The sequence below is a fragment of the Phreatobacter aquiterrae genome, assembly GCF_053471285.1.
Genome location: NZ_JBJPHW010000013.1, coordinates 54,931 through 111,566, shown reverse-complemented (window position 1 = coordinate 111,566; position 56,636 = coordinate 54,931). Strand labels below are relative to the sequence as shown.

General features: G+C 67.3%; 51 protein-coding genes (2 of these 51 only partly in view). 17 read left to right on the top strand and 34 right to left on the bottom strand.

The genetic code is table 11. From position 1 onward, the window contains the following. The 6 genes in view from ACJ4V0_RS18385 to uraH are tightly spaced (at most 19 nt apart) and all read right to left on the bottom strand, a layout consistent with a single transcriptional unit that may run on beyond the window. Positions 1–940: the 5' portion of an allantoate amidohydrolase gene (locus ACJ4V0_RS18385; RefSeq protein ID WP_448301056.1), read on the bottom strand. The gene continues 332 nt to the left of window position 1, outside the view; the window shows 940 of its 1,272 coding nt (coding positions 1–940); the start codon lies at positions 938–940; its stop codon lies off the left edge, out of view. After that, positions 937–2,127 carry a urate hydroxylase PuuD gene (locus ACJ4V0_RS18380; protein ID WP_448301055.1) on the bottom strand — a complete coding sequence of 397 codons (1,191 nt, stop codon included), beginning with the start codon at positions 2,125–2,127 and terminating at the stop codon, positions 937–939. Before ACJ4V0_RS18380 ends, ACJ4V0_RS18385 begins: the two co-directional genes overlap by 4 nt. A gap of 19 nt (positions 2,128–2,146) precedes the next feature. Further along, the gene (gene xdhC / locus ACJ4V0_RS18375; protein ID WP_448301054.1) at positions 2,147–3,109 is read right to left on the bottom strand and encodes a xanthine dehydrogenase accessory protein XdhC; all 963 of its coding nucleotides are present in this window, start codon (positions 3,107–3,109) and stop codon (positions 2,147–2,149) included. Between the two features lie 4 nt (positions 3,110–3,113). Then, entirely contained in the window at positions 3,114–5,432 is a 2,319-nt protein-coding gene (xdhB, locus tag ACJ4V0_RS18370) for a xanthine dehydrogenase molybdopterin binding subunit (protein WP_448301053.1), read from the bottom strand. Beyond that, positions 5,422–6,906, bottom strand: a complete 1,485-nt coding sequence (xdhA, locus tag ACJ4V0_RS18365) for a xanthine dehydrogenase small subunit (RefSeq protein WP_448301052.1) — start codon at positions 6,904–6,906, stop codon at positions 5,422–5,424. Before xdhA ends, xdhB begins: the two co-directional genes overlap by 11 nt. Further along, positions 6,903–7,259, bottom strand: a complete 357-nt coding sequence (gene uraH / locus ACJ4V0_RS18360; protein ID WP_448301051.1) for a hydroxyisourate hydrolase — start codon at positions 7,257–7,259, stop codon at positions 6,903–6,905. Before uraH ends, xdhA begins: the two co-directional genes overlap by 4 nt. Before the next feature lie 153 nt (positions 7,260–7,412). On the opposite strand from uraH, the gene ACJ4V0_RS18355 reads away from it, so the two are divergent. Further along, positions 7,413–9,116: a SulP family inorganic anion transporter gene (locus ACJ4V0_RS18355; protein ID WP_448301050.1), complete on the top strand. Its 1,704-nt coding sequence runs from the start codon at positions 7,413–7,415 to the stop codon at positions 9,114–9,116. Here ACJ4V0_RS18355 and ACJ4V0_RS18350 read toward each other — a convergent pair. After that, positions 9,109–9,828 carry a CDP-alcohol phosphatidyltransferase family protein gene (locus ACJ4V0_RS18350; RefSeq protein WP_448301049.1) on the bottom strand — a complete coding sequence of 240 codons (720 nt, stop codon included), beginning with the start codon at positions 9,826–9,828 and terminating at the stop codon, positions 9,109–9,111. The genes ACJ4V0_RS18355 and ACJ4V0_RS18350 overlap by 8 nt on opposite strands. Positions 9,829–9,977: 149 nt before the next feature. Between ACJ4V0_RS18350 and ACJ4V0_RS18345 the strand changes: the two genes are divergently transcribed. After that, complete coding sequence (locus ACJ4V0_RS18345; protein WP_448301048.1) at positions 9,978–11,204, top strand: UbiH/UbiF family hydroxylase; 1,227 nt, start codon at positions 9,978–9,980, stop codon at positions 11,202–11,204. Positions 11,205–11,210: 6 nt separating this feature from the next. Here the strand turns inward: ACJ4V0_RS18345 and ACJ4V0_RS18340 are convergent, their stop codons facing one another. The 4 genes from ACJ4V0_RS18340 to ACJ4V0_RS18325 all read right to left on the bottom strand — a co-directional run bounded on the left by ACJ4V0_RS18340 (position 11,211) and on the right by ACJ4V0_RS18325 (position 14,701). Continuing rightward, a complete protein-coding gene (locus ACJ4V0_RS18340; protein ID WP_448301047.1) occupies positions 11,211–12,206 on the bottom strand; it encodes an AEC family transporter in 996 nt (331 codons plus the stop codon). An 80-nt stretch (positions 12,207–12,286) separates the two neighbouring features. Continuing rightward, positions 12,287–12,622: a heat shock protein HspQ gene (hspQ, locus tag ACJ4V0_RS18335; RefSeq protein WP_448301046.1), complete on the bottom strand. Its 336-nt coding sequence runs from the start codon at positions 12,620–12,622 to the stop codon at positions 12,287–12,289. Between the two features lie 109 nt (positions 12,623–12,731). Beyond that, positions 12,732–13,772 carry an HpcH/HpaI aldolase/citrate lyase family protein gene (locus ACJ4V0_RS18330; RefSeq protein ID WP_448301045.1) on the bottom strand — a complete coding sequence of 347 codons (1,041 nt, stop codon included), beginning with the start codon at positions 13,770–13,772 and terminating at the stop codon, positions 12,732–12,734. A gap of 131 nt (positions 13,773–13,903) precedes the next feature. Next, positions 13,904–14,701, bottom strand: coding sequence for an invasion associated locus B family protein (locus tag ACJ4V0_RS18325; protein WP_448301044.1), 798 nt, complete (start codon positions 14,699–14,701; stop codon positions 13,904–13,906). Between the two features lie 190 nt (positions 14,702–14,891). On the opposite strand from ACJ4V0_RS18325, the gene ACJ4V0_RS18320 reads away from it, so the two are divergent. The 6 genes from ACJ4V0_RS18320 (at position 14,892) to lexA (ending at position 21,640) form a co-directional block, all read left to right on the top strand. Further along, positions 14,892–16,751, top strand: coding sequence for an extracellular solute-binding protein (locus tag ACJ4V0_RS18320; RefSeq protein WP_448301043.1), 1,860 nt, complete (start codon positions 14,892–14,894; stop codon positions 16,749–16,751). After that, on the top strand, positions 16,738–18,393 hold the full coding sequence (locus ACJ4V0_RS18315; RefSeq protein WP_448301042.1) for an AMP-binding protein: 1,656 nt from the start codon (positions 16,738–16,740) through the stop codon (positions 18,391–18,393). The genes ACJ4V0_RS18320 and ACJ4V0_RS18315 overlap by 14 nt, the downstream gene beginning before the upstream one ends. A gap of 28 nt (positions 18,394–18,421) precedes the next feature. Then, on the top strand, positions 18,422–19,087 hold the full coding sequence (locus tag ACJ4V0_RS18310; protein WP_448301041.1) for a DsbA family oxidoreductase: 666 nt from the start codon (positions 18,422–18,424) through the stop codon (positions 19,085–19,087). Positions 19,088–19,146: 59 nt separating this feature from the next. Beyond that, on the top strand, positions 19,147–19,632 hold the full coding sequence (gene moaC, locus ACJ4V0_RS18305) for a cyclic pyranopterin monophosphate synthase MoaC (RefSeq protein ID WP_448301040.1): 486 nt from the start codon (positions 19,147–19,149) through the stop codon (positions 19,630–19,632). Positions 19,633–19,635: 3 nt separating this feature from the next. Next, complete coding sequence (locus ACJ4V0_RS18300) at positions 19,636–20,838, top strand: molybdopterin molybdotransferase MoeA (RefSeq protein ID WP_448301039.1); 1,203 nt, start codon at positions 19,636–19,638, stop codon at positions 20,836–20,838. A 109-nt stretch (positions 20,839–20,947) separates the two neighbouring features. After that, positions 20,948–21,640: a transcriptional repressor LexA gene (gene lexA, locus ACJ4V0_RS18295; RefSeq protein WP_448301038.1), complete on the top strand. Its 693-nt coding sequence runs from the start codon at positions 20,948–20,950 to the stop codon at positions 21,638–21,640. On the opposite strand, the gene ACJ4V0_RS18290 is transcribed toward lexA, so the two are convergent. Next, positions 21,634–23,919, bottom strand: coding sequence for a ComEC/Rec2 family competence protein (locus tag ACJ4V0_RS18290; RefSeq protein WP_448301037.1), 2,286 nt, complete (start codon positions 23,917–23,919; stop codon positions 21,634–21,636). The genes lexA and ACJ4V0_RS18290 overlap by 7 nt on opposite strands. Before the next feature lie 113 nt (positions 23,920–24,032). Between ACJ4V0_RS18290 and gltX the strand changes: the two genes are divergently transcribed. Continuing rightward, entirely contained in the window at positions 24,033–25,451 is a 1,419-nt protein-coding gene (gene gltX, locus ACJ4V0_RS18285) for a glutamate--tRNA ligase (RefSeq protein WP_448301036.1), read from the top strand. Between the two features lie 174 nt (positions 25,452–25,625). Next, a complete protein-coding gene (gene gltA / locus ACJ4V0_RS18280) occupies positions 25,626–26,924 on the top strand; it encodes a citrate synthase (RefSeq protein ID WP_448301035.1) in 1,299 nt (432 codons plus the stop codon). 73 nt (positions 26,925–26,997) lie between these two features. Here the strand turns inward: gltA and lpxB are convergent, their stop codons facing one another. From lpxB to pyrH, 12 genes are all read right to left on the bottom strand, one after another. Continuing rightward, positions 26,998–28,173 carry a lipid-A-disaccharide synthase gene (gene lpxB / locus ACJ4V0_RS18275; RefSeq protein ID WP_448301034.1) on the bottom strand — a complete coding sequence of 392 codons (1,176 nt, stop codon included), beginning with the start codon at positions 28,171–28,173 and terminating at the stop codon, positions 26,998–27,000. Beyond that, on the bottom strand, positions 28,170–29,021 hold the full coding sequence (gene lpxI / locus ACJ4V0_RS18270; protein WP_448301033.1) for an LpxI family protein: 852 nt from the start codon (positions 29,019–29,021) through the stop codon (positions 28,170–28,172). Before lpxI ends, lpxB begins: the two co-directional genes overlap by 4 nt. Further along, positions 29,014–29,865 carry an acyl-ACP--UDP-N-acetylglucosamine O-acyltransferase gene (gene lpxA, locus ACJ4V0_RS18265; protein WP_448301032.1) on the bottom strand — a complete coding sequence of 284 codons (852 nt, stop codon included), beginning with the start codon at positions 29,863–29,865 and terminating at the stop codon, positions 29,014–29,016. Before lpxA ends, lpxI begins: the two co-directional genes overlap by 8 nt. Before the next feature lies 1 nt (position 29,866). Then, a complete protein-coding gene (gene fabZ / locus ACJ4V0_RS18260; RefSeq protein WP_448301031.1) occupies positions 29,867–30,325 on the bottom strand; it encodes a 3-hydroxyacyl-ACP dehydratase FabZ in 459 nt (152 codons plus the stop codon). 2 nt (positions 30,326–30,327) lie between these two features. Further along, positions 30,328–31,389, bottom strand: coding sequence for a UDP-3-O-(3-hydroxymyristoyl)glucosamine N-acyltransferase (gene lpxD / locus ACJ4V0_RS18255; protein ID WP_448301030.1), 1,062 nt, complete (start codon positions 31,387–31,389; stop codon positions 30,328–30,330). A 52-nt stretch (positions 31,390–31,441) separates the two neighbouring features. Beyond that, positions 31,442–33,970, bottom strand: coding sequence for an outer membrane protein assembly factor BamA (bamA, locus tag ACJ4V0_RS18250; RefSeq protein WP_448301029.1), 2,529 nt, complete (start codon positions 33,968–33,970; stop codon positions 31,442–31,444). Positions 33,971–34,184: 214 nt separating this feature from the next. Next, positions 34,185–35,327 (bottom strand): RIP metalloprotease RseP, encoded by a 1,143-nt coding sequence (gene rseP / locus ACJ4V0_RS18245; RefSeq protein WP_448301028.1) that lies wholly within the window; start codon positions 35,325–35,327, stop codon positions 34,185–34,187. Between the two features lie 55 nt (positions 35,328–35,382). Then, positions 35,383–36,552 (bottom strand): 1-deoxy-D-xylulose-5-phosphate reductoisomerase, encoded by a 1,170-nt coding sequence (gene dxr, locus ACJ4V0_RS18240; protein WP_448301027.1) that lies wholly within the window; start codon positions 36,550–36,552, stop codon positions 35,383–35,385. Positions 36,553–36,556: 4 nt separating this feature from the next. Beyond that, entirely contained in the window at positions 36,557–37,405 is an 849-nt protein-coding gene (locus tag ACJ4V0_RS18235) for a phosphatidate cytidylyltransferase (RefSeq protein WP_448301026.1), read from the bottom strand. A gap of 2 nt (positions 37,406–37,407) precedes the next feature. Further along, complete coding sequence (locus ACJ4V0_RS18230) at positions 37,408–38,175, bottom strand: isoprenyl transferase (protein WP_448301025.1); 768 nt, start codon at positions 38,173–38,175, stop codon at positions 37,408–37,410. A 19-nt stretch (positions 38,176–38,194) separates the two neighbouring features. After that, a complete protein-coding gene (gene frr / locus ACJ4V0_RS18225) occupies positions 38,195–38,761 on the bottom strand; it encodes a ribosome recycling factor (protein WP_448301024.1) in 567 nt (188 codons plus the stop codon). Between the two features lie 55 nt (positions 38,762–38,816). After that, positions 38,817–39,533, bottom strand: coding sequence for a UMP kinase (pyrH, locus tag ACJ4V0_RS18220; protein ID WP_448301023.1), 717 nt, complete (start codon positions 39,531–39,533; stop codon positions 38,817–38,819). Positions 39,534–39,728: 195 nt separating this feature from the next. On the opposite strand from pyrH, the gene ACJ4V0_RS18215 reads away from it, so the two are divergent. Beyond that, entirely contained in the window at positions 39,729–40,463 is a 735-nt protein-coding gene (locus tag ACJ4V0_RS18215; protein ID WP_448301022.1) for an SDR family NAD(P)-dependent oxidoreductase, read from the top strand. Then, positions 40,463–41,110 carry a 2-hydroxychromene-2-carboxylate isomerase gene (locus tag ACJ4V0_RS18210; protein ID WP_448301021.1) on the top strand — a complete coding sequence of 216 codons (648 nt, stop codon included), beginning with the start codon at positions 40,463–40,465 and terminating at the stop codon, positions 41,108–41,110. Before ACJ4V0_RS18215 ends, ACJ4V0_RS18210 begins: the two co-directional genes overlap by 1 nt. Positions 41,111–41,164: 54 nt before the next feature. On the opposite strand, the gene tsf is transcribed toward ACJ4V0_RS18210, so the two are convergent. From tsf to ACJ4V0_RS18195, 3 genes are all read right to left on the bottom strand, one after another. Next, the gene (tsf, locus tag ACJ4V0_RS18205) at positions 41,165–42,088 is read right to left on the bottom strand and encodes a translation elongation factor Ts (protein ID WP_448301020.1); all 924 of its coding nucleotides are present in this window, start codon (positions 42,086–42,088) and stop codon (positions 41,165–41,167) included. A gap of 133 nt (positions 42,089–42,221) precedes the next feature. Beyond that, entirely contained in the window at positions 42,222–43,220 is a 999-nt protein-coding gene (locus tag ACJ4V0_RS18200; protein ID WP_448301019.1) for a 30S ribosomal protein S2, read from the bottom strand. A 157-nt stretch (positions 43,221–43,377) separates the two neighbouring features. After that, positions 43,378–44,028 (bottom strand): HAD hydrolase-like protein, encoded by a 651-nt coding sequence (locus ACJ4V0_RS18195; RefSeq protein ID WP_448301018.1) that lies wholly within the window; start codon positions 44,026–44,028, stop codon positions 43,378–43,380. A 129-nt stretch (positions 44,029–44,157) separates the two neighbouring features. Here ACJ4V0_RS18195 and ACJ4V0_RS18190 point away from each other — a divergent pair, with 129 nt between their 5' ends. Beyond that, positions 44,158–44,694 carry an MOSC domain-containing protein gene (locus tag ACJ4V0_RS18190; protein ID WP_448301017.1) on the top strand — a complete coding sequence of 179 codons (537 nt, stop codon included), beginning with the start codon at positions 44,158–44,160 and terminating at the stop codon, positions 44,692–44,694. 18 nt (positions 44,695–44,712) lie between these two features. Here the strand turns inward: ACJ4V0_RS18190 and gyrA are convergent, their stop codons facing one another. Beyond that, the gene (gene gyrA / locus ACJ4V0_RS18185; protein ID WP_448301077.1) at positions 44,713–47,388 is read right to left on the bottom strand and encodes a DNA gyrase subunit A; all 2,676 of its coding nucleotides are present in this window, start codon (positions 47,386–47,388) and stop codon (positions 44,713–44,715) included. Positions 47,389–47,684: 296 nt separating this feature from the next. Here gyrA and ACJ4V0_RS18180 point away from each other — a divergent pair, with 296 nt between their 5' ends. After that, on the top strand, positions 47,685–48,314 hold the full coding sequence (locus ACJ4V0_RS18180; protein ID WP_448301016.1) for a MarC family protein: 630 nt from the start codon (positions 47,685–47,687) through the stop codon (positions 48,312–48,314). 5 nt (positions 48,315–48,319) lie between these two features. Here the strand turns inward: ACJ4V0_RS18180 and ACJ4V0_RS18175 are convergent, their stop codons facing one another. The 3 genes from ACJ4V0_RS18175 to ssb form a co-directional block, all read right to left on the bottom strand. Beyond that, positions 48,320–48,715, bottom strand: a complete 396-nt coding sequence (locus ACJ4V0_RS18175; RefSeq protein ID WP_448301015.1) for a DUF2306 domain-containing protein — start codon at positions 48,713–48,715, stop codon at positions 48,320–48,322. A 131-nt stretch (positions 48,716–48,846) separates the two neighbouring features. Next, on the bottom strand, positions 48,847–49,383 hold the full coding sequence (locus ACJ4V0_RS18170) for a GNAT family N-acetyltransferase (protein WP_448301014.1): 537 nt from the start codon (positions 49,381–49,383) through the stop codon (positions 48,847–48,849). 12 nt (positions 49,384–49,395) lie between these two features. Then, positions 49,396–49,938 carry a single-stranded DNA-binding protein gene (ssb, locus tag ACJ4V0_RS18165; protein WP_448301013.1) on the bottom strand — a complete coding sequence of 181 codons (543 nt, stop codon included), beginning with the start codon at positions 49,936–49,938 and terminating at the stop codon, positions 49,396–49,398. A 413-nt stretch (positions 49,939–50,351) separates the two neighbouring features. Here ssb and uvrA point away from each other — a divergent pair, with 413 nt between their 5' ends. From uvrA to ACJ4V0_RS18150, 3 genes are all read left to right on the top strand, one after another. After that, positions 50,352–53,273: an excinuclease ABC subunit UvrA gene (uvrA, locus tag ACJ4V0_RS18160; protein WP_448301012.1), complete on the top strand. Its 2,922-nt coding sequence runs from the start codon at positions 50,352–50,354 to the stop codon at positions 53,271–53,273. 65 nt (positions 53,274–53,338) lie between these two features. Then, positions 53,339–54,619 (top strand): MgtC/SapB family protein, encoded by a 1,281-nt coding sequence (locus ACJ4V0_RS18155; RefSeq protein WP_448301011.1) that lies wholly within the window; start codon positions 53,339–53,341, stop codon positions 54,617–54,619. 140 nt (positions 54,620–54,759) lie between these two features. Next, entirely contained in the window at positions 54,760–54,924 is a 165-nt protein-coding gene (locus tag ACJ4V0_RS18150; protein ID WP_448301010.1) for a DUF1127 domain-containing protein, read from the top strand. A gap of 3 nt (positions 54,925–54,927) precedes the next feature. Here ACJ4V0_RS18150 and ACJ4V0_RS18145 read toward each other — a convergent pair whose 3' ends face one another. The 3 genes in view from ACJ4V0_RS18145 to secF are tightly spaced (at most 4 nt apart) and all read right to left on the bottom strand, a layout consistent with a single transcriptional unit that may run on beyond the window. Further along, positions 54,928–55,809 (bottom strand): phytoene/squalene synthase family protein, encoded by an 882-nt coding sequence (locus tag ACJ4V0_RS18145; protein WP_448301009.1) that lies wholly within the window; start codon positions 55,807–55,809, stop codon positions 54,928–54,930. Positions 55,810–55,813: 4 nt separating this feature from the next. Beyond that, on the bottom strand, positions 55,814–56,212 hold the full coding sequence (locus tag ACJ4V0_RS18140) for an Mth938-like domain-containing protein (protein ID WP_448301008.1): 399 nt from the start codon (positions 56,210–56,212) through the stop codon (positions 55,814–55,816). Position 56,213: 1 nt separating this feature from the next. Next, on the bottom strand, positions 56,214–56,636 hold the end of the coding sequence (gene secF / locus ACJ4V0_RS18135; RefSeq protein WP_448301007.1) for a protein translocase subunit SecF. 540 nt of this gene lie beyond the right edge of the window; 423 of the gene's 963 nt are visible here — the last part of the coding sequence; its start codon lies off the right edge, out of view — the gene reads right to left on this strand; its stop codon occupies positions 56,214–56,216.

The window sequence follows — 56,636 nt, the reverse complement described above, 5'->3', positions numbered from 1 at the left end:
CCGTGAAGGATTGCAGCGCCGAAGCCCTCGGCGCATCCGAGGACGCCCTGAGATCCAGCACGAACTCGACCCGGTCGGGAATGACGTTGATGGCCCCCGGCATCACCTTCATGTGGCCGACGGTCGCCACCATGGCAGCCTCGGGATGGGCCCTGGCGATCTGCTCGGCCATGAGCATCATCTCGGACGCGGCGAGAAGCGCGTCCTGCCGAAGCGGCATTGGAACCGTTCCGGCATGGCCCGCCATGCCGTGAACCGTGACGCGCGTCCGGTACTGACCGGCGATGGAGGTGACCACGCCGAGCGGCTGGTTGCCGTGCTCGAGAACCGGGCCCTGCTCGATATGGATCTCGACATAGGCCAGCGCCTCGTCCCGCGCCATCGCGGCTGTTCCGACGGCAGCCGGGTCGAGGCCGTAGTCCAGCATGGCCTGCCGCAGGCTGATACCGTCTCGGTCCGTCCCGTCCAGCCAGGCGGGGTCGAAGGCCCCCGCCAGCGCCGCGGAGGACGACAGGACGGTCGGGAAGCGGCTGCCCTCCTCGTCACCGAAGGCGAGAACATCGACGGCGAAGGGAAAGCGCCGGCCGAGGTCGCGAAAATGCTCGATGGCGAGAATGCCGGCCACCACGCCGAGCATGCCGTCATACTTGCCGGCATTGATGACCGTGTCGATATGTGAACCGACGAGGAGCCGCGGCACGGCATTGGCGCCCCCGGGCTCGCCCTCCATCGCGTAGTGACCGCGGACCGTGCCGAGCGCATCCTCGGACGGGGTCATGCCGGCCTCCGCCATCCACTGTCCGACGAGATGGGCGGCGCGCTTGTGCTCGGGCGTCAGGAAGCGCCGCGTCAGCCGGTCCTCGTCCTCCGAGATGGCGGCCAACTCGTCCAGCATGGCCTCGGCGCGGCGGCCGAGCCGTTCGATGTCGAGGGCGGTCATCGCAGGCCCGCGAGATAGGCGCCGAGTTCGGCGCGTTCGGGGTCGGTCATGTGCGTTGGGTTTCCGAGCGGCATGGCCTTGGAGTGGACGGTCTGCTGGGCGACCATGCCGGCAAAGCGGCGAAGGTCGGCAGCCGTTTCCAGAATGACGTTTTTCGGCGGCTCCGAAAAGCTCTCGTGGCGCGGCCGCCGCGCGTGACAGGCGACGCAATGCGTCGCGGTGATCTGCAGGGCGCGGACCTCGCTGACCTGTCCGGCTGCCGCGATGTCGAGGGTCGGACGCTGCGACGTGACGAAGATCGCAAGCAGAAGGGCGACAGCCGCCACCGGCACGGCCCAGCCGTAGCTTTTCCAGGGATCGTGCGCCTCGTGCCGGTTCAGCGTGTGCTGCACCAGCGCGCCGCAGACCAGGATGAAGGCGACCACCAACCATGAATGGGCGTGCGCGTAGAGCATCGGATAGTGGTTCGACACCATCATCAGCAGCACGGGCAGGGTCAGGTAGTTGTTGTGGGTCGAGCGCGTCTTGCCGATCTTGCCGTATTTCGGGTCCGGTTTGCGGCCGGCGATGAGGTCGGCGACCACGATCCGCTGGTTGGGGATGATCACCAGGAAGACGTTGGCCGCCATGATCGTGCCGACGAAGACGCCGACATGGATGAAGGCGCCGCGACCGGAAAAGACCTGGGAAAAGGCCCAGGCCGCGCCGACCACCATGAGGAAGACGACCATGGCGAGAACCGGCGGCCTCTCGGCCAGCGGCGATCTGCACAGCGCGTCATAGGCGAGCCATCCGATGACGATGGAGGCGAGCGACAGCCCGATCGCCTGCACCGGCGTGATGTCGGCCACGGCCAGATCGATCAGAAAACCGCGCGCATTCAGATAGTACTGCGCAACCAGCAGGATGAAGCCGGAGAGCCAGGTGAGATAGGCCGCCCATCGGTGCCACAGAAGCTCCGGGGGCAGATTGTCCGGGGCCACCAGGTATTTCTGCACGTGGTAGAAGCCGCCGCCGTGCACTTCCCAGGCGACGCCGTCGCCGCCGGCAGCGCCCGGCGCCTTGGCCTTCAGGCTGAAGTCCAGCGACATGAAGTAGAAGCTGGTGCCGATCCAGGTGATGCCGGCGGTGACGTGGAACCAGCGCGACAGGAGATTGAACCAGTCCGTGGCAAGCGCGATGTCCATGGGGCTCCGGCTGGATCGTTCAGGCGTTCTGCCGCCGCGCGGCGGTCCCGGCGTTGATGGAACGGCTCTCGCGCAAGATCAAGCATTCCGCCGCGACGGAGGCCGCGATCACCGCAGGTTCCTTGCCCGCAAGGCCGGGAATGCCGATCGGACAGCGCAGTCTCGCGGTCGCTTCTGCGAGGCCGAGCGCGGCAAGGCGCTTGACGAACCGCGCCCGTTTGCTCTGCGATCCGATGAGACCGACATGGGCGAAGCGGCCGGAGGCCAGGGCCGCCGCAACGATGGCGAGATCCTCGCCGTGGCTGTGGGTCATCACCAGAACCTGTGCGCCGTCGGGCAAGCGGGCGAGGGCATCGGCAGGATCGCCGCCGACCAGGGCGACATTCGCCGGCACGGCCGCGGGAAAGGCGCCGTCCCTCTGGTCGTGCCAGAGGATGCGGAACGGCAGAGGCGCCAGCGCCAGAACCAGCGCCCGCCCGACATGGCCGGCGCCGAACAGGCCGATGTAGGGCAAGGCCTCCCCGAACCGCTCGACATAGGTTCGCGGCGTCAGGCGTATCGATGGGGCACCCTCGGGAAGAAGGGTGCGGCGGAAACCGTCCGTCCCGACGGCCGTCAGGCAGCCGAAGGCCCCTGCCCGCTCGGCCGCAGCTAGAACGGCCACCTCGTTGATAGCGTGTCGGTCGAACAGTTCGAAGCCCAGCGTGACATGCCCTCCACAGCACTGGCCGAGATTGGGCCCGAGCGCCTGATCGGTCACGCGGCTGCGTGGCTGGCCGTGTTGCAGAAACTGTCGCGCCCGGGCAAGAGCCTGCCACTCGAGCGTGCCGCCACCGATGGTGCCGTGGAAACCGCCATCGGGCCTGACGATCATGCGGGCCCCGGCCTCGCGCGGCACCGATCCGCGCGCGGCGAGCACGCTGACGAGGACGCAGGCGCCCTCCGTCTCGATGATACCCAGGATGCGCGGCCAGACCTCCATGGCGTCACCCCGCCTCCGCGACCTGCGCCATGCAGGCGAAGAGGATGGCCTCGGGGGTCGCCGGCGCATCGAGTGCGACAACCCTCCCCGGCCACAGCGAATGCACCGCATCGGCAATCGCCGACAAGACGGAATTGGCGAGCATGAGCGGCGGCTCGCCGATGGCCTTGGAGCGGTAGATCGTGTCCTCGCGGTTGGGATTGTCGAAAAAGGCGACGCGGAAATCGGCCGGCACGTCCCGCGCGGTCGGGATCTTGTAGGTCGATGGCGCGTGCGTCCGCAGCCGCCCCTTCGCGTCGAAGACCAGTTCCTCCATCGTCAGCCAGCCCATGCCCTGGACGAAGCCGCCCTCGATCTGGCCGATGTCGATGGCCGGGTTCAGCGAGCGTCCGGCGTCGTGCAGGATGTCGACGCGATCGAGGGTGAACTCGCCGGTCATGGTGTCGATGGTAACCTCCGAGCAGGAGGCCCCGTAGGCGAAGTAGAAGAACGGGCGGCCGGTCCCCCTCGCCCGGTCCCAGGTGATCTTCGGGGTCGCGTAGAAGCCGGCCGCGGAGAGATGGGTTCGGGCGAGGTAGGCCTTCTTCACGACCTCGGCGAAGGGCGCACACCGATCCCCGGCCACCACGTGGTCGTCACGGAACGCGATGCTGCCTAGCGGCACCTGCCAGTCGCGGGCGACGAAATCCGCGAGCCGCGCTTTGATCTCGGAGGCCGCGACCTTCGCCGCCATGCCGTTCATGTCTGTGCCGGACGAGGCGGCCGTTGGCGAGGTGTTCGGCACCTTGCCCGTATGGGTGGCGGTAATGCGGACGCGGTCGAGCGCGACGCCGAACTCCTCAGCCACCACCTGCGCCACCTTGACGAAGAGCCCCTGCCCCATTTCCGTGCCGCCGTGGTTCAGGTGGATCGAGCCGTCCTGATAGACGTGCAGCAGCGCGCCGGCCTGGTTGAGGAAGGTCGTCGTGAAGGAGATGCCGAACTTCACGGGGGTCAGGGCGATTCCCTTCTTCAGCACCGGCGATCCCGCATTGAACGCGGTGATGGCGGCGCGCCGCGCGCGATAGTCGCTCGATGTCTCGAGCTGTCGCAGGATCTCGCCCGCGACATTGTCCTCGACCATCATGCCGTAGGGCGTGACGTTGCGATCCTCCGTTCCGTAGAGATTGGCGTAGCGCACATCGAGGGGATCGCGGCCGGTCGCCCAGGCGATATGGTCCATCAGGCGCTCGGCGAAGACCATGCCCTGCGGCCCGCCGAACCCGCGGAATGCCGTGTTGGACACGGTATGGGTCTTGAGCCGCCGCGAGCGGATATGCACGTGCGGAAAGAAATAGGCGTTGTCCGCATGGAACATCGTCCGGTCATTGATCGACGACGAAAGGTCGTGGCTGTAGCCGCAGCGCGAGGCGAAGCCGACATCGACCGCCTCGATCCGCCCGTCCGCATCGATGGCCGCGCGATAGTCGACATGGAAGTCGTGGCGCTTGCCGGTCATGGCGAAATCGTCGTCGCGGTCGAGCCGCACTTTGGCCGGCCGGCCGGTGACGCGCGCCGCGAGCGCCGCCATTGCGGCCCAGCCGCTCGCCTGGCTCTCCTTGCCGCCGAATCCTCCGCCCATGCGGCGGACGACCACCTCGACCCAGGCGTCGGGAATACCGAGAACGCGGGCGACGACGTGCTGTACCTCGCTCGGATGCTGCGTCGAGGAGTGGACGACGAAGCCGCCCTGCTCGTCGGGCACGGCAAGGGCCGCCTGCCCCTCGAGATAGAAATGCTCCTGCCCGCCGATCTCCAGCGTGCCGGACAGAACGTTGGCGCCGGTGCCAAGAACCTCCTCGGGGTCGCCGCGCCGGAAGGCATAGGCCGGCATGATGTCGGCATCGTCGGCGAGCGCATCGGCGATTGAGACCAGCGGCGCCTCCTCCGCGATGTCGATCACCGCCAGTCGCGCGGCGCGGCGTGCCGCATCGCGGGTTTCTGCCACAACGGCGAAGAGCGGTTGTCCATGGAAGGAGACCTCGTCCACCACGAAGAGCGGGTCGTCGCCGGCAACGGGGCTGACGTCGTTGGTCGCGGGAATGTCCGCGGCGGTGAGCACGGCGACCACGCCGGGAACTGTGCCAACGGCCCCGAGGTCAAGGCTGTTCAGCCTGCCCCGCGCTACAGGAGAGCCGCCCGGCACCACGTGCAGGGTTCCGTCAGGTTCACGAATGTCGTCGATATAGGGGGCGGCGCCCGTGACATGGCGATCGGCGGAATCGTGCCTCAAGGACTTCTGCACATGGCGCAGGGCCGGCGCGTCGGCGGGGTCATGCTGCATCGTCGGCCTCCCGCAGCGGCGCGATGCGCGTACGCGACCGGTCTCCCGCCGCGATCTCCATCAGCCCCTTGGTGATGAGATTGCCGGCCACCTGAAGGCGGTAGCGGGCAGAGGCGCGGTGGTCGTCCAGCGGCGAAAAATCCTCCCCCAGCCGTGCAATGGCCGTTCCGATGCCGCCGCGATCATCGTCGGCGAGGCCGGTGAGCGCCACCTCAACGGCCGAGGCCCGCTTCGGAACGCCGGCCAATCCGCCGAAGGCGATGCGCGCGGCCACGATCCGCCTGCCGTCGAGTGTCACCTTCATCGCCAGCATCACGGAGGAGATGTCCTGGTCGATGCGCTTGGCGACCTTGAACACCCGCAGATGCTCGCCTCGCCCGGGCTTCGGGACCGTCACATGAGTCAACACCTCGTCGCGGGCGCGGTCCTGCCGGCCATAGGCGAGGAAGAAGGTCTCCAGCGGCATGGTCCGTACGGCGTGGCCGCGCCGCAGTTCGATCTCTGCGCCGAGGGCGATCAGAAGCGGCGGCATGTCGCCGATGGGCGAGCCGTTGGCGATGTTGCCGCCGATCGTGCCAGCCGCCCGCACCTGCGCCGATCCCAGCCGCTCAAGCAGCAGCCCGACATCCGGGTCAAGGGCCGCGAGGCTGTCGCGGGCATCGGCGTAGGTCGCAGCGGCGCCGATCCTCAGTTGCGCGCCGTCGTCGGTGATGGTGCCGAGTTCCCGTACCCGGCCTGTATGGATGAGCTTCGGCAAGGTCCGCAGTTGCTTGGTGATCCACAGGCCGACATCGGTGGCGCCGCCGACCAGCACCGCATCCGGATGACGTTCCAGCAGCGTGCACAGGCTGTCGAGCGACGACGGAGCCGCGAAGAAGGCGGCGTGGTCGCCGACCAGAACGTCACGGTCGTCGGCCAGCGCGGCCAGCGAGCGGGCCGTCTCCTCCTGCCGCGCGGTGAAGGCATCATCAGGCGCTGAGGAACAGGCGGCGAGCGCGGCGTCGACGATGGGTCGGTAGCCGGTGCAGCGGCAGAGATTGCCGGCAAGCCGCGACAGCACGGCCTCGCGACCGCCGGATGTGGCGGAGCCATCGTGGTAGAGCGTGAAGAGGCTCATCACGAAGCCGGGCGTGCAGAAGCCGCATTGCGAGCCGTGATGGTCCAGCATCGCCTGCTGGACCGGATGCAGCCGGTCCCCCGATGCGAGGTCCTCCACGGTGACGAGTTCGGCCCCATCCAGTTGGCCAAGCAGCAGGATGCAGGCGTTGGCCGGCTGATAATGGACGGCCCCGCCCTGCAGGCGCCCCACCGCGACCGTGCAGGCCCCGCAATCGCCCTCGCCGCAGCCTTCCTTGGTGCCGGTTAGCCGCCGGTCGAGACGCAGCCAGTCGAGCACCGTCGTCATCGGCGCGACATCGGCGAGTTCCGCCGTGTGTCCCCGGTGGAGGAACCTCAAGGGGCGAGTGCTGGTCATGATCCCCGATAGGTCGTGTAGCCGAAAGGCGAGAGCAGTAGCGGCACGTGATAGTGCTGGTCCAGCGCACTGACACTGAAGCGCAGGGTGACGATGTCCAGGAACGGCGGGTCGGTCACCTCCGTTCCTGACCGGCGGTGATAGTCGGCCACGTCATATTCGAGGCTGTAAGGTCCCGGCCGGATGGTCGCCGGCGTCAGCAGCGGCGCGGGGGCCCGGCCGTCTGTATTGGTCTCTCCCTCCGCCACGAGCCGACGCTCGTCCCCCTCGATCGCGAAGAGCCGATAGCGAATGCCGGCAGCAGGGCGCCCTGCGGCCGTGTCGAGGACATGGGTGGAAAGGTGGCCGGGCATGGTGCGCGATCCTGTCTCGGGGCAATCTCACCATGAAGGCTGCCGGATTCCGCCGCGACAGAATAGCCGGTCTGCATACCGACCACGTATTTGTGCGGACGCGATGCCCAATGGCCGCAGCCTAACGTCCGAACCTCCGGACCGAATCGCATCATGAAGCCGATTGTGCAGCAGAAGGCGTCTTTCCGGGACCTGTTCACCCCCAAACTGGTGACGGTCCTGCGCGAAGGCTATGGCCTGAAGGACCTCCAGTCCGACGCCGTCGCCGGCCTGACGGTCGCCATCGTCGCCCTCCCCCTCTCCATGGCGATTGCCATCGCCTCCGGCGCGACGCCCGACAAGGGGCTCGTGACCGCCGTCATCGGCGGGTTCCTGATCTCGGCGCTCGGCGGCTCGCGCTTCCAGGTCGGCGGCCCGGCCGGGGCCTTCATCCCGCTCGTCGCCTCGACGATCGCCATCCACGGCTATGACGGTCTGGTCATCGCCACCTTCATGGCCGGCGTCATGCTGGTGGTGATCGGCTTCCTGCAGCTCGGGACCTATATCAAATACATCCCCTATCCCGTGACCGTCGGCTTCACCTCGGGGATCGCGGTCATCATCTTCGTCAGCCAGATCCGCGACCTGCTGGGACTGACGCTCGGCTCCGCCGAGCCTGCCGAAATGCTCCACAAACTCCCCGTGCTCTGGCATGCCCTGCCCACGGTCAACGCCATAGCCGTCGTCCTCTCGCTCGGCGCCATCGTCACCATCGTGGCGCTGAAGCGCTGGCGGCCGGCGATCCCCGGCATGCTGATCGTGGTGGCCGTGGGGGGGCTGGCAACGGCGCTGTTGCATCTGCCGGTCGAGACGATTGGCTCCCGCTTCGGCACGCTTCCGACAGGCATCACGTTCTACGGCCTGCCCAGCCTGTCGCTCACCCGCATCCGCGATCTGATGGTGCCAGCCATCGCCATCGCCATGCTCGGCGGCATCGAGTCGTTGCTCTCGGCGGTCGTGGCCGACGGCATGACGGGACGCCGCCATCGTTCCAACTGTGAATTGGTGGCTCAGGGCGTTGCCAACATGGCCTCGGCGCTGTTCGGCGGCATCCCCGTCACCGGCACCATTGCGCGAACCGCTACCAACGTGCGCGCCGGCGCCCGGGGCCCTGTCGCGGGCATGTTCCACGCCCTGTTCGTCCTGGTGTTCCTCGCGGTCGCCGGCGGCCTGATGAGCTATGTGCCGCTGGCCGTGCTCGCCGGTGTTCTCGCGGTCGTTGCCTGGAACATGGCGGAGAAGCGCGAGTTCGTGTCACTGCTGCGCGCCTCGCCCGGCGACGCCGTCGTGCTGCTCGCCGCTTTCCTGCTGACCGTCTTCGTCGACCTGACGGCGGGCATCGGCGTTGGCATCGTGCTCGGCTCGCTGCTCTTCATGCACCGCATGGCCGAGGCCATGGCGATCGAGGGCAAGGTCAGCCTGCTCGCTGCCGACGTGGCCGACGAGATCGGCGCGCGCGGGGCCTACGACCCGACCGAGGCGAAGGACCGGCGGATCGTCACCTATCGACTGAGCGGCGCCTTCTTCTTCGGTGCCGCGGCGACCGTCGTCTCCGTCTTCGACCGGATCGGCGATCCCCCCGCGATCTTCATTCTCGACATGTCGGAGGTGCCGTTCCTCGACACGACGGGGGCAAACACGCTGGAGGGCTTCGTGCACAAGCTCGAGCGCGCCGGAACCCATGTCATCATTGCCGCGCCGCGCGACAGCGTGATCGCCACGCTTGCCCATTTCGGCCTGCGGGAACCCCGGTTGACCATTGCCCGGTCGGCCGAAGCCGCGACCGCCGCCGCCGAGGCGCGTCTCGCCTTCAGTTGAGGACCCGCCGGCGCCCGGCCCAGCGGACGAAGATGCCGATGCCGGCGAGATAGAGGCTCGCGCCACCCAGAACCGCCGTCACCCACGGCTCCGGCCGCAGATCGGCTGCGATGGCGAGGATCGCGGCCATCGTCCAGACGCCGAGAACCACAAGCGTCAGCGGACGGAACCGGGTTACGCGGAACGGATGGACGAAGGCGAAAGGCGCGAAGGTTGCCGCCACCAGCGCCGAAATGGCCACGGCGTTGATCCAGCCCGGCAATCCGAACACCGCCACGAGGAAGATCACCACGTTCCAGATCGCCGGAAAGCCCCTGAAGCCTCCCTCCACCGTCTTCATCTCGGCATCGGCGAAGTAGAAGGCCGACGAGATCAGGACCGCGGCGGCGAGCGGCCAGGCCAGCGGCGCAGGAACGAGACCCGCATGGATCATGAGGTAGACCGGCACGACGACATAGGTGAGGTAGTCGACGACGAGATCGAGCACCTCGCCGGAATAGCGCGGCAGGAGCCCCGCGACGCCGACCCGCCGCGCGATCGTCCCGTCGATGCCGTCGACCACCAGGGCGAGGCCGAGCCAGACGAAGGTCGCCGCCCTCCGGCCCTCGCCGGCTGCCTGAAGCGCCAGCAGCCCGAGGACCGCGCCGCTCGCGGTGAAGGCATGGACCGCATAGGCCGGCAGCGGATATCGGGTCGGCGGGTCCGGCACCATGCGCCTGGTCTCCTGTGCGGCCTGCGCCATCCCTACCGCGAACACGAACCTGCGACCGGCAGAGCCAGGCAGGTCTGTCCCTCGTATCTTGGGCAGATCGCGCGGGAATGCTAGAGATTGCACGGTGATGGCTACGGACGGCAAGGCAGATGACCGGCACAGTTCGCAAGGCGGAATATGACGTGATCGTGGTGGGTGCGGGACCGGCGGGGCTTTTCGCCGCGCTGGCGCTGCACCATGCGGGCCTGCGTGCCGCGATCGTCGGCATTCCGCCCGGGGGGCGGAGCGATCATCGCACCTCCGCCCTGCTCGATGGTTCCGTTCAGGCGCTGCGTTGCCTCGGCCTGTGGGACGACGTCGCGCCGAAGGCCGCCCCCTTGCGCGTGATGCGCCTCGTCGATGCGACGGGCGGCCTCTTGCGTGCGCCGGTCTTCGAGGGCCGCGCCGCCGAAATCGGCCTCGACGCCTTCGGCTACAACATCGCCAATGACGACCTGAACGCCGCGCTGCTGGCGCGGGTGCGGCATCTCGGCATCCCGCTCATCGCAGAGACCGTGACAGCCGTTGAACTCGCCGACGGTTCCCCCGCGGTCGTCCTGCAGTCCGGTGACCGGATCACCACGGAGGTCGTGGCGGGCGCCGATGGCCGAAACTCGCTGGTGCGCACTGCCGCCGGCATCGACGTGGTGGCAACGCGCTATCCGCAGACCGCCGTCACCGTCTGCTTCCGCCATTCCCGTCCGCATCACGATATCTCGACGGAATTCCATACGCCGACGGGTCCGTTCACCCTGGTGCCGCTGCCAGGCGACCGGTCGAGCCTGGTCTGCGTCGTCAGACCCGGTGAGGCCGACCGGCTGCTGGCGCTGGACGACGCTGCGCTTGCGCGCGAGATCGAGAAGCGGTCGCAGGCCATCCTCGGCAAGGTAATGCTGGAGCCGGGCCGCGGCCGCTATGACCTTTCGGCGATCACGCCGCGGCAGTTCGCCGTGCCCGGCGCGGCCCTCATCGGCGAGGCGGCCCATGTCGTGCCGCCCATCGGCGCCCAGGGGCTCAACCTCGGCATGCGTGACGGCGCGGTGCTCGCCGACTGCCTGGCCGATGCCCGCCAACGCAGCGAACCGATCGGCGGGACGGCAGCCATGGCGACCTATGACCGGGCGCGCCGCGCCGACATCGTCAGCCGCACCTTCGCCATCGACGTGCTCAACCGGTCGCTGCTCTCGGCTTTCATGCCGGTCCATGTGCTGCGCGGCGCAGGCCTCTGGCTCCTCGACCAGATCGGGCCGCTGCGGCGCGCCTTCATGCGCGAGGGGCTGCAGCCGTCCCATGGCCAGCCGCGCCTGATGCGCGGCGAGGAGCGGCCAGCGGCCTGACGCCCGTCATGGCGAGAATATATTGATCGGCAGAAGCTCGTTCTTTACCAGATAGAGCACACTTGTCAGCGTACCGACCGAGACCAGCGTGCCCAGCAGCACGGCATTGGACGCCTCCTCCACCCAGGTGTCGTACTGGCGGGCGATGATGAAGACGTTGAGCGCCGGTGGCAGGCAGGCCATCAGCGCCGCCGCATAGACCCAGGCAGGCTCGAACGTCCCGAGAAACGACAGGATCAGCACCGCGAGCGCCGGGTGGACCAGGAGCTTCAGCGCGAGGATCGGCGAGATGCCGGCGGCGACCTTCGCCAGCGCGCGAAAACTCTCCATGCGCAGCGCCACCGTCACGCCCAGCGTGAACAAAGCGACCGGAGCCGCGGCGTTCTGCAGGAAGGCCAGCAGCCGATCGAGCATCTCCGGCGGCTGGAACTTCAGGAAGGCGGAGATCACACCCGCCACCGTCGCCAGGATGAAGGGGTGGGTGACGATCTTGAAGATGACCTCGCCGATGACGGAGAGGATGGATCGCCGGTCGGTCCCGTCCAACGCCATCAGCAGCGGCACAAGGGAAAACAGCAGGATATTGTCGAAACAGAAGATCAGCGCGACGGGGGCCGCGGCCTCCGCCCCGATCGTCGAAAAGGCGAGGCCCGGCCCCATGTAGCCGATATTGCCGTAGGCCGCGGAGACGCCGGCGACCGTCGCATGGCCGGTATGGCCGCCCGACCGCCATGCCACATAGGCGAAGCCGAGCACGAAGACGGCAAAGGTCGCAAACGTCGTGCCGACGACGAAGGGAACGTTGTTGAGCTTCTCCAGCGGCGTCTGCGCCAGGATCCGGTAGAACAGCGCCGGCAGGGCGATGTAGATGAGGAAGAAGTTCATCCAGCCGAGGCCGGCCTCGGGGATCGCCGTGCCCTTCCACGCCTTGTAGCGCGCGGCGAAGAAACCGAGCGCGATCAGGCCGAAGAACGGCATCGCAAGATTGAGAACCTGAATCATGGGGCCGATCGCTGCGCGGCGGGAGGTCAGCGACCGCTAATGACCGCGAGCGCCGCGGTCAACGGATCGAAGGGTTGATCTCAGTGCAGACCGGTGCGTTTCACCCGGTAGCCGCCGTCATCGTCCGGGTCGAAGACCTCGTCCACCTGCGGATGGCGGATCGGGTCGCCGCTGGTGTCCGGCAGAAGGTTCTGCTCCGAGACATAGGCGATGTACTCGGTCACCTCGTTCTCGGCGAACAGGTGGTAGAAGGGCTGGTCCTTCGACGGCCTGAGTTCGGCCGGGATCGCTTCGTACCACTCGTCCGTGTTGGCAAAGGTCGGGTCCACGTCGAAGACCACGCCCCGGAACGGATGGATCCGGTGCTTGACGATCTGTCCGATCTTGAACTTGGCTTGCCGTGGCTTGTCGATCACGCCGCTGATGGTCCGTGTGGAAATGGGGTCCCTCTCGGGCGCGCGACAAAAGCGGCAGGGAGCCGCCGTGTCAACGTTACATGGAATCAAATACGCCTGAAGAGCGCGATCAGATCGCGTAGCGCGCGGCGTAATCGGGGTCCTTGGCGGCGACGATCCGCGCCAGGTCGACCATGACCTTGGCCTGCTTCCAGGTGGCGTCGTCCTGCATCTTGCCGTCGATCATCACCGCGCCCGAGCCGTCCGGCATTGCCGCCAGGATGCGCGCGGCAAAGGCGACCTCGTCGGGATCGGGCGAGAAGACCCGCTTGGCGATGTCGATCTGCGAGGGATGCAGCGTCCAGGCGCCGGCGCAGCCCATGAGGAAGGCGTTGCGGAACTGCGTCTCGCAGGCCAGCACGTCGGAAAAGTCGCCGAACGGGCCGTAGAAGGCCTTGAGACCATTCGCGGCGCAGGCGTCGACCATCTTGGCCAGCGTGTAGTGCCAGAGATCCTGCTGATAGACGGCGCGCGGCCCCTCGCCCACCGCATCCGCCACCACCTTGTATTCGGGATGGCCGCCGCCGACCCGGGTGGTCTTCATCGCGCGCGAGGCGGCAAGATCCGCCGGTCCGAGGCTCATGCCGTGCATGCGCGGCGAGGCCGAAGCGATGTCCTCGACGTTCTTCACCCCCTCGGCGGTCTCCAGGATCGCGTGGATGAGGATGGGCCTCGCCACCTTGTGGCGCGCCTCCAGCTGGGCGAGCAACTGGTCGAGGTAGTGAATGTCCCAGGGACCCTCGACCTTCGGCAGCATCACAACGTCGAGCTTGTCGCCGACCGCCGCGACGATCTCGGTGAGGTCATCGAGAATCCAGGGCGAGTTCAGCGCGTTGACGCGGGTCCAGACGCCCGTGGTGCCGAAATCGGTTGCCCTGACCATCTCGATGAAACCGGCGCGCGCGGCCTCCTTGGCATCGAGCGGGATGGCGTCCTCGAGGTTGCCGAGAATCACATCGACGGACTTCGCCAGTTCCGGAACCTTGGCGCGCACCTTCTCCATGTGCGGCGGCACGAAATGGATCATGCGCTCCAGCCGCACCGGCAGCTCGCGATAGGGTTCCGGAGCGCCGATGGCGAGCGGCTTGTAGATGTTGCGCGGCAGCTTCATGGCCCCCTCCTGGTTCCGGCCAGCGCTACATCACCGCGCTGCAGCGCACAATTCCGTTGAAGGGCTGATGGCGCCAACGAAAAAGGCGCGGGACGAGCCCGCGCCTTCCGATGTTGGAGCCGTTTGTCCGATCAGCGCTGCGGCGGAGCCAGTGGCTGCATGCCGGCCGGCGCGCCCGGAACAACGGGCACACCGGGGGCGGCGGCGCCGCCCTGCTGCTGGCGCTGCTGCTCAACGAGGCGGCGCTGGGCCTCCTCCCCGCGACGCTGCAGTTCTTCCTGCAGGCGGCGCTGCTGCTCCTCATAGGCCTTCGGATCGACGGGAGCACCGTCATAGGAGGCCGCAAATCCCTGCAGCGACATGCCGAGCGAGATGGCGCGGTTGTTCATGTTGACGACCTGGATGTTCAGGTTGGTCGAACGCTTCATCCGGGTCAGGAAGTCCGGCTGGATCTCCATCTGCGCGAAACAGGCGTTCGGCAGGCAGACCTCGTAGCGCATGGCCTGCGGCTGGGGCTGGCCCTGCCCCTCGAGCACGACGCGGATCCCGGGCTGCAGCGACATGCCCACCGGCACGGCGATGATCAGGCGAGGCTTCTCGCCCTCCAGATCGCGGATCTGGACGGAGGCGAGCATCTGGCCGTTCTCGGCGCGTGTCTCCTGCACCACCATGCAGAGCTTCTTGGTGGTCGGGGGCGTGCGCTCATCGACGGGCACGTTGTCGCACAGCTTGACCCAGGGGGTCTGGATGGCGGCGAGGTTCTCCTGGGTAGCGGGAGCAGCCGGCTGGGCCGGAGTCGCCTGCTGCGCGGGAGCCGGCTGCGCCGGCCGCTGGGCCGGGCGCGGGGCCTGGGCAAGGGCCACCGCAGGCACCAGCATCAGGGCGAGGCCTGCACCCATCCGGGCCGCAGCTTTGGCGGAAAGCGACATGAAAGGTCCTTTCGGTCGTGTCCGTTACGCACGCTGTGGCCGCGGCGGGTCGGACCTTGATGAGTCGGATCGGTCGCGCTCTTTCGCCGTCGAACGTGGCGACATGGTGGCGTGATCCCCGGTCGCGGTTGATAGCGACTCGGCGATCCGTTGAAAAGCCGGAATCACCCGATTTCATGCTCGGTTATCATTGAAGGCCTATTCTGACGCCATGCTGCTCCGCTATGTCCTCGCCTGCCTCGCATCCCTCCTGTCCGTCGCCGCCACGGCGTCGGCGGCTGACTGGCCGCGGGGCCCACTCCTGACATCGATTGCCATGCACGGCGCACCGGCCAGCGCGCCCGACCTCGCCCACCGGCGTTATGTCAACCCGGACGCGCCGAAAGGCGGCCGCATCGTTCTGGGCGCGCAGGGGACCTTCGACACGCTGAACCCCTTCGTCGTCCGGGGCCTCGCCGTGCAGGGCGCCCGGCAGTACCTCTATGAAACCCTGCTCACCCGCTCCTACGACGAGCCTTTCACGCTCTATCCGCAGATCGCCCGCGCGCTGGAGGTGCCCGACGACCGCTCTTGGATCATTTTCCACATCGATCCCCGTGCGCGCTTCTCCGATGGGCGCCCCGTGACGGCCACCGACGTCCTGTTCTCCTGGGAACTTCTGAAGGAGCGCGGCCGGCCCAACCACCGGGCCTATTACCGCAAGGTCCAGCGGGTCGATCTCATCGACCCCCTGACCATCCGCTTCGACCTTGCCGGCGCCAATGACCGGGAACTGCCCCTGATCCTCGGGTTGATGCCGATCCTGCCGCGCCATGGCGTCGATCCCGAGACCTTCGAGGAAACCACCCTCGCTCCACCGGTGGGCTCCGGCCCCTATACGATCGCAGAGGTGAAGGCCGGAGAGAGCCTGACGCTGCGGCGTAATCCCGATTGGTGGGGCCACGCCCTGCCAATCAACCGCGGCCTGTTCAATTTCGACGAGATCCGCTTCGACTTCTATCGCGACGGCAACACGCTGTTCGAGGCCTTCAAGAAGGGCCTGGTCGACAGCCGGGTGGAAGCGGACGCCGGACGCTGGGCCTCGGGCTACGATTTTCCCGCCATTCGCGAGGGGCGCATCACCCGCGCCACCGTGCGCCCGGGCACGCCGATGGGCATCCGGGGGATGGCGATGAACACCCGTCGGCCGATCTTCCAGGATGCAAGGGTGCGCGAGGCGCTGGGGCTGCTGTTCGACTTCGAGTGGACCAACCGCACCCTCTATGCAGGCGGGTTCGAGCGGACGCAGTCGATATTCGAGGGCTCAGAGCTGTCCGCGCGCGGACGCGCCGCGGACGACCGCGAGCGGGCGCTGCTCGCCGAGGTGGGAGCCAAGGTCAGGGCTGACATCCTCGAGGGAACCTATCGTGTGCCAGTCTCCGACGGCACTAGCGGCGACAGGGTGCGGTTGCGGCAGGCGATCCGGCTCTTCGAAGAGGCCGGCTGGCGGCTCGACGCCGGTGTCATGCGCCATAGCGGCGGCGGGCAGCCCTTCGCGTTCGAGATTCTGGTCGCGACCCGTGATCAGGAGCGCCTTGCCCTTACCTATCAGCGCTTCCTGAGCCGGGCCGGAATCCGTGCCGAGGTGCGCAATGTCGACGCGGTCCAGTACGATCGGCGCCTGCGCGACTACGACTTCGACATGGCGGATTACCGCTGGTGGAACACGTCCCTGTCTCCTGGCAACGAGCAGGCCTTCTATTGGGGCGTCGCGGCAGGCCGCTCTCCCGGCAGCCGCAACCTGCCCGGCATCGCCGACCCGGCCGTCGATCGTCTCGTTGCAGCCATCGTCGAGGCTACCACCCGCGAGGATCTGGTCATGGCTGCCCGCGCCCTCGACCGGACGCTGACCTCCGGTTTCTACTGGGTCCCCCTCTTCCACCAGCCCGCACAGTGGATGGCCCGCTGGAACCACATCGGCGTACCTGCCGAATCATCCGTTTTCGGCTATCTGACGGAGACGTGGTGGCGGCGTGACGCCGGGGGGCGAACCAGCGGTGATTCTCGGTAAGGGCAGGAAGGCGTCATCGACGGGCGTGGCGGGGCGCGCGACCCTCGACGGCCTGTTGCGTCGGGCGGCCGAGATCCGGCCCGCCAGCCGTGCACTCGCTGATGCACCGAACCGTCCGCACCTGATCGGCGGTGAGCCGCGCCTGCTGACCTGGGCCGAACTGGATGGACTGGTCGATGCGCTGGCCGGGCACCTGCGCCAGATGGGCCTGCCGACCGATGCGGTCGTCGCAACGCAGTTCGCCATGTCGTCCGACGCGATCATCGCCCTCCTGGCGCTATCGCGGGCGGGCTGCATCACCGCACCGATTCCTCTCGGCTGGGGGCGGCGCGAGACAGCGGCCCATCTCCAGCGTCTCGGCGCACGCGCCATCCTCACGGCCGGCCGCATCGGCCCGCTTGAGAGCGCCGGCATGATGCGCTTCGCCGCGGCCGAAACATTTTCCGTCCGTTTCGTCCTGTCGCTCGGCGGCCCGGCGCTGGATGGTGTCATTCCGCTCGACGACGTGCTGGCGACCGAGGGTGGTGCCCCGCGGATCGACCTCGAGCGGCCGGATAACCCTGCCGACCACGTGGCCGTCGTCACGGCCGATGCGGCGGCTGAAGGCCATTTCGGGGTCGCACGCAGCCACAACGAGGTCGTCGCCGGCGGGCTCGCCGCCTTCATGGCAGGCGTTCCCGACGAGCATTCTGTCTTTGCCGCCACGCTCGCGCCGGACACCTTCGCCGGGATGGCCCTGCAGATCGTCCCCTGGCTGATGTCGGGAGGTACTCTGATCGCTCATCCCCCGCTGGCCATGCGGATCATCCTGGATCGGCTCGCGGCCGATGGCGTCACCCATGCCGCACTTCCGTTTGCGGCCGGTGCCGCCGTCCTCGGCTGCCCGCTGGCGCAGAGGCCGGCGCTGCGCCACGTCGCGCTGCTGGCGCGCCGCCCCGCTGGCGATTTCGACCTCACGGAGGCCGAGGCCGACGGGCTCGCCGTGGATGTGTTCCACGGCTTCGGCGAAGCCGCCATCGTGCGGACGCTGAAAGGATCGCCCGGCATACTCATGCTGGGAACGGACACCCATACCTCCGGCGGCGGCCAGTCGCCGATCCTCGTCGAGAGCCGCATCGGTGCCGACGGCACGCTGGAACTGCGCGGCGCCATGGTGCCGAAGGTCGCCTTCCCCCCCGGAGCCGAGAACGGTCTACCGCCCTACTGGTCCGTCGATGCCGAGGGCTATCGGCACACGAGATTTCCGGCCGCCACCGACAAGCAGCGCAAGACCCTGACCATTGGCTCACGGGAGCCCGGCATCGTCTCGATCGGCGGACGCCGCTTCCCGGAGGCAGGCTTGCGGGCGGCCTACGCCGAGGCTGGCGGCGAGATCGCGCCGGTCGTCCGTCCCGATCCGATTCTCGGCGATCGCGTGTCAGGCGTTGTCGGCGATGGCCGCGCCATCGTCGGTCTCGCCGGACGCCTCGTCGACAGCGGCCTGACGCCGCTCGGCATCCCCGGCGGCGCGCGGCAGGCCGGGCAGCTTCCCTTCGAGGATACCCGCCCCAAGGAGGAGCCGCCGCTGCTCGACCCCTTGAGCGAGTCGCATTCGGCGCTGGCACAACTCCTGAGCGTGGCGCGCGCGGCGGCAGGCTACTAAGCTCGGTCTCCCGTTTGTGGAGACTGCCATGGCCGACAATGTCCTTACCCTCGACGTCGTGTCGGACGTTGTCTGCCCCTGGTGCTACGTGGGCAAGCGCCGGCTCGAGAAGGCTCTGGCCCTGGTCACCGACATTCCCACCGAGATCCGCTGGCGCCCCTATCAGCTTGCGCCCGAGCTGCCGCCTGAGGGCAAGCCTCGCCGGGAGTACATGCTCGCGAAGTTCGGCGATCCCCAGCGGATCCGCGAGATCCATCAGCGATTGACCGGGATCGGGGCCGAGGAAGGCATTCCCTTCGACTTCGACGGCATCGCGGTCGCCCCCAATACGCTCAACGCCCACCGGCTCATCCTCTGGGCGCGGGCGGGCGAGACCCAGGACCGGGTGGTCGAGGCGCTGTTCTCGGCCTTCTTCGTCGAAGGCCGCAATCTCGCCGACGAGCAGGTCCTGATCGACATTGGCGCGGGTTGCGGCCTCGACCGGGACCTTCTGACCGAACTCTTCGCGTCCGACGCGGACATCGAGCGCACCCAGCGGGAAATCGCCTCGGCCCAGCGCATCGGCGTCACCGGCGTGCCGTTCTTCATCGTCGCCGGGCGCTATGGAATCGCCGGCGCGGAAGCTCCGGAGACGATTGCCGGGGCGATCCGGCAGGCCGCTGGCGAGATGGCCCCGGGTGCTGCAGCCGGTTGAGCAACGCCGCGGCTCACAGATGCGTTGCGGCCGGGCCGCCGAGACGCTAAGCCGTTGCCATGGCACAGGGATCGAACCTCACCCACCTCGACGCGAGCGGGCAGGCCAACATGGTCGACGTCTCGGCCAAAGCCGCCACCGACCGGACCGCTGTGGCGGCCGGCTGCGTCGTGATGAAACCGGAAACACTGGCGCTGGTGCGCGCCGGAGACGCCAAGAAGGGCGACGTCCTCGGTACCGCACGGCTCGCCGGAATCATGGCGGCGAAGCGTACGCATGACCTCATCCCGCTCTGCCACCCCCTGCTGCTCACCAAGGTGGCGGTCGATGTGGTTCCGGACGAGGCGTTGCCGGGTGTCCGGGTCACCGCCACGGTCAAGGTCTCCGGCCAGACTGGTGTCGAGATGGAGGCCCTCACCGCCGTCTCTGTCGCCTGCCTGACGGTCTACGACATGGTGAAGGCCGTCGACCGCGGCATGAGGATCGAGGGGATCCACGTCGTCGAGAAGAGCGGCGGCGCCTCCGGCACCTACCGGGCCGCCTGAGCCATGGCCGGACTGCTTCCCGTCGCGGAGGCGCTGGCGCGGGTCCTGAAGGACGCGGCCCCCCTGCCCGAGGAATGGATTCCGGTCGCCGAATGCGATGGTCGCGTGCTGACCCGCGATCTCGTCGCAGCCCGCAGCCAGCCGCCGGAGGACGTCTCGTCGATGGACGGATACGCGGTGCGCGCGGCGGACCTTCCCGGACGTCTCACGGTCATCGGCGAGGCCGCGGCCGGCCATGCGTTCGCAGGAACCGTTGAGGCCGGAACGGCTGTGCGCATTTTCACCGGCGCACCGGTACCGGGCGGCGCCGACATGGTGGTGATGCAGGAGGACGCCGAACGCGATGGCGAAACCGTCGCCATCCCGGTCGCCGGAAATGCCGGGCGTTTCATCCGTCGCCGGGGTCTCGATTTCGCCGCCGGCGAAACCGGCCTGACGGCGGGAACGCCGATGAACCCGCGCCGGCTGGCGCTTGCCGCGGCGATGAACCACGCGATGGTGCCTGTCCACCGGAAGCCGCGCGTCGCCATCCTGTCGACGGGTGACGAACTGGTCGAGCCTGGAACGGCTCCCGCGCCCGGGCAGATCGTGTCGTCCAATGCGCTGGCGCTTGCTGCGATCGTCCACCGGGCCGGCGGCCTGCCGACGCATCTCGGCATAGCGCCGGACCGGCTCGACGCAACGCTCGACCGCGTCCGCCAGGCGCGTCTTACCGGCCATGACGTCCTCGTCACCTCGGGCGGCGCTTCCGTCGGTGAATACGACCTGATGCGGGAAGTGATTGCCGCCGAGGGGGCCGCACTCGGCTTCTGGAAGATCGCCATGCGCCCCGGAAAACCCCTGCTGATGGCCGATCTCGGCCCGATGAGGCTGCTCGGCCTGCCCGGCAATCCGGTCGCCTCCTTCGTCTGCGCCATGCTCTTTCTCCTGCCGCTGCTGCGCCGGCTCGGGGGGCAGCCTGACGACACCGCAGCCGGCGAGGAGGCGATCCTCGGCGCCGATGTCCCGGCCAACGACCTGCGCGCCGACCATCTGCGCGCCCGCCTGACCCATGACCAGGGGCGGCTCATCGCCACGCCCTCCGCGATCCAGGATTCATCCATGATCCGTGTGCTGGCCGAATCCGATGCGCTGATCCTGCGCGCACCGCATGCGCCAGCGGCACAGGCGGGCGACAAGTGCCGCATCCTGCGGCTCGATCGCTGATTGGCGCTTTACGAAATCTCAAGAGTTGCGGAACACATAAAGAACAGATAGTGATTGTTCATGATCTGTTCGGTCGAGTCGGACCGGTTACAATCGAGGACGGAAACCGATGCTGACGCGCAAGCAACACGAACTCCTTCGCTTCATCCAGGAGCGCCTTCAGGAGAGTGGTGTGCCGCCGTCCTTCGACGAGATGAAGGAAGCGCTGGACCTGCGATCGAAGTCCGGCATCCATCGGCTGATCACCGCGCTTGAGGAGCGCGGTTTCATTCGCCGGCTACCAAACAGGGCGCGCGCCCTTGAGGTGATCCGGCAGCCGGAGCAGTCGGCTGGCCCGGCGCGTGGCAAGTTCTCGCCCAGCGTCATCGAAGGGTCGCTCGGCCGGGCACGGCCATCGTCCTCCGACGACGAGACCGTGATGCCGGTCGCCGTGCCGCTGATGGGACGGATCGCGGCCGGCGTGCCGCGTGAGGCCATCGAGTCACGCATGTCGACTGTATCGATCCCTCCGGAGATGCTCACGCGCGGCGAGCACTATGCCCTTGAAGTCAGGGGTGATTCGATGATCGAGGCGGGCATTCTCGAAGGTGATCTGGCGCTGATCCGGAAGGGCGACAGCGCTGAGACCGGGGACATCGTCGTGGCACTCATCGATGACGAGGAAGCGACCCTGAAACGCCTGCGCCGGCGCGGCACGTCGATCGCGCTCGAGGCCGCCAACCCGGCTTACGAGACCCGCGTTCTCGGTCCGGACCGCGTGCGTATCCAGGGCAAGCTGGTGGGATTGATTCGGCGTTACTGAGCCGGCTCTATATCGGCCTCGTGCGGGGGCGCGGTATCAGGCTCGGCGTCGTTTGTGTCCGACTGCGGGGTCTGGCGCGCGGTGTCCGGCATCCGCAGCAGCGCAGGGGCGGCTGCGACGGCGGGCCGCGGTCTGAACCAGGGCCGCATGACCCCTTCCGGCCGCGCGGCCTCGATCCGCCAGCGATCGCCATCGCGATAGAGGCGGACAGCGCCCGTCCAGGCCAGGGCTTTGAGATCCACGACCATGGCCGCGCATGTCGGCGGCGCCGGATAGCGCGTCACGACAATGCGGGCCTCGCGGCAATCGTCCGCCACCGCATCGGAATGGCGTGGCACGGCGATCCGGCCTCCGCCCGGCAGGCTCATGGCACATCCGAGCGAATCGCAGGTAACACCCGCCGTGACGGTGTCGTCCGCCGCGTTGCGTGCGTCACCTTCCGCATGCAGCCAGCGCTGCACCGCGAAGCGGTTTCCGCGCGGCGAGACGACGCGCAGCGTCCCGTCCTGACCCCGCGCGGCGACCGTCGATCCTTCCCCGTCGATGATGATTGCGGCGCGATCACCCCCGGGCGCCAGGGCAAGACCGAGCACCACGAGCGGCACGCCCGTCCACCGCAGTGGCGTCGACAGGGCGGCGACGAGGATCATTCCGAAGGACAGGACGAGAAGGCCCGCAGGCCGCGCGGACGGGACGATGATCCGGCCACCCGGCCATGACGCTACCCATTCGGCGACGCGCACGAAAAGGTCGATGCCGAGGCCGGCCAGCGCCCAGACAGGTTTGTCCCAGCCGAACGGCCACAGCAGCAGCGCCAGGATCTCCAGCGGCATGACGATGAACTCGACGATGGGTGCGCCGAGCAGATTGCCTGCGACGCCGTAGAGATGGACCGTGTTAAAGTGGAAGGCGGCATAGGGCGTGGTGGCGAGGGATGCGACAAACGAGCTTGCGGCGAGCCCGATCACGCCGTTGGTCACCAGAAGAAGAGTGCGGCCGAGTCCCCCGGGGTCTGACGCCTGCCGTTCGGCCCAGGGGCGCAGGGTGACGTATCCAGAGACCAGCGCCAGCGTCGCCGCGAACGACATCTGGAAGCTCGGTCCCAGAAGGCTCTCCGGCGCGATGGCCAGCACGGCGAGAGCGGCGATTGCCAGCGTGCGCAACGTCAGCGCCCCTCTGTCCAGGGCGACACCGATCAGGACGACGGCGATCATGATCCACGATCGCTGCGTCGCGACCTCGGCTCCGGAGATCACGAGATAGCCGGTCGACACCACCAGTGCTACCACAGCAGCCCACGCCTTCACGTGGCGCTTCAGCGCGAGGGAGGGCACCAGCGTCAGGCCGCCGCGCACGACCGCGAAGACGAGGGCGGCGACCAGCGCCATATGAAAGCCGGAGATCGACAGGATGTGGTAGAGGCCCGCGACGCGCATGGCCTCGTTGAGGCCCTCGGGTATGCCGTCGCGCTTGCCGCTGACCAGGGCGTCGGCGATGGCGCCGGACGGTCCCGGAATGGCCGCCCGGATGCGCTCGCTGATCCTGGTGCGGATATGATCGAGCCCGGCGCGCAACCGGACCCCGATCGGTGGATCGCCAGCCTGCCCCTCCCCCACCCTGCCGATCACGAAGCCGCTGGCGCCGACACCGGTGAAGAAGGCGTCGCGGCCGAAATCGTAGAGCCCCGGCGCGACCGGGTCGGCTGGCGGGCGCAATCTCGCGGCGAGGCTCACGGGCCGCCCGACGACGGCACCCGTCGCGGCGCGGCTCGTGACACGGATGCGGAACGGCGCATCCCCTGAGAAGGGCGAGATCGATCGCACGCGAAGGGTCAGCCGTTCGCCGCTCTCGCGCCGCTCCACCGCTTCCACCCAAGCCTGCACCTGCACCACGCCACTGTCGGCGCCGAGCAGCGGCTGGGTCATCAGCCAGGTCTTCAGCGATCCCGCCGCAAACCCGGCCAATACGGCGGCGAATCCGGTGGTAAGCAGCCTGGCGACGGGCCGCTGTCTGGCGCGCCAGGCGATCAGGACGAGTGCGGCAAGGAGAGGCACGGGCGCCCATGGCAAGGGTTCGTCCGGGGCGGCAAAGTAGAGCAGGACGCCGACACCGAACGCCACTGGCAGGAACAGGAAGGCGCGACCGCGATCGAGCTCGAGCGCGGTCCAGGAGACAAAGCGCTCCCACCAGACACCGAAGGCGAGTTGGAGCGATCCGGTCGCGACCGGCCGCGCCCGCGCGGCCGTCGCCGCTGCGATGGCCTTGACCCGCGCCTTCATCCCGCTGCCCTCACGGGGCCGCTCCCCAAGTCGCGCGCAACATGCTACAGGCACGCGCTTTCCGGGGCCGAGACTATCGCGGCCCGGCTTCCCCTGTCGTCTTCGGAAGAATCATGACCGTCGTCACCCGCTTCGCGCCCTCCCCGACGGGGTTCCTGCATATCGGCGGCGCCCGTACGGCGCTGTTCAACTGGCTCTATGTGCGCAAGACCGGCGGCAAGATGCTGCTGCGCATCGAGGACACCGACCGCCAGCGCTCCACCACCGAGGCGATCGACGCCATTCTCGACGGTCTTTCCTGGCTCGGTCTCGCATGGGACGACCAGACGATCTATCAGTTCGCCCGCGCCGACCGGCACGCCGAGGTGGCCCGCCAGCTCCTGGCGCAGGGGCGCGCCTATCATTGCTATGCGACGCCCGAGGAACTGGATGAGATGCGGGCGCTCGCCATGAAGGAGGGCCGCCCGCCGCGCTATGACGGCCGCTGGCGCGATCGCGATCCGTCAGAGGCTCCGGCGGACGTCAAGCCGGTCATCCGCCTCAAGGCACAGCAGGACGGCGAGACGGTGGTGGACGACCTCGTCCAGGGCCGCGTCGTCATCCCCAACAAGGACCTCGACGATCTGGTGCTTCTGCGCTCGGACGGCACGCCAACCTACATGCATGCGGTCGTCGTCGACGACCACGACATGGGCATCACCCATATCATCCGTGGCGTCGACCACCTCACCAATGCGGCACGGCAGACCCAGATCTACCAGGCGCTCGGCTGGACGGTGCCGGCCATGGCCCACATCCCGCTCATCCACGGCCCCGATGGCGCCAAGCTCTCCAAGCGTCATGGCGCTCTGGGAGTCGAGCAGTATCGCGCCCTCGGTTACCTGCCGGAGGCTCTGCGCAACTATCTGGTCCGCCTCGGCTGGAGCCAGGGCGACAGGGAACTCTTCTCCACCGAGGAGATGATCGAGGCCTTCGATCTCTCCAATGTCGGCCGCTCGCCTGCCCGCTTCGACTTCGCCAAGCTGGAGGCGGTCAATGGCCACTACATCCGCCACGCGGACGATGCGCGGCTCCTGAAGGCCATCGACGACGTGCTGCCCCATATCGACAACGGCGCCGCCATCGCCGAAATGCTCACGCCGGAGGTCAGGGCGCAGCTCCTGAAGGCCATGCCGGGGATCAAGGAACGTGCGAAGACGGTGCTCGAGATCATCGACGGCGCCGGCTTCATCCTGGCGAAGCGCCCTCTGCGGCCGGACGACAAGGCAGCCGCGATTCTCACGGCGGAGGCGCGCGCGCATCTGGCCTCCCTGCACGGGCGGCTGTCGGCGCTGCCCGAATGGTCGGTCGCCAGCGCCGAGGCGGCTGTGCGCGCCGAGGCGGAGGTACGGGCCGTGAAGCTCGGAGCCATTGCCCAGCCTCTGCGCGCCGCGCTCACCGGCCGCACGACCTCGCCCGGCATTTTCGATGTTCTGGAGGTTCTCGGCCGGGAGGAGAGCCTCGCCCGGATCGCGGATCAGGCCCACGCCTGACGGGCGGGTCCGGCCTCTCATTCCGCCTCATACGAACGTCGCAGAAGGCAGACCTGCCGCCTGCTTCGGCTTGCCGCGTTGCGAAAAAGCGTCTATCCGAACCATGGGGCGCGACAGGTGACTGCCACCTGCAGCGGGCACGTTTAATCGTTCTGGAATTTCAAGGGGTTGCCGATGTCTGCAAGTGCAAAGACCGCGACATTGACGTATGGCGACAAGTCGGTCCAGTTGCCGGTGTCGGATGGAACTGTTGGCCCGTCGACAGTCGATATCGCCAAGCTCTACGCCCAGACCGGCATGTTCACCTATGATCCGGGCTTCACTTCGACCGCAAGCTGCGAAAGCCAGATCACCTATATCGATGGTGACGAAGGCGTCCTCCTCTACCGCGGCTTCCCGATCGAGCAGCTGGCCGAGCACGGCGACTTCCTCGAGACCTGCTACCTGCTCCTGTACGGCGAGTTGCCGACCGCCGCGCAGAAGGCCGATTTCGACTACCGTGTCACCCGCCACACCATGGTCCACGATCAGATGTCGCGTTTCTTCACCGGCTTCCGCCGCGACGCGCATCCCATGGCGGTGATGGTCGCAGCCGTTGGCGCCCTGTCCGCCTTCTACCATGACTCCATCGACATCGCCGACCCGCACCAGCGCATGGTCTCGTCGATCCGCCTGATCGCCAAGGTGCCCACCCTGTCGGCGATGGCCTTCAAATACTCCATCGGCCAGCCCTTCGTTTATCCGCAGAACGACCTCGACTACTCGTCGAACTTCCTGCGCATGTGCTTCGCGGTCCCCGCCGAGGACTACAAGCCGAATCCGGTCCTCGCCCGCGCCATGGACCGCATCTTCATCCTCCACGCTGATCACGAGCAGAACGCCTCGACGTCCACGGTTCGCCTCGCCGGCTCGTCGGGCGCCAACCCCTTCGCCTGCATCGCTGCCGGCATCGCCTGCCTCTGGGGTCCGGCCCATGGCGGCGCCAACGAGGCGGCGCTGAAGATGCTCGGCGAGATCGGACACGTCGAGAACATCCCGAAGTTCATCGCCAAGGCCAAGGACAAGAACGATCCGTTCCGCCTCATGGGATTTGGTCACCGGGTGTACAAGAACTACGATCCGCGCGCCAAGATCATGCAGAAGACCTGCCACGAGGTGCTCGGCGAACTCGGCATCAAGGACGACCCGCTGCTCGACGTCGCGGTGGAGCTGGAGCGCATCGCGCTCTCCGACGAGTATTTCGTCGAGAAGAAGCTCTACCCGAACATCGATTTCTACTCGGGCATCACGCTGAAGGCGATGGGCTTCCCGACCGACATGTTCACGGTGCTATTTGCCCTGGCGCGCACGGTCGGCTGGATCGCGCAGTGGAAGGAGATGATCGAGGACCCGCAGCAGAAGATCGGCCGTCCGCGTCAGCTCTACACCGGTGCCCCGCGCCGGGACTACACGCCGATCTCGCGCCGCAAGTAACGTCAGTTACCGGGAAAGTGGATTGTGCGGGGCGCTTCGGCGCCCCGTTTGCTTTCAGACGGGCTGCGCGGCGTCAGCCAGCGCGCGCCGGACCGGCGGCGCAGTCAAGAACGATGCGCGCGGCCTTGTCGCTGGGAGCCTCGCCGGCAAAGTCCATGATGGCGTCGAGCCGGGAAAAGGCAGCTGTCTGCCGCTCGCGCTCCGGCCCGTCGACGATGATGGCGGCGAGGGCGGCGGTCACCGCATCGATCGTGGCGTATTCCTGCAGGAACTCGGGGACCACCTTTTCACCGATCACCAGGTTTGCGAGGACCGCGGTGTCGGCACTGATGAGCCGGCGCGCAATCTGCGCTTCCAGCCATCCGGTCCGGTAGGCAACCACCTGCGGCACGCTGGCGACAGCCAGTTCCAGCGTCACGGTCCCCGAACAGGCGAGCGCAGCGCGAGCGGAGCGGAACGCGGCGAACTTGGCGGCTTCGCCATCGACGATCCGCGGGCGGACAGGCCAGCCGGCAATCGTCTCCGCGATGAGTTCGCGATACTGCGGCACCGCCGGCAAAACCCAGTCGATGGGCCCCGTCTGCGCCGTGACACGAGCGAGCACCTCTGCGAAGAGAGACGATAGCCTGACGATTTCCTGCCGCCGGCTGCCGGGCAGGACCAGCACGACGGGCGGCGTCTCATCGCGCCGCCGCGCCTCTGCATCGTTCGGGCGAAGGTCGGCGAGTCGCTCGGAAATCGGATGGCCGACATAGGTGCAGGCCGGGCCACCGAGCCGCCGATGCACCTCGGGCTCGAAAGGCAGCAGCGCGAGGAGATGATCGACATAGGGTCGCATCTTCGCGGCACGGCCGGAGCGCCAGGCCCAAACGGTCGGCGAGACGTAGAAGACGATCGGAATGTCCGGTCGCAGCGCACGCACGCGCCTTGCCACCCGCCGGTTGAACCCCTGACTGTCGATCAGCACGAGCACGTCGGGTGGCTCGGCCACGATGGCCTGCACCGTCTCGCGCATCCGGCGCAGCACGGCCGGAATATGAACGATGATCGACGTGATACCGATCAGCGATAACTCGGTCATCGGGAACAGGGACGCCAGGTCGCGCGCCTCCATGCGCAGTCCGCCCACGCCGCGGAACCTGATCTCGCCGGGATACATGCTGACCAGCGCATCCATGAGGTGTGCGCCGAGTTGATCGCCCGAGTTCTCACCCGCGATCATGAAGACATCGAGCGCGGGCGCCGTCATGCCGCCGCCTGCCCTGCGACGCCGACCACGAAGAGCCCGAGCCGGTCCGCGGTCCGGATGACCTCCTGCATGTCGACAACGAGCGTCGATCCCGCCACCACCGCAATGCCGCGCAGGCCGGCTGCGGCGGCCTTCTCCACTGTCGCCGGTCCGATGGCAGGCAGATCGACGCGCCGGTCCTGCCCGGGCTTCGGCGCCTTGACCAGAATGCCGTTGCCGCGCGGCCACCTTAGGCGCCCGCCCTCCAGCATGGCCGCACAGCGCTCCAGCATGCCGTCAGTGCCCTCGGCCCCCTCCACGGCGACGATCCGCCGTTGGCCGATCACCATGCCCTGGCCGACGTCATACGGGCCGAGCGCCGCGATCGCGCGACAGCCGACCGCGATGTCGGCCCAGTCGTCGTCGCCCGGGGTCCTGGCGCCAAGCGGACCCGACGGCATCAGCAGCTCCGGGGCGACGTCCTGGGCGGCCAGCAGGCGGAACCCCTGGCGCTCGAAGATTGCGGCGATCCCGCGCAGGAGATGGTCGTCTCCGCCCCGGTAGAGCCGGACCAGTTCGGGAAGGGCCCTGAGCGCGCCGAGGTCGGGGATTGTCGTCCAAAGATAGGGTCTAACGAGAGAGCCGATCAGCACGAGATCGCGGCATCCGGCCTTGCGGGCATGGCCGACCATGGCGCCGAAGCGGCCGATCCCGACCCAGGCATGGGGGTAGGCCTCAAGCTCGCGGCCGGCAATGCCCTTGAGCAGCAGACCGAAGACCGGGCGGCCCTGGGCGGTTGCTGCCCGCGCGAGGGCCAGCGGGAAGCTCCCCGCCCCCGCGATGATCCCGAGCGGGGTCGTCTCAGTCATCGGACGGAAGAGAGCCCGCACCCGCCGCACGGGTCTTCTTGGGCGCTGCCATCATCACTGGCCGCTTGTCTCCGGCCTCGATGAAGGCGATGAGCCGGCCGGCCGCCGGATGGTCGCGATAGGCGGCCGTCGCGTCGGCAAGCCGTTCCGCGAAGGTGCCGACGCCGTAGAACAGTGTCTCGTAGCAGGCGCGCACAACACGGACGTCCTCGCGGAGGAGGCCCCGCCGTTTCATGCCGACGACGTTGAGCCCGATCAACTCCCCGGACGTGCCGTTGGCGCCGAAGGCCATGCCATAGGGAATGACGTCGTCCTTGACCCCGGTGACACCGCCGATCATCGCGAAATCGCCGATCCGGGTGAACTGGTGCACCGCGCACAAGCCGCCGAGAAAGACGTAGTCGCCGACCTTCACATGGCCGCCGATCGTCGCCGCATTGGCGAAGATGACATTGTTGCCGACCCGGCAGTCATGGGCCACATGGGCATAGGCCATCAGGAAGCAGCGGTCGCCGATCACCGTCGCGCCGGTTTTCGGCGTGCCGCGGTTGACGGTGACGCTCTCGCGGATGACGCAGTCCTCCCCGATGCTCACCGTCGTCGGCTCGCCCTTGTAGGAGAGGTCCTGCGGCGGCGTGCCGATCGAGGCGAAGGGGTAGATCTCGGTGCGTGCGCCGATGGCGCTCCGGCCGTCGAGATTGACATGGGAATGCAGCGTCACGCCGTCGCCGAGTTCGACGTCGGGCCCGACGGTGCAGAACGGGCCGATGCGCACCCCCGCCCCGAGCCGCGCCGCCGGTGATACATAGGCCAGCGGGTGAATGTCGGTCGGGCGATCCGTCATCTCAGGCGTCCGCCAGCATGGCGGAGAGTTCGGCCTCGGCCACCAGCTTGCCGTCGACGAAGGCTTCGCCGCGGTAGAACCAGATGCTGCGCTTCCGGGCGATCTTCGTCATGTGATACTCGACCCTGTCGCCGGGCGTGACGGGCTTCCTGAACTTCGCCTTGTCGATGGTCATGAAGAACACCAGCTTGCCCGTGCCACCGGCGGAGGTCAGCGCCATGACGCCGCCCGTCTGCGCCATACCCTCGATCATCAGAACGCCCGGCATGATCGGATTGCCCGGAAAGTGCCCCATGAACTGAGGCTCGTTCGCGGTGACGTTCTTGATCCCGACACCGAACTCGTCGCCGCGCATCCGCTCGATCCGGTCGATGAGCAGGAACGGATAGCGGTGCGGCAGCGTGGCGAGGATCTTCTGAATGCCGACGGTGTCGATGCTGGTGCTCGTCGTGTCGTCCATCGTCAGGAAGCCTCCCCCTGCCCCTGTTTAGCCTGGCCGGACCGGGCGAGACGCTCCACCGCGGCAATCTCGCGAAACCAGTCCCGCACGGGCTTCGCCGGCCGGCCGCCCCAGCGCGCCCCTTCCGGCACATCATCCTTGACGATCGAGGTCGCCGCAATCTGCGCGCCGCTGCCCACCGTCACGTGGTTGTTGACGCCCACCTGGCCGCCCAACATGACGAAATCGCCAAGCTTCGCCGATCCGGAGATGCCGACCTGGCTGACGATGACGCAATGGCGTCCGATCTCGACGTTGTGGGCAATCTGCACCAGATTGTCGATCTTCGTGCCCTCGCCGATCACCGTATCGAGTACATGGCCGCGATCGACCGTCGAATTGGCGCCGATCTCCACGTCATCCTGGATGATGACGCGTCCGATCTGCGGCACCTTCGCATGCTTCATCCGGCCGAGCTCGAAGCCGAAGCCATCCTGGCCGACGCGCACGCCGGCATGGACGATGACGCGGTTGCCGAGCAGCGCGTGGACGAGCGAGACATGCGGACCGATGGCGCAGTCACGGCCGATCCGGACACCCGGCCCGACCACAGCACCGGCGGAGATGATGGTTCCGGAACCGATCTCGGCCCCCGGACCGATCACCACGCCGGGATCGACAACGACACCCGCCTCCAGTCGTGCGCTCGGATGGATCATTGCGCCGGGCGATACACCGGTCGCTCCGAACAGCGACTGCGGCCTGAGGGCCTGCGGATAGAGCTTGCGCGAGACCGAGACGAAGGCCGCGTGCGGATGTGCAACGACAATGGCGGCGACGCCGTGGGGCACCAGATCACGCTGGCGTGCCGAGACAAGACAGGCCGCCGCCTTCGTTCCTGAAAGCTGGGTTGCATATTTCGGATTGTCGAGAAAGGTCAGGCAATCGCCCGCCGCGTTGGAGAGCGCTGCGACCCGCCGGATCGGCCGCTCGCCGTCGTTCCCTGCCCAGTCGGCCTTCAGAAACGCGGCGACCGAGGCGACGGTCATCGCCTCGGCCGGAATAAGGAACTGAGGTTCCGCCATGATCATCCCGCCAGGGACCTGAGCGTCCCGAACAGTCTCGGGACGCCGTCGGTCAGAAGCGCGTGCCGCCCGAGAAGCGGAAGGCCTGCGTCTGGTCACCCTTCGCCTTGGACAGGACGAAGGAATAGTCGAAGCGGATCGGGCCGAAGGGCGAGTTCCACAGGAGGCCGACGCCCACCGAGGAACGGATCTTGTGGGCGTCCGAACCGTCCAGCGTCACCGGCAGGATACCGCCGCCCGTATTGTACGACGTGATCGAGTTGTAGCCCCAGACCGAGCCGGCATCCGCATAGAGCGCGCCTCGCATGCCGAAGTCCTTCGGCAGGAAGGTGATGGGGAAGGTCACCTCGGCCGAGGCGCCCCAGTACATGGTGCCACCGACCGCATCGGCAGCGCGGGTCAGTCCCATCCCATTTGCCGCATTGGCGATGGCGAAGTCCCGCGGGCCAATGCCGGCCGTCTGGAAGCCGCGCACGAGTTCCGGACCCATGAAGAACTGGTCGACCGAGTCGAGCTTGCCGCCGAGGCCCATGATGTGGCCGCCCTGGACGCGCAGCATGGCGATCCAGTCGTTGGTCAGGTCGTGGTAGTAGCGCGCGTCGCCCGTGGTGCGGATGAAGCGGGCATTGCCGCCGGCACCGGCGATGTCCTGCCGGAGCTCCGCATAGAGGCCCTGGCTCGGATTGATGGCGCGATCGAGGTTCGAATAGACCAGCGAATAGCCGAACATCGAGATGAAGCGCGTCCTGCCGCTAATGGCGCGCAGCGCGGCCGAGGCCTCGCCGTCGTGCAAGCAGGTATAGGGATTCGGGCTAACAGTAGTCCCAACGGTTCCATCCGGCTGAAGATAGGCATCATTGCCAGGCGTCAAACCGGAAGTACGTGGGTCGCCAGGCTCAAGATACGAGACGTTGCCGGTAACGGGATCCGTGTATTGCTTGAGGTGACCATTGTAACTGGAATAGCAGTTCGTCTGATCGTCGCGGATCGAGATGCGCTGCGACACCGCGCTGTAGCGCAGTTGCAGGGCGAAATGCTCGGTGATCGGAACGCCGAGGCGCAGCGTGCCGCCATAGGAGGTCGACTCGAAGGGCTGATAGGTCGCCCGGCTGGTATGGCGGTAGAACAGGTCGAAGCCACCCGACAGACGGTAGTCCATCAGGAAGGGCTCGGTGAATGAGAAGTTCACGCCGCGCGAGCGCTGGCCGAACATGCCGCCGAGACGGACGAACTGACCGCGGCCGAGGAAGTTGCGCTCCTCCACCGAGGCTTCGGCGATGAAGCCGTCAGCTGTCGAATAGCCGCCGGCGATCGAGAAGGCGCCCGTCGGCTGGTCCTGAACCTCGACATTGACGATGACGCGGTCAGCCGCCGAGCCCGGCTCGGTGGTGATCTTCACTTCCTTGAAGAAGCCGAGGTTTTTCAGGCGGCGCTCGGCGCGGTCGACCAGAACGCGGTTGTAGGCATCGCCTTCCGCCATGTCGAACTCGCGGCGGATGACGCGATCCTGGGTGCGGGTGTTGCCGCGCACGTTGATGCGCTCGACATAGACCCGCGGGCCTTCCTCGACGACATAGACGAGGTTGACGGTCAGCGTCGAAGGATCGCGCTCGCCGCGGGGCCGGACGGCAGCGAAGGCGTAGCCGCGGCGGGCGACCTCGAGGGTCACGTCCTCGAGCGACTTGTCGACCAGTTCGACGTTATAGACCGAGCCCGACCGGGTCTTCAGCGCCCCACGCAGGGTCGCCGCATCGATGTCGCGGATGTTCGACTGAATATCGACAGTGCCGATCCGATACTGCGGACCTTCCTCGATCTCGATGTTGATCACGAAGGTGTTGGCGGCCTGATCGAAGTCGGCGCGCGCCGACAGGATGCGCATGTCGACATAGCCGGCGCGCAGGTAGAGGCGGCGGATGGCCTCCTGGTCGGCATTAAGGCGATCGGCGTCATAGACGTCGTTCGACTTGATCCACGAGAGGATGCCCGACTCGGCCGTCGACATCACGTCGAGCAGACGCTGCCGGCCGAAGGCGTTGTTGCCGATGAAATTGATTGAGCGGACGCCGGCCTTCTTGCCCTCGTTAATCTCGAAGATGAGGTCGATGCGGCCGTTCGGCTGCTCGATGGTCTTCGGAACGATCTCGACCTCGTAGCGGCCGGTGCGGCGATAGACGTCATAGAGACGCTGGGTATCGGACTGGACGGTGGCCCGGGAGAAGGTGCCGCGGGCCCGTGACTCGATCTCGCCCTGGAGCTGTTCGGTCTTCAGGCGGCGGTTGCCCTCGAAGGCCACGCGGTTGATGACCTCGTTTTCGGCAACCTGGACGACGAGCCGGCCGCCCTGGCGGCTGACGCGCACGTCGCGGAACAGGCCGGTGGCGTACATCGCCTTGATCGCCTCGTCGACGCGGGCGGCCGTCAGCGGCTCACCTGGCGCGGTCGAGAAGTAGGAGCGGACCGTGTCGGCCTCGATCCTGCGGTTGCCCTGCACGACGATCGACGACGCCGACTGCGCGTTGACCTGGGTCGAGAGACCGATACCCGCGGTCGTGGCCATCACCACGCCAACTGCGGTCATCGTCCCTGCGATCACGACCGTTCGGACCGTCCGAGCGAAAGAAGTCATGAAGCACGCGCCTGTCTGTTTGGTATGTCGGTTTCACGCGAACGCGAACCACCCATGGATTCCTCCCGGGCGAGACGCTTGTAACCGGTTTGCCCGGCGGTGCAAACCGCACCGCCCGGCCTCGGCCGGTTTTTCGATGTGCGTTGCCGGATCGCCACGCCTGCCATCAGCCGACGAGCCCGCGAATATCGTTCCAGGTGGCGAAGATCATCAGCATCAGAACCAATGCCAAACCGAAGCGGAACGCCATTTCCTGGGACTTTTCGCTCATCGGGCGACCACGCACGGCCTCAATGGCGTAGAAGACGAGATGGCCGCCATCCAGCATCGGAATGGGGAACAGGTTGAGCAGTCCGATGGAGACGGAAATGAGCGCGGCAAGGCTCAACAGTGCGACGAATCCGATCTGCGCCGCCTCTCCCGAGACCTGAGCGATTCTGATCGGGCCGCCGAGCTGGTCGGCGCTCTGGGTGCCCATGATCACGCCGCCGAGATAGGCGAAGGTCCGCTCAACCACGAACCAGGTTTCCTTGACGCCCATCCAGGTGGCGGTGAAGGGATCGTAGCGGCGGATCTGCGTGTCGCCGGGCTGGTTGGACCGCGAGATTCCGAGACGGCCGATCCGGTGCGTGCCGCCGAAGCGGTCCTTGAACTCGAAGACCGTGGGAACGGCGGTCAGGTCCATCTGCCGACCGTCGCGCTGCACGCTGATGGCGAGCGTGTCGCCGGCGCTGGAGCCGACAATGCGCTGCATGTCGGAGAAGCTCTCGATCGGCCTGCCACCAATCGACAGGACGAGATCGCCCGGCTGGAAGCCTGCCTTCTCCGCGGCGCTGCCGGCGACGATGGTCTCCACCCGCGGCGAGGTGATCGGCTTGCCGAAGAGCGTGAAGACGCCGGCGAAGATGACTATGGCGAGAATGAAATTGGCGATCGGACCGGCCGCGACGATCGCCGCGCGCTGTCCGAGGGACTTGTGGAAGAAGCTCTCGGACCGCTGCTGCTCGGTCATTGCCGAGGCCGTCTCGAAGTCGGGCGTCGAGGCGGCATCGGCATCGCCGTAGAACTTCACGTAGCCGCCGAGGGGTATGGCGCAGAGCTTCCAGCGCGTGCCGTGACGGTCGTTGAAGCCTGCGAGTTCACGGCCGAAGCCGATCGAGAACACTTCCACCCGCACGCCGTTGCGGCGGGCGACCCAGAAGTGCCCGAGTTCGTGGAAGAACACCACGACGGTCAGGACGAAGAGGAACGGGATGATGATCCAGATCAAGGTCTGGCCCCATCCGCCCAGAGCGGAAACGACGTTCATTGCAATGTCCCATGAATATGAACCCTGGAAATCCCGGACTCATACCCTCCCGCGTTCAAGATGCCGCAGCCGTAGCGTTAAGCATAGTGGCCTTCGCCCGGTCTCTCGCAGCATGGTCAATCAACCATAAATCGCCCAATGTGGCCGGAGCGGGGCCAGCCCCCTCAGCGGCGAGGACAGACCCGGTGATGCGCGGGATGTCGGAGAAGCCGATCTGGCGGGACAGGAACGCCTCGACCGCCACCTCGTTGGCCGCGTTGAGCACGGTGGGCGCCCTCCCCCCGGCCTCCATCGCCTCGATGGCGAGCCGCAAGGCCGGGAACCGGGCAAGATCCGGCTCCTCGAAAGTGAGGCTGGCGATCTCGGCCAGATTGAGCCGGCGCGCCGGCCCGTCGATCCGCTCGGGATAGCCGAGGCAATGGGCGATCGGCACCCGCATGTCGGCGGCGCCCAGCTGGGCGACGACTGACCCGTCGCGATAGCCCACCATGCCGTGCACCACCTGCTGCGGGTGGATCAGCGCCTTGAGGCGGTCGGGCGACAGGCCGAAGAGGTGGTGGGCCTCGATGAGTTCGAGACCCTTGTTCATCAGGCTCGCCGAGTCCACGGTCACCTTGGCGCCCATGGCGTAGTTCGGGTGTTTCAGCGCGTCCTCGGGCCGGGCGCGCGCGATAGCCTCGGCCGTCCAGGTGCGGAACGGGCCGCCCGAGGCGGTAATCCACACCATCTCGACATCGTCCATGCGCGACCCGGCGAGCGCCTGGAAGACGGCGTTGTGCTCGGAATCGACCGGCAGGATCGTGACGCCCTTGCGGGCGGCCGCGCCCATGACGAGGTCACCGGCCGCCACCAGGCTTTCCTTGTTGGCGAGCGCTATCGTCGTGCCCGCCTCGATCGCGGCCAGGACCGGCGCGACCCCCGCAGCTCCCGAGATGGCCGCCAGAACGATGTCGGCGGGCCGTGCGGCGGCGGCGACCACGGCCTCGTCACCGGCCGCGGCCTCGATGCCGCTCCCCGACAGCGCAGCCTTCAACGCGCCATAGGCTGCCGGATCGGCGACGGCGGCAAACCGCGCTCCGTGCTCCAGCGCGATCCGCGCGAGACCTACCGCATCGCTCTTCGCCGTCACCGCCTCGATGCGAAAACGGCCGCGGTGGCGCGCGACGAGGTCGAGGGTGCTGGTGCCCACCGAGCCGGTGGCGCCGAGGATCGTCAGCGACCGCATGGACTCACCACAACAGAAGGCCGGAGGCGGGACTGGCGACGCCCCCCCGCATCAGGCCGAGAGCTGCGGCTGCAACGGCCGCGACGAGGAAGCCGTCCAGGCGGTCCATCACGCCGCCATGGCCGGGAATGATCGAACCGGCATCCTTGGCCGCGAAGCGCCGTTTGACGGAGGACTCGAACAGATCGCCGCCCTGGCTGAGCGCCGAAATGGCCCAGGTCGCCAGCGCCAGGCCGAGGCTCACCGGAACGCCGGAGATCCGCACCACCGCGAGCGCGATGAGCGTGCCGACGATGGTGCCGCCGATGAAGCCGGACCATGTCTTCTTTGGTGACAGCCGGGGCCAGAGCTTGGGTCCGCCGAGGGAACGTCCGGCAAAATAGGCGGCGACGTCGGTTCCCCAGACCACGGCGAAGAGCCAGAGGATGGCGACGAAGCCGAGGCTGTTGTCGTCACGCAGGATGGTCGGTCCCAGCACGACGGCCGCCGCATAGAGGAGGCCTGCGATCGCCCAGCGAGACCGCCCCTGCGGGCTCAGGGCGAGGGCAAGGCCGGCCCCGGCACCCAGAGCGATCATGGCGAAGCCCGGATTGAGGAAATAGCGTTCGAGCCCGAGCGCCACGGCGAGCGCCACGACCTCGCCGGCGAACAGGATGGGCGGTGCGGTGGGCAGGACGAGCCGGTTCCATTCCCACAGGACGAGGGCTGCCCCGCACAGCCAGAGCAGCGCGAAGGGCCAGTCGCCGAGCCATGCAGTGAAGATGGCCACCGGGATCAGCACCAGCGCAGAGACGATCCGCTTCTTCAGGTCGGGGTCGGAGAAGGCGCCGGCCGGTCGCTGGTCGGGATCCATGATCAAGCGCCTGCCGCACCGAGGCCGCCGAACCGCCGGTCGCGACGCGCATATTCGGCCAGCGCCTCCAGCAGCGCCTCCCGGCCGTAGTCCGGCCAGAGGATGGGCTGGAACACCAGTTCCGCATAGGCGGCCTGCCACATCAGGAAGTTGGACAGGCGCATCTCCCCCGACGTGCGGATGACGAGGTCCGGATCGGGAATGCCGGCGGTATTCAGCTTCGCCTCGATGGCCTCGGGGGTGATCGACGAAGGCAGGCGCTCGCCCCGCGCGACCTCCTCGGCCAGGGTGCGCGCCGCTGCCGCGATCTCCTGGCGCGCCCCGTAGTTGAAGGCCACGATCAGCGTCTGGCGCGTGTTGCCGGCGGTCAGCGCCTCGGCTTCCGTCAGCAGCGCGCGAATGTCCGGCTCCAGGCTGGTCCGGTCGCCGGCGATCTTCACCCGTACGCCGGCTTCGTGCAGTTCGGCGAGATCATTGCGGATGAAACGCTTCAGGAGACCCATCAGGGCCGAAACCTCGGTCGCCGGGCGAGACCAGTTCTCCGACGAGAAGGAATAGATGGTGACGATCTCGATGCCGATTTCGCGGGCGGCGCGAAGGGTGCGCCGCAGCGCGTCGACGCCGCGCCGGTGTCCCTCGACACGCGGCAGGCCGCGCTGGGTGGCCCAGCGGCCGTTGCCGTCCATGATGATGGCGACGTGGCGCGGAAGGGCCGCGGGCACACCCTTGGGTGCGCCCTGATCTATTGCCAGGCCCTGTCTGTCCGCCATCGTCACGTCCGATCCGGGATCACACTGTCATGATCTCTTTTTCCTTCTGCGTCAGCAGCTGGTCGATCTCGGCGATGTGCTTGTCGGTTTCCTTCTGGACCTGATCGGCGGCGCGGACATGTTCGTCCTCGCTCATCGAATGGTCCTTTTCCTTGGCCTTCAGGACATCCATCCCGTCGCGCCGGATGTGACGCACGGCGACACGGGCACCTTCCGCATATTTGTGGGCGACCTTCACCATGTCTTTGCGGCGATCCTGCGTCAGTTCGGGAATGCGCAGGCGGATCACCTGGCCCTCGGTCTGCGGATTGAGGCCGAGGCTCGACTCGCGGATCGCCTTCTCGACCGGCCCGACCATGGCCCGGTCCCAGACCTGCACCGAAAGAAGGCGCGGCTCGGGCACGCTCACGGTGGCCACCTGGTTGATGTGCATGCTCTGGCCGTAGGCCTCGACCTGGATCGGGTCGAGCAGGTTCGGCGAGGCGCGGCCGGTGCGGAGCGTGCCCAGTTCGTGCTTGAACGAGGCGATCGAACTCTGCATCCGCCGCGTGATGTCGGCGAGGTCGAAGGTCGGGGACGCGGCCATGGGGTACGCCTCTTGGAGATTGCGCGGAGATATCCGCGGGAAGTCGTATGCGCGGTCAGACCGTGACCACGGTGCAACGGCCCTCGCCCGCCAGCACCGACGCGACGGCGCCGGGAGCGTCGAGGGAGAACACGATTATCGGAAGTCGGTTCTCGCGGGCAAGCGCGAAGGCGGCCGTATCCATCACCTTGAGGTCGCGCGCGATAGCTTCGTCGGCCGTCAGGCGGTCGAAGCGCTCGGCGTTCGGGTCCGTCTTCGGGTCCGCCGAATAGATCCCGTCGACATTGGTGCCCTTGAGCACGACGTCGCAGCCGAGTTCGACGGCCCGCATAGTCGCGGTCGTATCGGTGGTGAGGAGCGGCACACCGATGCCGCCGCCAAGCACCACGATGCGGCCGGCCACGAGGTGCGCCAGCGCGTGGCGCACCGTATAGACGTCGAGGGCTTCCGGCACCGGTTCGGCCGACATCGCAACAGCCGGATAGCCGAGGGCATTGATCTGCCCGGCCAGCGCGATGGCGTTCATCACCGTGGCGAGCCGCCCGATGGCATCCGCATCGACCCGGCTGAGCCCGATCCCGGCGATCTGCTTGCCACGGAAGATGTTGCCGCCGCCGACGACGACGGCGATGCCGGTCCCGGCCCTTGCGGCTGTGATCAGATCCTCGGCAATCGCCCGCACGGTCTTCGGATCAAAACCGAACTCCTGGTCACCCGACAGGGCTTCGCCGGACACTTTCACCAGTGCGCGCCCGTAGCGTGACCCGGCCATCCCATCCCCCGATTCGTCTTGGTCGTGACGACACATTCCGCTGGGGTTTAGCGCAATGCTGGCTCGACGCAACCACCCTGCACGCTGGCCAAGCGTGGCGGGCGCATCGCCGGTCCCTCCGACCCCTTGGCATCGTGCTGATACACCATATAGGCTGCCCTGGCATCGTCGACGAGCCGGATGGGAGAGCCGACCATGTCCAAGCCGCAGGCCAGCCTCGCCATCATTGGCGCCGGGAACCATATCGGCGCCGCTATCGCCAGACGCTTCGCCGCGGGAGGCTATGCGGTCTTTGCTGGCCGTCGCACAGCCGACCGGCTCAAACCGCTCGTGGATGAGATCGCGGCGGCCGGCGGAACCTGCTTCGGCCGCGCCCTCGATGCCCGCAAGGAGGACGAGGTCACCGCATTTCTCGCGGAGGCCGATGCCCAGGCGCCGCTCGAGGTCTGCATCTTCAATGTCGGCGCGAACGTCCATTTCCCCATCCTCGAGACGACCGAAAGAGTGTTTCGAAAGGTTTGGGAAATGGCCTGCTATTCAGGCTTTCTCGCCGGCCGGGAGGCAGCGCGGATCATGGCGCCGCGCGGCCGCGGCTCCATCTTCTTCACCGGCGCGACCGCAAGCCTGCGCGGTGGCATCGGCTATGCCGCCTTTGCCAGCGCCAAGGCCGGCCTGCGCGCTGTTGCGCAGAGCATGGCGCGCGAGCTCGGCCCGCAGAACATCCACGTCGCCCATCTCGTCATCGATGCCGGGGTCGATACCGCCTTCGTCCGCGATCTGCGGCGCCAGCGCACCGGCCAGGAGACCTTTGCCCCCGACGAACTGATGGACCCGGCGTCGATCGCCGAGACCTACTGGCAGTTGCACGCCCAGCCGCGCGACGCGTGGACCCACGAACTCGACATCAGGCCCTATGGGGAGCGATGGTGATGGCCGATCCGGCGGTGTGGGAGGATTCGATGGCGGCAGACGGCCCGAAAGCGCTCGACTTCCATTTCGATGTTGCCAGCCCCAACGCCTATTTCGCCCATAGGGTCCTGCCCGGGATCGCGGCGCGCACCGGCGCAACAGTCCGCTACGTGCCCGTGCTGCTCGGCGGTATCTTCAAGGTGACCAACAATCGCTCCCCCTTCGAGGCTTTCGCCGGAATCCGCAACAAGCTGGACTACGAGCGCCTGGAGATGCGGCGCTTCATCGAGAGGCACGGGCTGACGCGCTTCCGCATGAACCCTTTCTTCCCGGTCAACACGCTGCTGCTGATGCGCGGCGCCGTCGCCGCCGACAAGGCCGGAACGCTCGCTCCCTATGTCGAGGCGGCCTTCCACCACATGTGGGAGGAGCCGAAGAAGATGGACGATCCCGCTGTCTTCCGGACCGCCATGGAGGCCTCCGGCCTTGACGGCGCGGCGATCCTGGAAAGTGCGTCGGCCGCCGACGTCAAGGCTCAGCTCATCGCCAATACCGAGGCCTCGGTCGGCCGCGGCGCCTTCGGCGTTCCGACCTTCTTCATCGGGCGCGACATGTATTTCGGCAAGGACAGGCTGCGCGACGTCGAGGACGCGCTGGGTGGGGCCTGACAAAATAGAAGGGGCGGTTGCCCGCCCCTTTCTGATTTCGCGGTGGCCGTCCGGTCAGGCCTTGATGCCGGCCTGCGCCGCGACTTCCGCCGCGAAGTCGCTCTCGGCCTTCTCGATGCCCTCGCCGAGCGCATAGCGCGCAAAGCCCGTCAGCTTGATCGGGGCGCCGACCTTGCCCTCGGCCTCCTTCAGCGACTGGGCAACCGTCTTGCCGCCGTCGTGGATGTAGAGCTGGTCCAGGAGGCAGACCTCCTTGGCATAGGTCTTCAGGCCGGACTCGACGATCTTCGCGAGCACGTTCTCCGGCTTGCCGGCGTTCTTCTCCGCGAGGATCGCCTGCTCGCGGGCGACCACGGCCGGATCGAGACCGGCGAAGTCGAGGGCGAGCGGGTTGGCGGCAGCGACATGCATCGCCACCATGCGCCCGAGAGCCGCCAGTTCGTCCTTGCTGCCGGTCGATTCGAGCGCCACCAGCACGCCGATCTTGCCGAGACCGGGCTCCACAGCATTGTGGACGTAGCTGCCGACGACGCCGTCCGACACCGACAGAACCGCCGCGCGGCGCAGCGACATGTTCTCGCCAATGGTCGCGACCGAGGACGCGATCGCGTCGGCGATGCTGCCGCCGGAGGTGGCGGGAGCGGCGAGAATGGCGTCGACGTCGCCGCCGGCTTTCAGCGCGACATGGGCGATCATCTTCACGAGGCCCTGGAACTGTTCGTTGCGGGCGACGAAGTCGGTCTCGGAGTTCACCTCGACCACGGCGGCCCTGGCGCCATCGGCCCAGATGCCGACGAGGCCCTCGGCGGCGACACGGCCGGCCTTCTTGGCGGCCTTCGACAGGCCCTTCTTGCGCAACAGGTCGACCGCGGCTTCGATGTCACCGTCGGTCTCATTGAGCGCGGACTTGCAGTCCATCATGCCTGCGCCGGTCATTTCGCGCAGTTCCTTGACCATCTGGGCGGTGATGTTCGCCATGGGTCTGTCCTCGAATTGGTAGGGATGGGATGGGAAACGGCCGGCCCGCGGGAGCGAGCCGGCCGGAACTCAGAACCGATCTCCGCTCGACACCAGTTCGATGTCGGGCGGATGACGCCGGCTTGGGCCTCGATCAGGCCGCTTCGGCGTCGACCAGCGTCTTGGCCTGGTCGATCCAGCCCTGGACGCGGCCCGGCAGACCGACACTGTCGCCGATCGCGGCGGCGTCGTCCGGGGTAAAGCCGGCGACCTGCCAGTAGTGGAAGATGCCGAGGTCGTTGAGCTGCTTCTCGATCTCCGGCGACACGCCGGTGAGCTTGATGAGTTCATCGGCCGGGCCGCGGGGGCCGGCGAGACGCTCGACACCGGTGGGCGCAGCGGCCTCCTGGATATCCTCGACCATCGGCTTCTCGGAGGCACCGAGATCCATGCCCGACGAACCCTGGGCGCGGCCGATGCCGTCGATGGCGGCGCGGGCGATCAGGTCGCAGTACAGCGTGATGGCGCGGCCGGCGTCGTCATTGCCCGGGATCGGATAGGTGATGCCGTCCGGATCGCAGTTGGTGTCGACGATGGCGACCACCGGAATGCCGAGGCGACGGGCCTCGAGGATGGCGATCGCCTCCTTGTTGGTGTCGATCACGAACATCAGGTCGGGAACGCCGCCCATGTCCTTGATGCCGCCGAGGGCGCGTTCGAGCTTGTCCTTCTCGCGGCCAAGCGTCAGCGATTCCTTCTTGGTGTAACCGGCGCCGCCCGAGGCCAGAGCCTCGTCAAGCTTGCGCAGGCGCGAGATCGAACCCGAAACGGTCTTCCAGTTGGTCATCGTGCCGCCGAGCCAGCGGGAATTGACGTAGTACTGGGCGCACTGCTTGGCGCCAGCGGCGATGCCTTCCTGGGCCTGGCGCTTGGTGCCGACGAACAGCACGCGGCCGCCCTTGGCCACCGTGTCGGACACGGCGACGAGCGCGCGATGCAGCATCGGCACGGTCTGGGCGAGGTCGATGATGTGGATGTTGTTGCGGACGCCGAAGATGTACTGATTCATCTTCGGGTTCCAGCGGTGGGCCTGATGGCCAAAGTGGCAGCCAGCTTCCAAAAGCTGACGCATGCTGAAATCGGGCAGCGCCATGGTCTTCTCCGGTTGTGCCTCCGCGGACTATGGCCGACCCCGAATGGGATCCGTCACCACCGGAGCGGCAATGGACAATCGTCCTCAGCCGCGGGTCCGCGTGTGGAATGGGCCGGGCACTACACGATCAGGGCGGCGAGTGCAAGGCGCGGCGAGGTCAGATCGCCATCCCCGCGACCACGGCCGGCAAATCCATTGGCCGCTCGCAGATCGCCGTCGCCCCGGCCTGCGTCAGTTCCTCGACTCCACCATAGCCCCAGGCGACGCCGATGGAGGCGATGCCGTGGCGCTGCGCGGCGTGGATGTCGTGCAACCGGTCGCCGATCATCACGGTGCGGGCGGGATGGATCCCCTGCTCGGCGATGATCTTGGCGATGATGTCGGCCTTGTCGTCGAGGCTGCCGTCCAGCGCCGCTCCGTAGACCCGCTCGAAATGCGGCGCATAGCCGAAGCGCTCGACGATCGGCACCGCATAGGGCTCTGGCTTGGCTGTGCAGACGAACATGCGGTCCGAGGCGGCCCCAATAGCCGTGACCGCCTCCATCATGCCGTCGTAGAGCGTCAGGTCGTACATGCCGCCGGCGCGGTAGTGGACCCGGTAGCGCTCCACCGCGGCCTCAGCGTCGCTGCCCTCCCCCATGACCTTCGGAAAGGACAGCCGCAGGGCCGGCCCTATGATCCAGCCGAGCTCCTCGAAGGGTGGCGGCTCGTGACCGAGATCGACCAGAGCCTTGCGGAACGACCCGATAATTCCGGGCGCGGGATCGGTGAGGGTTCCGTCGAGATCGAAAAGCACTGTTCGGGACATCCGCCCCGTTTAGGGGAGCCGGCGGCGAAGGTCCATCGCCGGAGACGCAGGGGCCGCCGCCGTCATTGCACCGTGACAGAACGCGGCGAAGCCGGCAGAAGGGCGCCATCCCGGCGAAGCGGAGGACCCATGGCCAGCGTCGTTTCCGTCAGTCTCGATCGCCGCCACCGCTTCTCCAAGGAGCGAACGGACACCATCAGGCTCATCGCCGGCGAGGGCGTGGCGGGCGACGCCCATTGCGGCGTCACGGTGAAACACCGGTCACGGGCCCGCTTCGATCCGACGCAGCCGAACCTGCGGCAGGTCCATCTGATTCACGAGGAGCTGTTCGTCGAGCTGTCAGCCAAGGGCTTCAATGTCGCGCCGGCCGATCTCGGCGAAAACATCACGACCCGTGGACTGAACCTGCTCGCCCTGCCGACGGGAACTCACCTCGCCATCAATGGTGCGGTCATCGAGATCACGGGGCTGCGCAACCCCTGTATCCAGATGGACCGGTTCCAGGACGGGCTGATGCAGGCGGTCCTCGACCGCGATTCGGATGGAAAGCTCGTCCGCAAGGCCGGAATCATGGGCATCGTCATCGCCGGTGGCCGCGTGACCGTGGGTGACCGAATCGCGGTCACCCTGCCCCCCGAACCCCATCATCCGCTCGAAAAGGTCTGACCTCCCGAAAGCGCGCGATCAGCTCTCGCCGCCGTCCTCCGGCAGATCTTCGCCCTCGACCGCCTCGTCATCCTCTCCCTCGTCGGAGATATGCTCGACGGAGACGACCTTCTCGGTCTCGTAGGTGTCGAAGACGATGACGCCCTGCGTGCCGCGCCCGGCGACGCGGATGCCTGCCACGGGGCAGCGGATGAGCTGGCCGCCGTCTGTAACCAGCATGATCTGGTCACGATCCTCGACGGGGAACGAGGCCACCAGGCGCCCGTTGCGCTCGTTCACCGCCATGGCGACGATGCCTTTGCCGCCGCGGCCGGTGATGCGGTACTCGAAGGACGAGGTGCGCTTGCCGTAGCCGTTCTCCGAGATGGTCAGCACGACCTGCTCGGCCGCCGACATCTCCGCGTAGCGTTCGGCGGGCAGTTCGCCGTTGCCTGCCGCCTCCTCGTCGTCGCCGACCTCCTCTCCCGTGCTCGCCTCGCCGGCAATGGCGCGGCGCATCTTCAGGTAGGCGGAACGCTCTTCCGACACCGCCTCGAAGTGGCGCAGGATGGCCATGGAGATGATGCGGTCATCCTCGGCCAGCGTGATGCCCCGAACGCCCATGGAGTCGCGGCCCTTGAAGACACGCACGTCGGGAACGGGGAAGCGGATGCACTGCCCGAGCGCGGTGGTGAGCAGCACGTCGTCGCCCTCGGTGCAGACGGCGACGCCGACGATCCCTTCGCCCTCGTCCAGCTTCATGGCGATCTTGCCGCCGCGGTTCACCTGGACGAAATCGGAAAGCTTGTTGCGCCTCACCGTGCCGCGGGTCGTGGCGAACATGGCGTCGAGATCGCCCCAGGTCGTCTCGTCTTCCGGCAGCGGCAGGATGGTGGTGATGCGCTCGTCCTGCTCGAGCGGGAGGATGTTGACGAAGGCCTTGCCGCGCGCCTGCGGGGCCGCCAGCGGCAGGCGCCAGACCTTCATCTTGTAGACCTGCCCCTTCGAGGAGAAGAACAGGATCGGCGTGTGCGTGTTGGCGACGAAGAGGCGGGTGACGAAATCCTCGTCCCTGGTCTGCATGCCGGAGCGGCCCTTGCCGCCGCGGCGCTGCGCCCGGTAGGTCGAGAGCGGCACGCGCTTGACGTAGCCGGCGTGCGACACGGTGACGACCATGTCCTCGCGGGCGATGAGGTCCTCGTCCTCGAACTCGCCGATGCCATCGACGATCTCCGTCTTGCGCGGCGTCGCGAACTCGTCGCGCACCGCCTTCAACTCGTCGGTGATGATCGAAAGGATGCGGGCGCGCGAGCGCAGGATGTCGAGATAGTCGAGAATCTCCTCCGACAGGGTCTTCAACTCGTCGCCGATCTCGTCGCGGCCTAGGGCGGTCAGGCGCCTCAGCGGCAGCTCGAGAATGGCGCGGGCCTGAACCTCGGAGAGACGATAGGTCTCGTCCTCATTGAGCGGATGGCGCGGATCGTCGACCAGGCGGATCAACGGCGCGATGTCGCGCGCGTCCCAGTCGCGGCCCATCAGGGCCTCACGGGCGGCGGCCGGATCGGGCGAGGTCCGGATGATGCGGATCATCTCGTCGATGTTGGCGACGGCGATGGCGAGTCCGCACAGCACGTGGGCGCGATCGCGCGCCTTGCCGAGCAGGAACTTGGTGCGTCGGGAGACCACCTCCTCGCGGAAGGCGATGAAGGTGACGATGAGGTCCTTGAGGTTCATCACCTCCGGACGGCCGCCGTTCAACGCCACGAAATTGCAGCCGAAGCTCTGCTGAAGGGCGGTGAAGCGAAACAGCTGGTTGAGCACGACGTCCGACACGGCGTCGCGCTTCAGCTCGATGACGATGCGCATGCCCTCGCGGTCGCTCTCGTCGCGGAATTCGGCAATGCCCTCGACGCGCTTTTCCCGCACCAGTTCGGCCAGGCGCTCCAGCATCTGCGCCTTGTTCACCTGATAGGGAATTTCGGTGACGATGATCGCCTCGCGCTCCTTGCGCACCGTCTCGATGGTGGCGCGCGCGCGCATCACGACCGAGCCGCGGCCGGTCAGATAGGCCTGACGGATGCCGGTCCGGCCGAGGATGAGGCCGGAGGTCGGAAAATCCGGCCCCGGCACGTAGTCCATCAACTCCTCGATCTCGATCTCGGGCTTGGCGATCGTCGCGATGCAGGCGTCGATGACCTCGCCGAGGTTGTGCGGCGGGATGTTGGTAGCCATACCCACGGCGATGCCGCCGCCGCCATTCACCAGGAGGTTGGGGAACTTGGCGGGAAGGACCTTCGGTTCGCGCTCGGAGTTGTCGTAATTGTCCTGGAAGTCGACGGTGGCCTTGTCGAGATCGGACACGAGCTGGTCGGCGATTTTCTCGAGGCGCACCTCGGTGTAGCGCATGGCCGCCGGGGGATCGCCGTCCACCGAGCCGAAATTGCCCTGCCCATCGATCAGTTCGACGCGCATGGAAAAGTCCTGCGCCATGCGGACCAGCGCGTCATAGACCGACTGGTCGCCGTGCGGATGATATTTACCGATGACGTCGCCGACGACGCGGGCCGACTTGCGGTAAGGCTTGTTCCACTCGTAGCCGTTCTCGTGCATCGAATAGAGGATGCGGCGATGTACCGGCTTCAGGCCGTCGCGCGCATCGGGAAGCGCGCGGCTGACGATGACGCTCATCGCGTAGTCGAGATAGGACCGCCGCATCTCGTCGGTGATCGAGATCGGCCGGATTTCGGTCGGGTCGGAGGGCTGGGAGCCCGCCGGCGTCTTGTCGTCGTCGTCTGCCAAGAGAACTCTTCCGGTGGGGCGGGCGAAAGGCACCCGCAGGACTGCGGCCCTTCTAGCCGATTCCGCCTGACATCTCCAACTCTCGCGACGATTTCGCGACAGAGAAATGTCCTTTGATTTCCGCAACTTGGCGACAGTCGTATCAGGCCTGTGGACGACGCAGGCCGCAAACGGCAACAATCCCCCGGTTCGAGAGGCGAAATGAGGGCCCCATGACCGTCGAGTTCCTGACCGGCGCCCTCGTCACGATGTTCGTTATCGTCGAGCCGATCGCCCTGGTGCCGATCTTCCTGGCGGTCACGCAGGGCTTCTCGGCGGCGCAGCGGCGGCAGGTCGCCTGGCGCGCCTGTCTCATCGCCTTCCTCATCCTGTCGGCCTGCGCCTTCTTCGGCGACTGGCTGCTGCGCAAGCTCGGCATCTCGCTGCCGGCCTTCCGCATCGCCGGCGGGCTGCTCGTCTTCTGGATCGCCTTCGAGATGGTGTTCGGGCTGCGGGCGAACCGCAAGAGCGAGACGGCGCGCGAGGCCATCGACAAGGAGCACATCGTCAACGTGGCGGCCTTCCCGATGGCCATCCCGCTTCTGGCCGGCCCCGGAGCCATCACCGCGACGCTGCTGCTGGCCGGACAGGCGGCCGGAAACACCGCCATGATGGCGACGCTGATCGCCGTGCTGGCCGTGGTCGTGCTCGTCTCCTGGCTCTGCCTCCACATGGCGGAGGCGGTGAACACGCTGCTCGGAACGCTCGGCAATGCCGTGGTCTCGCGGCTGCTCGGCATCATCCTCGCCGCGCTGGCCGTTCAGTTCGTCATGGACGGCGTACGCGCGGCTCTCAGAACCTGACGCCGTCAGTTGCCGAAGACCATCTGGAACATGATGCGTCCGGGAAGGAGGGTAAAGAGCCCTGCCCCCGCCCAACCGGCAGCGATCCCAACCATATGGCCGCGATGGGCCGTGATGCGCCCCAGCCGGCGCGCCCGGATGCCGAAATAAAGACTGACCAGCGTGAAGATGGACAGCGCATGGATCGGGCTGAAGGGGCCGATCAGCCGAAGGCCGTGGATCCAGAAGGACGAGACAGCCGTGACGGCCATGAGCACCACCCAGGCCCAGCCCAGCGAGCGGTGGCTTGGCCCCCTCTTCGGCCGCCAGAACTGGACCGCCGTCAGCGGGATGAGAGCAAGGGCGGCACACGCATGAAGCTGAACGACCAGGGGGGCGGCCAGAAGGGGAGCAAGCGTCATCGGTGCCTCATAATGAAATATGAAAGCAATTTACATTTACAATCTCGCCAGTCAAGCACAACTCGTCAGAGACGTTCGGCGGACGGGCCGCGCGGGCCGTAAGACTGACAAGAGAACGGATCGACGACCGTTCAACGAACCGCGGGATCGAGAAACGTCGGCCTCGTCCGGTTTGACCATTCCGGTCTGTGGATCGACATCAGAAACTGGTCGGCGCGCCGCCCGTCGGGGCGGCGCACAACCTGCCGCAGCACGCCCTCCTCGACGAAGCCGAGGCTGCGATAGACCCGCCTGGCGCGCGCATTGTCGGTGAACACCTCGAGGCACAGCCGGTGGCACGGCGTCTGCGCGAAGGTCCAGTCGAGGACCGCAGAGAGGAAGGCCCGACCCCGCCCCCTGCCCGGTTCGACCATGGCGATGCGCTGCAGTCCGACATTGCCGTGCGGATCGGCCAAGTCGCGCAGGATGGCGAATCCGGCAGGCCGACCCTCCTCCAGTGCGATCAGATAGGCGAAGTCATCGGACGTCATGGACGCGGTGTGGCGTTCAGCGCTCCAGCGGCCGATCAGCCCCGCGTGCTCGGGAATGCGCTCGGTCTCCACGATGAAGCCGAGATCGTCACCGACGGCGCGCCTGATCGCAATGCCGCCGGTCCTTTGCTGGTCCATCGGCCAGCCTGCTCAGAACGGGATCTCGTCATCGTCCATCGGACGGCCGCCCGCAGGCGCAGCGGACCGCCGCGGCGCTTCCGATCGCCCCGCGCCGGAGCGCCCCTCGATGGCCCCGCCACCGCCGCCAAAACCACCCGAGGCGCCGAAGCCATCATCCGCATAGTCGGACCCGCCGCCGCCCCCGCCACCACCGCCCCCGCCGCGGCTGTCGAGCAGGACCATCTCGCCGCGGAAGCGCTGCAGCACGACCTCGGTCGAATACTTCTCGACGCCGGACTGGTCGGTCCACTTGCGGGTCTGCAACTGGCCTTCGATGTAAACCTTGGAGCCCTTCTTAAGGTACTGCTCGGCCACCTTCGTCAGATTGTCGTTGAAGATCACGACCTGGTGCCACTCGGTGCGCTCCTTGCGCTCCCCGGAGGCCTTGTCGCGCCATGTTTCCGTGGTGGCAAGACGCAGGTTACACACCTGCTCGCCATTGTTCAGCCGTCGGATTTCGGGGTCGCGGCCCAGATTGCCGATCAGGATCACCTTGTTGACGCTGCCTGCCATCGTCGTTCTCCCTTCCCCGCAGCCTCAAGACCCGGGGCGCTTTGCGCTCACATCAGACCGACGCATCCCACGTTCATGGTCAGGCGTCACCGCAGGCGCCGCCATTTCCGCGAACTATCCCCAGTTTGCGATGACCCCGACAGGGCTCCGCCGATCCGCCTTGTTCCTTATTTGTTCTTGTCCACTATGGCAAGACCCGCTAGCCTTCCACGTAGATTCGCCATGCCCCTGTCGCCGGAAATCCGCGCACGGCTGCCATCCGGCAAAGCGGAGGTCTGGTTTTCCCCGGGCGTCGTTTCTACCTTGGGGGGAATGTCTGTGCCGGCGCGTCCTGCTGCCATGTCCCTGCCGTGATGACGCTTAAGCCTGATCCCGTCCCGCGCGCCGGTCCGGCCGCCCGAAAGCCTGTTGAGATGAGCGACCTGTTCGACAAGTTCAGCGACGACGTGCGCCGCCCGGATTCACGGTTCATTTCCGTGCGCGGCGCGCGCGAGCACAATCTCAAGAACGTCGACCTGACGATTCCGCGCGATTCACTGGTGGTTTTCACCGGCCTGTCGGGCTCCGGCAAGTCGTCGCTCGCCTTCGACACCATCTATGCCGAGGGCCAGCGCCGCTATGTCGAGAGCCTCTCGGCCTATGCCCGCCAGTTCCTCGAGATGATGCAGAAACCGGACGTCGACCAGATCGACGGCCTGTCGCCCGCCATTTCCATCGAGCAGAAGACCACCTCGAAGAATCCGCGCTCCACCGTCGGCACGGTGACAGAGATCTATGACTACATGAGGCTCTTGTGGGCGCGCGTCGGCGTGCCCTATTCGCCGGCCACCGGCCTGCCGATCGAGAGCCAGACGGTGAGCCAGATGGTCGACAAGACCCTGGCCCTGCCGGAGGGCTCACGCCTCTATCTGCTTGCGCCGGCGGTCCGCGGCCGCAAGGGCGAATATCGCAAGGAATTGGCGGACTGGCAGAAGAAGGGCTTCCAGCGCGTCAAGATCGACGGCGCCTTCTACGAGATCGCCGACGCCCCTGCCCTCGACAAGAAGCTCAAGCACGACATCGACGTGGTGGTGGACCGCATCGTCGTTCGCGCCGACATGGCGACGCGTCTCGCCGACAGCTTCGAGACCGCTCTGAAACTCGCCGATGGCATCGCCGTCATCGAGTTCGCCGACCAAAAGACCGAGAGCGGCGAACCCATGCGCGTGCTCCTCTCGGAGAAATTCGCCTGCCCCGTCTCCGGCTTCACCATTTCCGAGATCGAGCCGCGGCTCTTCTCTTTCAACAACCCTTTCGGCGCCTGCCCGGCCTGCGACGGCCTCGGCGTCGAACAGACGGTCGACCCCGACCTCGTCATCCCCGACAAGGAGCTGTCGCTGCGCAAGGGTGCGATCGGCCCCTGGGCACGTTCGACCTCACCCTTCTACACCCAGACCCTCGACGCCCTGTCGAAGCACTACAGCTTCTCGCTCACCGCGCCCTGGTCGAAGCTCCCCGAGAAGGCGAAACACGCCATCCTGTTCGGCACCGGCGACGAGACCGTCACGTTCCGCTATGACGACGGCCTCAGGTCCTACGAGACCACCAAGACCTTCGAGGGCGTCGTCCGCAACCTCGAGCGCCGGCTGAAGGAGACCGAGAGCGATTGGGCGCGCGAGGAAATCTCCCGCTATGTGTCCGACGTGCCCTGCAAGACCTGCTCGGGCTATCGCCTCAAGCCGGAGGCGCTCGCCGTCCGCGTCGGCGGCTGCCACATCGGCGCGATCTCGCAGATGTCGGTGCGCGGCGCGCGGCAATGGTTCGCCGACCTGCCGGAAAAGCTGAACGCCAAGCAGATCGAGATCGCGCAGCGCGTCCTCAAGGAAATCCGCGAACGCCTGCACTTCCTCGTCGATGTCGGCCTCGACTATCTCACCCTCGGCCGCAATTCCGGCACGCTGTCGGGCGGAGAAAGCCAGCGCATCCGTCTCGCCAGCCAGATCGGCTCCGGCCTGACCGGCGTGCTCTATGTGCTGGATGAACCGTCCATCGGCCTTCACCAGCGCGACAATGAGCGCCTGCTCGGCACGCTGAAGCGGCTACGCGACCTCGGCAATACGGTCATCGTCGTCGAGCACGACGAGGACGCCATCCTGCAGGCCGATCACGTGGTCGACGTCGGTCCGGGCGCCGGCATCCACGGCGGCAGGATCGTCGCCGAAGGCACGCCCGCCGAGATCATGGCCAATCCGGCGTCCCTCACCGGCAAGTACCTCACCGGCGAGATGGGAGTGCCGCTACCCAAGCGCCGCAAGCCGCAAAAGGGCCGGTCGATGAAGATCGTCGGCGCCCGCGGCAACAACCTGAAGAACGTCACGGTGGACATTCCGCTCGGCCTCTTCACCTGCATCACCGGCGTCTCCGGCGGCGGCAAGTCGACGCTGCTCATCGACACGCTCTATCTGGCCGTGGCCCGCAAGCTGAACGGTGCGAGCGAAGCCCCTGCCCCGCATGACCGGATCGAGGGCATCGAACATCTCGACAAGGTCATCGACATCGACCAGTCGCCCATCGGGCGCACGCCGCGATCCAACCCGGCGACCTACACCGGCGCCTTCACCCCGATCCGCGAATGGTTCGCCGGCCTGCCGGAGGCGAAGGCCCGCGGCTACGAGCCGGGACGCTTCTCCTTCAACGTCAAGGGCGGCCGCTGCGAGGCCTGCCAGGGCGATGGCGTCATCAAGATCGAGATGCACTTCCTGCCCGACGTCTATGTCACCTGCGACGTCTGCAAGGGCAAACGCTACAACCGCGAGACGCTGGAAGTGGTGTTCAAGGGCAAGTCGATCGCCGACGTGCTCGACATGACAGTCGACGAAGGCGTCGACTTCTTCAAAGCGGTGCCGCGCGTGCGCGACATCCTGAGGACCCTCTCCGAGGTCGGCCTCGGCTACATTCACGTCGGTCAGCAGGCGACGACGCTGTCGGGCGGCGAGGCCCAGCGCGTCAAGCTGTCGAAGGAACTGTCGCGCCGCGCCACCGGCCGCACCCTCTACATTCTCGACGAGCCGACCACCGGCCTGCACTTCCACGACGTCGCCAAGCTGCTGGAGGTCCTGCACGAACTGGTCAACCAAGGCAATTCCGTCGTGGTGATCGAGCACAATCTCGAGGTCATCAAGACCGCCGACTGGGTGATCGATATGGGCCCCGAGGGCGGCGACGGCGGCGGCGAGGTTGTGGCCGAGGGTCCACCGGAGGTCATCGCCAGGGAAAAGCGCAGCCATACCGGCCGGTTCCTGGCCGACGTGCTGGCGCGGCGCCCCCTGAAGGTGAAGGGTGAGGCGGCCGAATAGGCGAAGCCACATTCACCCTTGATGGCCGACGGACCTCGACCGATGCCCCTGACGGCTACCCCATCATGACCGAACTCGAACTCGCCCAGCGCCTCGGCGTCGCCATGGCTGTGGGGGCTCTCGTCGGCGCGGAGCGTCACTGGCGCGAGCGCGGCGAGGATGACGGCCAGCGAACCGCCGGGCTGCGCACCTACACGCTCGTCGGCATGTTCGGAGGCATCGCCGGCGCGCTCGAACTGGCGCTGCGGACCGGAGGTGCGAACGGCTGGCCCGGACTGCTCCTGGCCGGATTCTTCGTCGCCTTCGCCGCCGTCTTCGGCTTCTTCCAGTACCGCGAGCAGCAGGCGGAGAACACCTACAGCGTCACTTCCTCGATCGCCGCCATGGTGACCTTCGCGCTGGGGGCTCTCGCGGTTCTCGGCGACATGCGGATTGCAGGAGCGGCCGGGGTCGTGCTGGTGGCGATCCTCGCGGCACGCGAGGCGCTCCACCGCTTCGTCGAGGCGCTGACCTTTGCCGAGCTGCGCTCCGCGATCGTGCTCCTGGCAATGACCTTCGTCATCCTGCCCTTCGTGCCCGACAGTCCCGTCGGTCCTTTCGGCGGGATATCGCCAGCGCGGATCTGGACGCTCGCCATCCTCCTCGCGACCATCTCCTTCGTCGGATACGCCGCCGTCAAACTGCTCGGCGAAAGGCAGGGCGAACTGGTGGCCGGCGCGATCGGCGGCCTGTTGTCATCGACCGCGACGACGATCAGCAACGCACGTCGCGCCACCGCCGGCGGCGACACCGACACCCTCGTCGCTGGCGCTCTCGCCGCCGGACTCGTCTCCTACGCCCGCACCGCTCTTCTGGTCTTCGCACTGGCGCCGGCCCTGCTGCCCCGCGTCGGGGCGGCGCTCGCCGGCGGCGCCATCGTCCTCGGCGTTGCCGCCCTCGTCTTCTCCCGCCGCGATTCCGGTCAGCACGAGCCCCATGTCTCAGCCAATCCCTTCGATCTGATTCGCGTCTTCCAGCTCGCCATCCTGCTGGCCGCTATCGCCTTTGCGGCGCGGGCCGGCTCCACCTGGTTCGGCGAGGCCGGCGTCATCGTTGTCTCGGCGCTGGCGGGGCTGGGCGATGTCGATGCCCCAGTCATTACCGCCGCCGGTCTTGTGAACGGCGGCCTCTCGGCCGAGGCCGCCACGATTGCCATGCTGGTGGCGGTCGGCGCCAACACGCTGGCCAAGGCCGCCTATGGCCTGGTGCTGGGATCGACCCGCTTTGGCCTCGTCTTCGCCGGCGCCTCCGTCGCAGCCCTCGCCGCAGGCGCGGCATGCCTCGCGCTCGTCGCACACTTCGCCTGATCGAAAATCGTTAACGTCTACATGTGCCTATCGCATAGCTGCGGTGCACAATTTTCCATCTCGCAATTGCAGCATAATGACTATCTGAGAGGCAAGAAACTCAGGGACGAACGCCCGCATCCGTATCGGGACCGACCGCCATGATCTACCTGCTCAACGCCCTCATTGCCCGCTTCAAGGCACATCTGATCTACATCCGCACCCGCGAGGAGCTGACCCAGCTCGACGACCGGTCGCTGGCCGACCTCGGCTTCCAGCGCGGCGAGATCGAGTACATCGCCCGTAAGGTGGCTGACGCGGCCTGAGCGTCAGCCGCGCGCCGCCCGGCCGAACCGACGGGTCCAGCGCCACATCGCCCACTGCAGCCGCCACTGGGAGACATCCCGTGGCGGCGCGAACGGATCGAGCGCCGCGTCGAGGCGCGCCAGCCTCGCGAAGACCGTCGCGACGGGTGCGATGGCCGCCAGCACGACCGGATCGGCCTCGGCCGTCAGGCGATCCGCCGCCGCCAGATGCCGCCTCGTGACGTTGCGGAGAACGGACAGCGCCGCCCGGATCTGCGGACTGTCGCGCCTGGCGACGACATCCTCGCGGGTCGCGCCCTCGGCCGCCAGAACCTCCAGCGGAACGAACACCTGCCCGCGCGCCGCATGCAGCGCGAAGGCGCTCAGAAGTCCGGTGATCGCATAGGCGACGCCGGCATGACCGGCGAGATCGGCTGTTTTCGGGTCCCGCCCCTCGGCGAGGATCAGGGCCGCGATCTGCATCAGCGCCGAACTCGTCTCGCCGCAATAGCCTTCGAGGTCGGGAAGGCTCGGCATCGGATCATCGTAGAGATCGAACACCCTCGCATCGATGAGGGCGAGCAGGGGCTGCACCGACAGCCCGTGGCGGGACACCATGTCCACCATGGCGGCGGCCACGGGATGGGCCAAGATGTCGCCGCGCCCCTCGCCGGTGAGGACGTCGCGCCACCACTGCAACCTGACCTCGCCGGGCAACGGCTCGGAGATGCGCTCGCGGACCGAGGCGATCTCGAGATTGAAGGCGTAGAGCGCCATCAGGTCGGGGCGGCCCTCGGCGGGTGCAAACAGCCCCGCGAGCCATCGGTCCTTGTCGCCGGCACGGACCGCCTCATCGCAATGGGCATAGGCGGAAGCAAGCCGACCGGGGCGCGGCGGAACGGCCATGGCGTCACCCGATCGCGACCAGGGCCGCGGCCACCCGGCGCTTCTCGCCTAGCATGATGTTGTAGGTGCGCGCCGCAGCGCCGGTGGTCATCACGTCGATCCCGATGTCGGCCTCGCGCAGCACCCATCTGACACCGTCGGCCAGCGGATGGGGCACTTCACCCATCCCCATCAGGAGGACGTCGATATCGCGGCTTTCCGCCAGCACCAGGCGCAGCGCATCGGTATCGATCGCGTCGGCCTCCGTCACGGACCAGGCATGGATGCCGGACGGCAGGGCAAGGATCGATCCCCGGTGGCTCATGTCCGCGAAGCGGAAGCCGCCACGGCCATAGGCGTCGATGGCAAACCGTCCTGGAACGAAGCCGTCATGCAGGACCTTCGGGAGTTCGCCGCGCGGCACGTCAGGCTTTCGCCTTCGCCTCTGGCTGGCTTGCCTCTCCAGCCTGCGCCGGCGCTGGCGCCCCGAACCCACCCGTCCGCAATCCGAGATAGATGAGGATCGGAGCGGCGATGAAAATCGACGAATAGGTTCCCACGATCACACCGACCAGCATCGAGGCGGTGAAGCCCTGGATCACCTCGCCGCCGAAGAAATAGAGGCTGAGCAGCGCCAGGAACGTTGTTGTCGCAGTGATGGTCGTGCGCGAAAGGGTGGAGTTGATCGCCACATCGAGCAACTCGCCGGCCGGCAGGCGCTTGTGCTTGCGCATCATTTCCCGGATGCGGTCGAAGACGACCACGGTGTCGTTCAGCGAATAACCGATGATCGTCAGGATCGCGGCGATGGAGGTGATGTCGAAATCCGCGCGTGTCCAGACGTAGAA

Bases quoted from the DNA above. Each gene is read 5' to 3' on its own strand.
- pyrH (WP_448301023.1), bottom strand. From the start codon at position 39,533: ATGGCCGGGTCACGCTACGGGCGCGCACTGGTGAAAGTGTCCGGCGAA.
- ACJ4V0_RS18300 (WP_448301039.1), top strand. From the start codon at position 19,636: ATGGCCGGACTGCTTCCCGTCGCGGAGGCGCTGGCGCGGGTCCTGAAG.
- ACJ4V0_RS18195 (WP_448301018.1), bottom strand. From the start codon at position 44,028: ATGTCCCGAACAGTGCTTTTCGATCTCGACGGAACCCTCACCGATCCC.
- ACJ4V0_RS18235 (WP_448301026.1), bottom strand. From the start codon at position 37,405: ATGGATCCCGACCAGCGACCGGCCGGCGCCTTCTCCGACCCCGACCTG.
- ACJ4V0_RS18350 (WP_448301049.1), bottom strand. From the start codon at position 9,828: ATGGTGCCGGACCCGCCGACCCGATATCCGCTGCCGGCCTATGCGGTC.
- gltA (WP_448301035.1), top strand. From the start codon at position 25,626: ATGTCTGCAAGTGCAAAGACCGCGACATTGACGTATGGCGACAAGTCG.
- ACJ4V0_RS18330 (WP_448301045.1), bottom strand. From the start codon at position 13,772: ATGAAGCTGCCGCGCAACATCTACAAGCCGCTCGCCATCGGCGCTCCG.
- ACJ4V0_RS18340 (WP_448301047.1), bottom strand. From the start codon at position 12,206: ATGATTCAGGTTCTCAATCTTGCGATGCCGTTCTTCGGCCTGATCGCG.
- ACJ4V0_RS18180 (WP_448301016.1), top strand. From the start codon at position 47,685: ATGACCGTCGAGTTCCTGACCGGCGCCCTCGTCACGATGTTCGTTATC.
- ACJ4V0_RS18380 (WP_448301055.1), bottom strand. From the start codon at position 2,127: ATGGACATCGCGCTTGCCACGGACTGGTTCAATCTCCTGTCGCGCTGG.
- ACJ4V0_RS18200 (WP_448301019.1), bottom strand. From the start codon at position 43,220: ATGGCGCTGCCCGATTTCAGCATGCGTCAGCTTTTGGAAGCTGGCTGC.
- ACJ4V0_RS18290 (WP_448301037.1), bottom strand. From the start codon at position 23,919: ATGAAGGCGCGGGTCAAGGCCATCGCAGCGGCGACGGCCGCGCGGGCG.
- rseP (WP_448301028.1), bottom strand. From the start codon at position 35,327: ATGAACGTCGTTTCCGCTCTGGGCGGATGGGGCCAGACCTTGATCTGG.
- fabZ (WP_448301031.1), bottom strand. From the start codon at position 30,325: ATGGACGACACGACGAGCACCAGCATCGACACCGTCGGCATTCAGAAG.
- ACJ4V0_RS18230 (WP_448301025.1), bottom strand. From the start codon at position 38,175: ATGGCGGACAGACAGGGCCTGGCAATAGATCAGGGCGCACCCAAGGGT.
- ACJ4V0_RS18170 (WP_448301014.1), bottom strand. From the start codon at position 49,383: ATGGACCAGCAAAGGACCGGCGGCATTGCGATCAGGCGCGCCGTCGGT.
- ACJ4V0_RS18155 (WP_448301011.1), top strand. From the start codon at position 53,339: ATGACCGAACTCGAACTCGCCCAGCGCCTCGGCGTCGCCATGGCTGTG.
- dxr (WP_448301027.1), bottom strand. From the start codon at position 36,552: ATGCGGTCGCTGACGATCCTCGGCGCCACCGGCTCGGTGGGCACCAGC.
- uvrA (WP_448301012.1), top strand. From the start codon at position 50,352: ATGAGCGACCTGTTCGACAAGTTCAGCGACGACGTGCGCCGCCCGGAT.
- ACJ4V0_RS18325 (WP_448301044.1), bottom strand. From the start codon at position 14,701: ATGTCGCTTTCCGCCAAAGCTGCGGCCCGGATGGGTGCAGGCCTCGCC.
- ACJ4V0_RS18210 (WP_448301021.1), top strand. From the start codon at position 40,463: ATGGCCGATCCGGCGGTGTGGGAGGATTCGATGGCGGCAGACGGCCCG.
- frr (WP_448301024.1), bottom strand. From the start codon at position 38,761: ATGGCCGCGTCCCCGACCTTCGACCTCGCCGACATCACGCGGCGGATG.
- ACJ4V0_RS18355 (WP_448301050.1), top strand. From the start codon at position 7,413: ATGAAGCCGATTGTGCAGCAGAAGGCGTCTTTCCGGGACCTGTTCACC.
- lpxD (WP_448301030.1), bottom strand. From the start codon at position 31,389: ATGGCGGAACCTCAGTTCCTTATTCCGGCCGAGGCGATGACCGTCGCC.
- ACJ4V0_RS18150 (WP_448301010.1), top strand. From the start codon at position 54,760: ATGATCTACCTGCTCAACGCCCTCATTGCCCGCTTCAAGGCACATCTG.
- lpxI (WP_448301033.1), bottom strand. From the start codon at position 29,021: ATGACTGAGACGACCCCGCTCGGGATCATCGCGGGGGCGGGGAGCTTC.
- tsf (WP_448301020.1), bottom strand. From the start codon at position 42,088: ATGGCGAACATCACCGCCCAGATGGTCAAGGAACTGCGCGAAATGACC.
- xdhA (WP_448301052.1), bottom strand. From the start codon at position 6,906: ATGACCAGCACTCGCCCCTTGAGGTTCCTCCACCGGGGACACACGGCG.
- ssb (WP_448301013.1), bottom strand. From the start codon at position 49,938: ATGGCAGGCAGCGTCAACAAGGTGATCCTGATCGGCAATCTGGGCCGC.
- uraH (WP_448301051.1), bottom strand. From the start codon at position 7,259: ATGCCCGGCCACCTTTCCACCCATGTCCTCGACACGGCCGCAGGGCGC.
- gyrA (WP_448301077.1), bottom strand. From the start codon at position 47,388: ATGCGGCGGTCCTATCTCGACTACGCGATGAGCGTCATCGTCAGCCGC.
- ACJ4V0_RS18175 (WP_448301015.1), bottom strand. From the start codon at position 48,715: ATGACGCTTGCTCCCCTTCTGGCCGCCCCCCTGGTCGTTCAGCTTCAT.
- lpxB (WP_448301034.1), bottom strand. From the start codon at position 28,173: ATGACGGCGCCCGCGCTCGATGTCTTCATGATCGCGGGTGAGAACTCG.
- ACJ4V0_RS18215 (WP_448301022.1), top strand. From the start codon at position 39,729: ATGTCCAAGCCGCAGGCCAGCCTCGCCATCATTGGCGCCGGGAACCAT.
- ACJ4V0_RS18190 (WP_448301017.1), top strand. From the start codon at position 44,158: ATGGCCAGCGTCGTTTCCGTCAGTCTCGATCGCCGCCACCGCTTCTCC.
- ACJ4V0_RS18145 (WP_448301009.1), bottom strand. From the start codon at position 55,809: ATGGCCGTTCCGCCGCGCCCCGGTCGGCTTGCTTCCGCCTATGCCCAT.
- gltX (WP_448301036.1), top strand. From the start codon at position 24,033: ATGACCGTCGTCACCCGCTTCGCGCCCTCCCCGACGGGGTTCCTGCAT.
- ACJ4V0_RS18310 (WP_448301041.1), top strand. From the start codon at position 18,422: ATGGCCGACAATGTCCTTACCCTCGACGTCGTGTCGGACGTTGTCTGC.
- lpxA (WP_448301032.1), bottom strand. From the start codon at position 29,865: ATGACGGATCGCCCGACCGACATTCACCCGCTGGCCTATGTATCACCG.
- xdhC (WP_448301054.1), bottom strand. From the start codon at position 3,109: ATGGAGGTCTGGCCGCGCATCCTGGGTATCATCGAGACGGAGGGCGCC.
- xdhB (WP_448301053.1), bottom strand. From the start codon at position 5,432: ATGCAGCATGACCCCGCCGACGCGCCGGCCCTGCGCCATGTGCAGAAG.
- bamA (WP_448301029.1), bottom strand. From the start codon at position 33,970: ATGACCGCAGTTGGCGTGGTGATGGCCACGACCGCGGGTATCGGTCTC.
- lexA (WP_448301038.1), top strand. From the start codon at position 20,948: ATGCTGACGCGCAAGCAACACGAACTCCTTCGCTTCATCCAGGAGCGC.
- moaC (WP_448301040.1), top strand. From the start codon at position 19,147: ATGGCACAGGGATCGAACCTCACCCACCTCGACGCGAGCGGGCAGGCC.
- ACJ4V0_RS18345 (WP_448301048.1), top strand. From the start codon at position 9,978: ATGACCGGCACAGTTCGCAAGGCGGAATATGACGTGATCGTGGTGGGT.